Below are 45,998 nucleotides of genomic sequence, written 5' to 3' on the forward strand. Positions count from 1 at the left end.
GCTCCTCCTGGAGCTTGCCCATCTCGTCGAGCAGCGCGTCCGAGTAGTCGGTCGCCATGAGCTCGGCGATCTCGTTGAACCGGTCGAGCTTGCCCTTGATCGCGGCGACGCCCTCCTGGACGTTCTCCAGGACCGTCTTCTCCTCGTTCAGCGGGGGCTCCTGGAGCAGGATGCCGACGCTGTAACCGGGCGACAGGAACGCGTCACCGTTCGAGGGCTGCTCAAGCCCCGCCATGATCTTCAGAACGGTCGACTTACCGGCGCCGTTCGGGCCGACGACGCCGATCTTCGCTCCGGGGAGGAAGTTCAGGGTGACGTCGTCGAGGATCACCTTGTCGCCGTGCGCCTTGCGCGCCTTGCGCATGGTGTAAATGAACTCAGCCAAGAGAAACCGTCCGGCAGCTTGAAATCTGGCAGTGGGCAGATACACCCCATCTTGCCCGACCGCTACCCCCTGGGGGAAACCCGTATGGCCGAGGGGCCCTGACCTGCGGTTCTTCGCAGGTCAGGGGAGGGTGGCCTGCGGGCTCAGCGCTGGGTCGGGGCTTGCTTCCTGCGTACGACGGTCAGGGTCGTGCCGCCGATCAGGAGGAGGGCTACGGCGATGCCGGCGATCAGGGGGGTCATGCTGGAGCCGCCGGTCGCGGCGAGGTTGGTGTCGTCGGAGGCCGTGCCGACCGTGGCGGGGCTCGGCTCGCTGAGGGTGTGGGTGGTGGTGCCCGCCTCGTCGGCCTCGCTCACCTGGGTCATGCAGTCCAGTACGCCGGTGAACCGCTTCTCGAACCCGCCCGGCCCCTTGATCGTGAAGTCGTAGGCCTGGTCCTCCTGGAGCGGGATCGTCACCGTCCGCGACTCGCCCGCCGGGATGGTGTGCTCGATGCCGAGCAGCTCGAAGGTGAACGCCGCGTCGCCCTCGTTGGCCGCGGTGATGTCGACACCGCCCTTGTCGCAGTTCTCGGCGGCGGACAGCGCGGGTATGGCGCCGGTCCTGGCCCAGCTCGCGCTCGCCGTGGCCGAGACGGTCGACTCGCTGGAGCCGGCCAGGATCTGCGTCTGGCTGCGGCTCTCGGCGGCGAAGGCGCGCCCCACCGGCACGGTCGTCGAGGCCTGCACGGTCAGCTCGGCCTGGCCGTCGGCGGCCTTCTCCGGCACCTCGAAGAACAGCTGACCGCCGTCCGCCGCGGACGTGACGGGCTTGCCGCCCTTGTCCACGATCCGCACGCCGCTGGTGGCGGCGTCCGCCGGTGGCGTCACCGTCACGCTGTCCGCGTTGGTGCGCACCGTCACCGGCCCGAGCCGCTCACCCGGGTGGCCGGAGAGCGCGGGCGGGTCGAGTGTCAGGGACGCCTGGGGCTCCGCCGCGTCCCGCGCGTTCTTCTCGAGGTAGTCCGCGAGCCGCTCCGCCTGGGGGTCGACGGCGTCGACCCGCACGCCGTCCGAGTAACGCCAGATGGCCACCTGGGTGCCGGCCGCCGCGTCCTGCTCGGTCAGACCGCCCTTGACGCCCGCCTTGCCGGCGAGTGCCGCGAGGTCGTTGACCTGCGGGTAGGAGTTCTGCAGGATCCAGCGGATCTTGCCCGCGTCCTTGTTGGCGCCCAGCGAGGTGCCCTTCCAGGGCGTCTCGTGGTACTTGGCGTCGCGCTGCGTGGGGTTGTGGATGTCGACGCAGTACGTCTGCAGGGTGCCGCCGCCGTCGACGGACATCTCGAACAGGCCCGCCGAGATCTCCTGGTCCCCGGAGTCGGCGTGCACGACCGCAGCGCCGTAGGTCTTCAGGCCGCCTATGGTGGCGGTCGCCCCGCCCTGGCTCCACGCTGTCCCGTCGGCCGCGGCCGGGCCGGCGCCGGCCAGCACCGAGGCGGCGACGAGCCCGGACACCAGGGTCGTGGCGGCGAGGCGGGCCGCCCCTCGCCCGCGCACCGACAGCGCAGAGAACGCAACAGACACAGAATTCCCTTCCGAGCAGGACCCGTTGACGTGGGGGGTTACGGTCCCACCAGCAGAATCAGAAGCCCCGAGAGCTATGCCCGGCATCCTAGGGACGCGGCGCACCACGCTTCCCTGTGATCCCGGCGGAGGGCGGATCCGACTCGGAATCGTTATCGCCAAGATCCCTTGCGAGCAGGGCTTATCGACAAATCCACCGGGGTCGTTCGGCGCGCATTCGCCGATAAGCCGCAGTTCGGTCAGCTCCGTCGCGTGACTGACGTCACGTCACTGCCACTGGTTCCGGGGCCTGTTGGGAGTCGGTGTCCGCGGGTGGCGTCTCCCAGTCGGGTTCGGGCCGGGCCGGTGCGGCAGCCGTCGCCGACTCCGGCCTGGGTGTGCGCCGGAAGGCCGAGGTGCCGCGCGCGAGGTCGTGGCCGATCGCCACCGCGTCGATGTCGGCCGAGGTCCAGCTCTGCCCCTCGCGTACGTCCGAGCGCACCTTCAGCCTGCCCTGCACCACGACGGGATCGCCCACGTTCAGCGACCCGGCGGCGTTCGTGGCGAGCTGCCGATTGGCCCAGACCGTGAAGAAGTTGGTGTGCCCGTCGGTCCACTCGTTCTTCCCCCGGTCCAGGTAACGCGCGGTCACCGCCAGCCGGAAGCGTGCGGACGGTCCCGTCGCGAGTTCCCGGTAGACCGGCTGTGTCGCCACGTTGCCCACGGCGCAGATGATCGTCTCGTTCATCTCGAACCCCTCCCTGGCCCGGCGGCTCCCGCCGGGTGGATACGCGTACGGGCCCGTCCCGTACGGCTGCGTCCGACGTGACGGCGCGCACCCCGGTGCGTCCTGGTACGTGCCCGGTGCTTCCCCGGCACCTACCGGTACGACTTTGATGCGCCGCCGTCACCGCGATCGACCGCCTCCGTCGCGATCGCCGCGAAGCCAGACTGCCTCCGCCGGGCCGAGCCCGCTGAGCCCTGTGGACCACCGGCCGGCTGTGGATATCCCCGCCACCCGACCGAGTGAGCGCCGTGCCCCGCCCCGGATCACCTCGCCACGGCCCCCACCCCCATCACCCGGCCGTACTGCTCCCGAACCTCCCGGTACCGCAGCAGCTCAGCCGCCACCGGATCCAGCACCCGGGCCCGCCCGCACCCGGCCGCCGCCTCCCGCAACCGCCGCTCCGCCTCCAGGCCGTACCGCCGCGCAGGCCCCCGTGCCGCCATCCGGCAGCCCCACTCGACGAACGGGCCGCCGACGATGCCGGCCATCATCAGCAGCACCGGCACGCCCAGGTTGGGCGCCATGACCCCGACGATCTGCCCGACCAGCCAGAGCCCGCCGATGACCTGAAGGATCGTCATGGCCGCCTGCACCAGCACGGCCGCCGGCCACCAGCCCGGCCGCGGCGGCCGACCCGGTGGCAGTCCTGCCCGCGCGGCCAGCTCGTCCAGCGCCTCGGGCAGTCCCTGGGCCCCGCGTACGGCCGCCTCGCGCACCGCCTGGGCCCATGGCGTGGGCAGCCCGGCCGACGCCTGGTCGGCGACCGTCCGTACCGCCTGTTCGACGCGCTGGCGCGCGGTGGCCTCCTCGTCCGTCTGGGCGCGCAGAGTCAGCCGTCCCGTCGGGGGTTCGCCCCGGTCCTGGTACCAGCGCCACAGCCGCAGCCAGGGCGTCCCGCACGCGCGGTTGGCGTTGCGCAGCCATGCCCGTTCGGCGGCCTCGCCCGCGGCGGTGGCGCCGATCGCGTCCGCGAGCCGGGCGGAGAAGTCGTCCCGCGCCTCCTCGCTGAGACCGGTCCGCCGCCGTGCGGCGTACACGGGCCGCAACCGCCATCCGGCGGCGTCCACGTCGGCCGAGATCCGGCGCGCCGCGGCCCCGCGCTCCGCCACGAACTGGCCGAGCGCCTCGCGCAGTTCCCCGACGCCGTCCCCGGTGAGCGCGGACAGCGCCAGCACGGTCGCGCCCGGTTCGCCGTGCTCGCCCAGCGCGATGCCGTCCTCGTCGAGCAGCCGGCGCAGGTCGTCGAGGACCTGGTCGGTGGCCTCCCCGGGCAGCCGGTCGATCTGGTTGAGGACGACGAACATGATCTCGGCGTGGCCCGCCATGGGCCGCAGATAGCGCTCGTGCAGGACGGCGTCGGCGTACTTCTCGGGGTCGACGACCCAGATGACCGCGTCGACGAGGGCCAGGACGCGGTCGACCTGCTCGCGGTGCTGTACGGCCGCCGAGTCGTGGTCGGGCAGGTCGACCAGGACGAGCCCGCGCAGCTGTCCGTCCGCCGCCGCGTTCTGGGCGGGGCGGCGCCGTAGCCGCGGCGGGATGCCGAGCCGGTCGATGAGGCCGGCCGCGCCGTCGCTCCAGCTGCACGCGAGGGGCGAGGCGGTGGTCGGCCGCCGTACGCCCGTCTCCGAGATGGTCACTCCGGCGAGCGCGTTGAACAGCTGCGACTTGCCGCTGCCCGTGGCGCCCGCGATGGCGACGACGGTGTGCTGCCCGGAGAGCCTGCGCCGCGACGCGGCCTCGTCGAGCACCTTGCCCGCCTCGGCGAGCGTCCTGCCGTCGAGCCGGGCCCGCGAGAGCCCCACGAGTTCGCGCAGCGCGTCCAGCCGGGACCGCAGTGGCCCGTCGTACGCGAGCGGCGTCACGACCTGCGGGCCGGAGGCCCGGGCCTCCGCGGCGGCGGGCTGCTCCGCGGCACCGGCCTCGCTCACCCGCCGTGCGATCAGCCCGTCGTCCCAGGGGGTGGCGGACTCGGTCCCGGAGGAGGAGCCCCCCGCACCGGAGGCGGACGCCGGGCGCGAGGAGGACTCCGGCCGCGAGGAGGACTCCGCACGACGGGAGGACTCGGTACGACGGGAGGTGCCGCCGTCCTTGCGGGCGCCGGGCTCGGGGACGCCGCCACGCGCGCGCGAGTCACCGTCCTTACGGCCCCCGGGTTCCGGCACACCGCCACGCGGTCGCGCGTCACCGTCCTTACGGCCGCCGGGGTCGGTCGTGTCCCCACGCGCGTGCGAGTCACCGTGCTCCACGCGCGCGTGGTCGTCGTTCGCCCGGCCCTCCTGATCCCCCCGCTTCCCCCAGAGCCTGCGCTTGTCCGGCTCCTCCGCCCTCGCCGAGCCCTCGCCGTCACGGGGGCGCCTGTCACCGGACCGGCTGTCCCCGGAGCGGCCGTCGCCGGACTCGCCCTCCGCTCGATCGCCCTTCGCCGGGCGGCCGTTCTCGGGCGCGCCCTCCGCGGAGGGGCCGCTTCCCGAAGGGCCGTCCCCGGGGAGGACATCTGCGTCGGCGTGCTCTACAGGGAGGCCATTTCTGTCAGCGTCCTCCACCGGGAGGCCCCTTTCGGCAGCAACCTCTACAAGGGCGTTGTTTCGGCGTTCGTCGTCCCTGGCGGCGCCGACTCTGCGGTGATCGGCGTGCCCCGTGTGGTCCTGGTCAGTGACGGCTGTCACCGGTCACCTCTCCTTCTGCAGTACGGACAGCGCGGCGATGAGTTCGGCCTGGGGGTCCGGATGGACCTCCAGGGCATCGAGTGGCGCGAGCCGCCGCTCACGTTCGTTGTGCATGACCCGGTCCAGATGTTCGGCGAGCAGCCGCCCGGCCCGGTCGCGCAGCCGCAGCGCCCCGTGCGCCCCGATCCGCTCGGCGAGCCCCTCCCCCGCGGAGCGCGCCCGGCGTGCGCCCAGCAGCGCCGTGGCGACCAGGGCGGCGACGACCTCGGGGTCCGGGGCGATGCTGCGGTCGAGGTCGCTCACCTCGTCCTCGGCGTACTCCTCCAGCTCCCGTCGCCATCGCCGTACGGCCATGCCGATGCGGTGTTCGACGCTCGCCGGTCTCGCGTCACGGCCCGTCAGTTCGGGGGCGTCGGCGGCCGGCTCGCGGCGCCAGGCGTCGTCGATGCGCTCGTCGGCCGCGGTGACGGCGCACAGCAGGAGGGTGCTCAGGCTCTCGACCAGCGAGTCGAGGAGCTCACCGGGGGTGCAGTCGAGCGGAAAGGCACGCCAGCGCTTCAGCGCGTCACCGGCGAGGACGGCACCGGCCTGCAGCCGGCTGCGCACGCGCGCGTACTCGCTGTCGTACGCGCTGTCCACCGCGGCGGTGAGCCGCAGCGCGGCCGCGTACTGGGCGGCGGCGGCACTGGCGAGTTCGGGCAGACGGACCTTGAGGGAGTCGAGAATGCCCTGTGCCGTACGGGCCATGGCGTGCTCCCGGGCCGCCGGGTCCTGGGCCTGATGAATGAGCCAGGTGCGCAGCGGCGCCACGGCGGTGGCCGGCAGCAGCCCGCCGCCCCAGGCCGACTCGGGCAGCTCGGGCACGGTGAAGCGGGGTACGTCGCCGAGGCCGGCTTTGGTGAGGAGCGCCCCGTACTGCCGCGACACCTCCGAGACGACCTGATGCGGGACCCGGTCGAGCACGGTCACGAGGGTGACGTCGTACTCCTTGGCGGTGCGCAGCAGATGCCAGGGGACGGCGTCGGCGTACCGGGCGGCGGTAGTGACCATGATCCAGATGTCGGCCGCGCAGATCAGCTCGGCGGCGAGGGCGCGGTTGTCGGCGACCAGGGAGTCGATGTCGGGCGCGTCGAGGAGGGCGATGCCGGGCGGCAGCGTCTCCGCGGACTCGATCCGCAGCACGCGCGCGACCTTCTCACCCGGCAGCATCAGCTCCTCCGCCGGATCGTGTTCGGGCACCCACACGCGTGTCAGGTCGGGCAGTACGCGCATCCCGCTGAACCAGTGATGGTCCTCCGGATGGCAGACCAGCACCGGGGTACGCGTCGTCGGCCGCAGTACGCCCGCCTCGGTCACGCGCCGGCCCACGAGGGAGTTGACGAGCGTCGACTTGCCGGCCCCGGTGGATCCCCCCACCACGGCCAGCAAGGGTGCTTCGGGCGCTCTCAGCCGGGGCACCAAATAGTCGTCGAGCTGCGCGAGCAGTTCGTCGCGGTTGGCACGCGCGCGTGGCGCCCCCGCCAGGGGCAGCGGGAAGCGTGCGGCGGCGACACGGTCGCGCAGGGCGGAGAGTGCGTCGAGCAGCTGAGGCCGTACGTCCAAGGTCACCACATGCGAAGAATGCCCAATTTTAGGGGATTTCTGAAGCATATGAGCATGTCTGCGCGCCGACGGAACACAAGGGACGGAAGGGACTACTGGGACACAGGCACAGTCCAGGCATAACGAGTGCACAACACCCGGTGTGCAAGAGGCCAAAAGCGGTGCACGATTCGTACCTGCCTGCGATTATCAGGACCGCTTCACCGAACCTCCACATTGAGCCATGGAGGCGAAGCAACAGGGACATGGATGCGGGAGCCCTATCCTTGTCCCCGGCAACGTCACGGATCAGCCCACACCCGGGCACCAGGCACGAGGCCACCACAACCGGCCCCCGTAGCTCAGTGGATAGAGCAGGCGCCTTCTAAGCGCTTGGCCGCAGGTTCGAGTCCTGCCGGGGGCGCATACAGCCTCTCACCTGCGGAAACGCGTGAGGGGCTCTTTCGTGTCCGGATGCACATCGCTCAATGAGCAGGCGCCTTCGCCTGTCCACGACCACGGGGGCACCTTGCGCCGTGGCGACAAGGACTCTCGTCAGCGAATCCACACCGGAATCACGATGTAGCACCTAGTAGCACACCTTCGCTATCGTGGACAGCATGACAGCGCAGCCGGAGATCACTCAGCGCGATCTGCGCACCCGTTCCAAAGAGATCATGGACGCCGTCCAGGGAGGACAGGCGTTCACCGTCACCCGCGACGGTCACCGCGTCGGCGAGCTGATCCCGCTCCGCCGCCGTCGCCGCTTCGTTCCGCGTGCCGAGTTCGCGGCCATGTCACGCACCGCCCCTGACATCTCGCTGGACGCCTTCCGCGACGACCAGGACGCCGTCGTCGAGCAGGAGTTGGACGACCCGTATGCCCGTTGAGTACGAGCAAGGCCTGCTCGACACCAACATCATGATCTTGCGCAAGTGGATCGACGCCGACGAACTGCCTGCCGAGATGGCCATCAGTACCATCACCCTCGCGGAACTCTCCGCGGGCCCCCACCAGGTACGCGGCGGCGGCGAGCAGAGCGACTACGACGAACACGCCGAGCGGGCCCGCCGCATGGACGTCCTGCAGCGCGCCGAGAACGAATTCGACCCCATCCCCTTCGACGTGGAGGCGGCCCGTATCTACGGCAGAATCTGCGCCGCCGTCGTCTCCGCAGGCCGCAAGCCCCGTCGCCGTGTGGCCGACCTGATGATCGCCGCCATCGCGGCCGCCGAGGAACTACCCCTCTTCACCACCAACCCCGACGACTTCAAGGGCCTCGACGACTTGATCACCATCGTGCCCGTAACGCGGCCCGAGATCCTGCACGACCGGTAGCACCGCGTCTGAGCGACCGCCACGGCACGACCGTATCGATCCGCCCGACGTCGGCGAGCGGCGCGCCCCCGCGTCGGGGGTGCCGCGGGGCCCTGCATACGACTCCGGCGCCGTGGTAAGCCGGGGCAGTTCCCAGCCAATGAGCGCAGGAAGTGACAGCAAGCGCCTTGACTGCTTTCGTTCGCGAGCAACCTGCGTTTACGCAGGTGAGCACATCGCTTAGGCTCTGACACCTTCTAAGCGCTGGCCGCAGGTTCGAGTCCTGCCGGGGGCGCCCATGCTCCGCCCTCCTTCGGGAGGGCGTTTTTGCTGGTCGGTCGCTTCGGGGCGAAGACGTCAGTCGTCCGTGTCCTCCGGACCGACGTCGCGGAAGACGCATCTGTAGTCACCGCTGCGCACCAGTTCGTCGACGACCTCCACCATCGCGGGAATGCCCCGGTCGCGGACGATCAGCCCGTCCCAGACGAAGAAGTACCTGCCGCCGAGGGACTCACCGGTCTGTCGCCGGTCGTCCATGGTCTGCCGGACGACCTCCAGGGTGTGGATCGTGCCCGACCAGCGTTCCCCGGTGTCGAAGGTCACCCACGAAGCAGATCTCGTAGCCGTCGCGCCGAACGCGGCAGAACGGCTCGTCCCACACCAGGTCGGCTTCCAACGACTCGGCCTCCCGAAAGCGGATGTCAGCCCTGCCCGGCCCGGCTCGACGGGCTGGTTCCGCCCCAACGGGCCGGTGGCGCGGGTCCACAGCCGCCGGCCGGCGCAGGTCGGGAGATCGTAAGGCAGGGTTGAGTGCCACCGCATCGCGGTTTTCCGCCCGGCTGTCAGGAGAGCCGCAGTCGTAAGGAGAAGCGCAGGGAAACCCCGCCGCAAAGGGCCGGGCTCGCACTCGTGATGCGCCGCCCGACCCCGACGACGGTTTCCTCGTGGGCGTTCCGCAGCCGCGTTCCGGCGCTCTCGGTGTCGTCATTGAATTCGGCCGGGGCAGGCCGGACAAGAATTTCCGGATTGGACCGGGTCCGAGACGCACAAGTGGACTGACCGGCGGCGCAGAAGGCGGGCCACCAGGGACGCACCGAGTCCCACGCACGCCGTGACAGCGATCGCGACGGCGGGCAGCGGGCCGTACGAAAGGGCCGTCATGCCACCGTAGCCGAGGGCCACGTACAGCGTGGTCCAGGAGGCCTCGGCCAGGACCATGGCGCAGGTGAAACCGCCGATGCGCATACCGCCCATGGCCGCGCCCACCGTGCCGGTGAACCGGCCCGCCGGCAGATAGCGCAGCACCAGCAGGAACAGCCCGCGCCTGCGCAGCCGTGCCGCGACCGAGCGGACCGCCGCCGAGCGCCGGCCCAGCGGGGGCCGGCGGGCCGCCGCGTAGAGCAGCAGATCGCCACCGAGGCCGCCGGTGAAGACCGCGGCCCACACCAGGGGCAGCAGCAGTTCCCCCTGCGCGGCGAGCGCTCCGCCGGCGACCACCAGGGCCGCGTTGGGCACGAGCGGGGTGGCCAGCGCGCCGACCAGCACCAGGTAGTACCAGGCGCCATGGGCGGCGGCCGACCCGGACAACAGGTCCATCCCTGTCCCCCCTAGTCCCCCTGTTTCGTCCGGCACCCCCGCCGGTCGCATGGTGCCCACGCTAGGGACGGGCCGGGGCCGGCGACAGCACCCCTGCTGTAGGACCGGGGTTCAGCCAGCTGAACCCCGGCTCGTGCGGAGGAGTTCGGCGGTGCGGAAGGCGAGGTCGAGCGACTGCCCGTGGTTGAGCCGGGGGTCGCACGCCGTCTCGTAGCGCAGCGGAAGGTCGTGCAGGCCCAGCTCGCTGCCGCCGCCGACGCACTCGGTGACGTCGGAGCCGGTGAGTTCCACGTGGATGCCGCCCGGGTGGGTGCCGAGCGCGCGGTGGACCTCGAAGAAGCCGCACACCTCGTCGAGGATGTCGTCGAAGCGGCGCGTCTTGCGGCCGTCCGGTGCCGTGAACGTGTTGCCGTGCATCGGGTCGCACACCCACGCCGCGCGGACACCGTCGGCTGTGGCCTTCTCCACCAGGGCGGGCAGCCGGTCGCGCACCCGGTCGGCGCCCATCCGCACCACGAAGGAGAGCCGGCCCGGTTCGCCCCGCGGGTCGAGCCGGCGTGCGTAGGCGAGGATCTCGTCGGGCTCCGTGTCAGGGCCGATCTTGACCGCGACGGGATTGTGGATGCCGGCGAAGAACTCCACATGGGCGCCGTCCAGGGCGCGGGTGCGCTCGCCGATCCACAGCAGGTGTCCGCTGGTGGCGTACCTGCGGCCGGTGCGCGGGTCGGTGCGCACCAGTGCCGACTCGTAGTCGAGCAGCAGACCTTCGTGACCGGCGAAGAACTCCGTCGCGCGCAGCCCGGCCGGGTCGGCTCCGCAGGCGCGCATGAACAGCAGGGAGCGTTCGATCTCGTCGGCGAGGGCCTCGTAGCGCCGGCCGGCGGGCGAGGATCCCACGAAGCCGCGGTTCCAGGCGTGCACCTGGTGGAGGTCGGCGTAGCCGCCCTGGGTGAGCGCCCGGACGAGGTTGAGGGTGTTGGCCGAGGCGTCGTACGTCCGCAGCAGCCGGCCGGGGTCGGGGCGGCGGCCGGCCGGGGTGAACGCCACGTCGTTGACGGCATCGCCCCGATAGACGGGCAGGGTGAGGCCGTCGCGGGTCTCGGTGGGGCTGGAGCGCGGCTTGGCGAACTGCCCGGCCATCCTGCCGATCTTGACGACCGGCACGGCGGCGGCGTACGTCAGCACCACCGCCATCTGCAGCAGGGTGCGCAGCTTCGCCTCGATCGCGGCGGCGGAGACGCCGTCGAACGTCTCGGCGCAGTCACCGCCGTGCAGCAGGAACGCCTCGCCGCGGGCCACGGCGCCCAGGCGCTCACGCAGCCGGTCGCACTCCTCGGCGAACACCAGGGGAGGCGCGGCGGCCAGGCGCGCGGTCACCTCGCGCAGCCGGTTCTCGTCGGGCCACTCGGGTTGTTGCGCGGCCGGAAGGGATCGCCATCGGTCGACGGCACCTTCCACGGCAGCGTTGGTCATCTCAACTCCCGCCATCGCAGGGACACCTGACACACAGGCACATGGGCAACTCACAACGGCGCACTGGGCGCCCGGGACATGCAATCCGTCCGCCGCGTGCCGGGGCAACGGAGGCGGGCAGTGGTCCGCAGTCCCGCCGTGCGAGTGGCCTGCGAGGCCGGGGCGGCCGGCCGTGGCTGCCTAGCATCCCGGCATCCGAGAGCACGCCCCGAGGAACGAGAGGAATGAGATGCCAGACGTCCCGTCCCGGGCGGCGGATGCGCGGCTTCGTGTCCGCCTCAGCTCCGCCCCACTGCCCCCGCACGACCCGCTGGCGCTCTACGGTGCGCTCGTCGCCGCGTCCGGGCGGCGCGAGGTCTTTCTGCTGGAGAGCCTGGCCGGAGCGGAGACCGACCGCCGCTCGGCGGTGGTCGGTCACGGCCGGCTCGCCGAGATCCGCGTCTTCGCGGCGCACGTCCAGGTGGCGGGGGCCGATGCGCTGCGCTCCGCCCTCGGGCGTGCGGCGCTCGCGGCGGGGCTGCGCCGCGCGCCGGGCGACGGTGACGGCGGGGGCGGCCGTAACAGCGGTGGCCACGGTGACGAGGGCGGCCTCGACCGTTACCTGTTCGACCAGCCGGCGCCGATGTGGGACTTCCTGGCCCGGGCACAGGCACTGTTCGCCGTGGAGACGGACGTACCGTCCACGGAGTTCGCGTTCGGGTTTCTCACCACGGTGGGCTACGCGGCCGCCTGGCACATGGAGCCGCTGCCCGCGCGCGAGGACCCCGAGCGCGGTGGGCCGGACCTCACGCTGACCCTGTTCGGCGAGACCGTCTGGTACGACCACCGGTCCGGTCAGGTACGGCGTCTCGTCGCCACCGGCCCGGACCTCCCGCCGCCGGCCGGGCCCGACGTGCCCGCCCTGGCCGCGCGGGCGGCCGGCCTGCCGCCGCAGACCTGCCCGCCGGCCCCCGCGCCCGTGAGTGTGCGCGACTCCGTGGACCGCGAGACGTTCCTTCGGTGGGCGGCGAGGTGCCTGGAACACATCCGGGTCGGCGACATCTACCAGATCCAGATCGGCCACCGGATCGACGTGACGACCGGGCTGCGGCCCGAGGAGGTCTACGCCCGGCTGCGCTTCCGCAACCCCTCGCCGTACATGTACCTGTGCCCGCGCGGGGACAGCACCCTGATCGGGGCCAGCCCCGAGCTGCACATCCGGATCGAGGGCGACCGGATCGTGATGCGGCCCATCGCCGGGACGGCGCGGCGCTGCGACGACCCGCAGGAGAACGAACGGCGGGTGAAGGAGCTGCTGGCCAGCTCCAAGGAGCAGGCCGAGCACGTGATGCTGGTGGACCTGTGCCGCAACGACATCGGCCGGGTGTGCCGGCCGGGCACGTTGTCGGAGGACGCGTTGATGACGGTGGAGGAGTTCTCCCACGTCTTCCATCTGGTGTCCACCGTCAGCGGCCGGCTGGAGCCGGGGGTCACGGTGTGGCAGGCCCTGGCCGCCACCTTCCCGGCGGGCACGATGACGGGCGCGCCGAAGCTGCGGGCCATGGAGATCATCGACGGACTGGAGCGGGAGCCGCGGGGCATCTACGCGGGCGCGGTGGGGCTGGTCGATGTGCGCGGCTGGTGTGAGCTCGCGCTGTGCATCCGCACGGTCGTGCACACCGACGGCACGTACGCGACGCAGAGTTCGGCGGGTGTCGTGGCGCAGTCGGTGCCCGACGCCGAGTGGCAGGAGACGCTGGCCAAGATGGGCGCCGCCTACTGGGCGCTGACGGGGGAGGAGTTGCGGTGAGGGTCCTGCTGGTGGACGCGTACGACAGTTTCGTCCACATCATCGACCAGTATCTGCGCACGCTGGGAGCGCGGACGGAGGTCGTGCGGTCCCGGACGCGTACGCCCGAGCAGCTGGCGGAGCGGGCACCCGACGCCGTGGTGCTCGGCCCCGGGCCGGGGCATCCCGCGGCCAGCGGCCATGTGGAACTGGTCCGGCACTTCGCGGGCCGGGTGCCGTTGCTCGGGGTGTGTCTGGGGCACCAGGCCATCGCGCTGGCCTTCGGCGGCCGGGTCGAGGTCGCCGACCATCTCATGCACGGGCGCACCAGCACGGTGCTGCACGACGGGTCGGGCGTGTTCGAGGGCCTGCCGGAGCGGACCGTCGTCACGCGTTACCACTCACTGATCGTCGAACGGCCGCTGCCTCCCGGCCTGCGGGAGACGGCGTCGTCGGTCGACGACGGCTATGTGATGGGCCTCGCCCACCGCGACCTGCCGGTCGAGGGCGTGCAGTTCCACCCGGAGAGCATCACGACGGAGACGGGACTGAGATTCTTCGAGAACTTCCTCGCCCGGGCGGCAGGGGTTGCCACCGGCTGACCGGAGGGGCGTCGGCGCCAGGCCCTGTCCGGCCGGGCTCCGGGCAGGATGACCGGCTCCGGCGACTGGGCCGGTCCGCGTCCGCGGCGGCGGTCACGTCGTACGCAGCCCTCGCCCGCCGGGCCGGTCACGTCGTACGGAGCTCTCGTCCGCCGGGCCGGTCACGTCGTACGGAGCTCTCGTCCACGGGGCGGCGTACAGGCGGGTGATGTCCAGGGACGTGCCACGCTCAGGCGCGTCCCGTCGGTCGCCATCGGGTCCCGGCCTCGGTTCGACAAACCCCGCCCCGGGGGTCCGCCAAGGCGGGCGTGGCCACGAGCAGCCACTCCGATCACGCCCTACGCAGCCCTCGCCCGCCAGGCCCGACACGCCGTACGCCCCACCGCCCACCGCCCACCGCCCACCGCCCACCGGGCAGCGCACTGCCGGTTGATGCCGGGGGACGAGCCACGCTCGGGCTCGTCTCGTCCCGTCGTCGTCCGGTCCCCCGGCCTCGGTTCGACAACCCCGCCCCGGGGCCCGCCAGGGCGGGCGTGGCCACGAGCAGTCGCTCCCGTCACGCCGTACGCAGTCGGTGCCCACCCGTCAAGTCCGCGCAGGCCTCGCCGAGTTCGCGTACTGCCTCCGCGAGTGCGCTGCGGGCCGGGGACGCGTAGCCGACGACCAGGCTGGGGCGGGCCAGCCAGGGGCGGTGGTGGTAGGTGCGGCCGCCGCGTACCAGGACCGAGCGGCGCAGGGCCTGGGCGACGAGCGACGGCTCGTCGACGCGGTGCGGAAGCTGGAGGCCGGCGTGCAGGCCGGCCATCGAGCCGGTGATGCGCGCCCCGGGCAGATGCCGGCGCACCGCCTGCTGGAAGATCTCCGCCCGGGCCCGTAACCGGGCGCGCCTGCGGCGCAGATGGCGGTCGAACAGGCCGGTGGCGAGGAACTCGGCGAAGGCGAGCTGGGTGAACGCCTCGCAGCCCAGGTCGCGGCGGGCCCGTGCCTCTTCCAGCGGTCCGCGCAGCCTGGGCGGGACGGCCAGCCAGCCCAGTCGCATGCCGGGCGCGAGGGACTTGCTGGCGGTGCCGGCGTACAGGACGCGGGAGGGGTCCAGTCGCTGCAGGGCCGTGGGCCGCCGGCCGTGCGCCAGCCACAGGTCGCCGTCGTAGTCGTCCTCGACGATCCAGCCATCCACCTCCTGCGCCCAGCGCACGAGCGCGGCCCGGCGTTCGGCGGAGAGGACCACGCCCGTGGGGAACTGGTGGGTCGGGGTGACGAGCACGGCCCGGGCGCCGCTGCGGGCGAGCGCCGCCACGTCGATGCCGTCCTCGTCGACGGGCACCGGCCGACAGCGCAGTCCGGACTCGCCGATGAACTGCCGCTGTTGCGGGTGGCAGGGGTCCTCGACGGCCAGCGTGCCGATCCCCAGCCGGGGCAGCACCTCGCACACCATGCCGAGCGCCTGCGCGAACCCGGCGACGACCATGATGTGCTCGCGGGTCGTGTGTACCCCGCGCGCCCGTCCCAGGTAACCGGCCAGCTCGGCCCGCAGCGCGGTGAGCCCGGACAGCGGCGGGTAGCCCAGCTCCCGCGGTTCCATGCGCCGTACGGCCCGCTGGTACGCGGCGAGCCACTCCCGCTCCGGGAAGGCGGCCGGGTCGGCGTTGTGGGCCCGCAGATCCCAGCGGGCCACGGGGGCGGGACGGGAGTCGGCCAGCAGGGTCGGCGTCTGGGGCGCCGTCGTGAGATGGGCCGCCACCCGGGTGCCCGAGCCCTGGGCGGCCTCCAGGTAGCCCTCCGCGACGAGTTGACCGTACGCCTCGACCACGACGCTGCGGGAGACGCCGAGGTCCTCGGCGAGCTGCCGGCTCGACGGCAGCCGGGTGCCCGGGTGCAGGGCGCCCTCGGATATCTCCCTCTTGATGTTTTCCTGAATCTGAACGGTCAAGGGGAGTACGTGCTCCCGGCTCACGTCGATGAGCGTATTCCACGGCATTCTTCGGGCTCACTTCCAGAATGGGCGGGCGTATGCCCGGAAACTGGTCCGGCGACAGCGCTGCCAACTGGTCTTCAGGCAAGGGTTTTTCGGTACGAGACTGAGTCGCGGTCACATTCGAGAAACAGACACCGGAAACATTCGGAAACACGCAGGAGAACACGGAGGAGACGTCCCGTGACGGAGCATTCGGATCCGGTCGACTGGCCCGCCCTTCTGACGTCCCTGCTCGACGGCCGAGCGCTCGCCGCCGAGAGCACGGCCTGGGCGATGGACCAGGTCATGCGCGGCCAGGCCGCGCCCGCCCAACTCGCCGGCCTGCTGGTGGCGCTGCGGGCGAAGGGCGAGACCCCCGAGGAGGTGCTGGGCCTGGTGCGGTCCATGCACGCCCACGCCGTGCGCGTGGACATACCGGGACCGGCCCTGGACATCGTGGGCACCGGCGGCGACGGGTCCGACAGCGTCAACATCTCGACCATGGCGGCGATCGTGGCGGCGGGCGCGGGCGCGCGGGTCGTCAAGCACGGCAACCGCTCCGCCTCCTCCGCCTGCGGTTCCGCGGACGTGCTGGAGGAGCTGGGGGTGCCGCTGCACCTCGCGCCCGAGGCGGTGGCCCAGCTCGCCACCGAGGTCGGCATCACCTTCTGCTTCGCGCCCGTGTTCCATCCGGCGGTCCGTCACGCGGCACCGGTCCGGCGGGAGCTGGGCGTACGGACGATCTTCAACTGCCTGGGACCGCTGACCAATCCGGCGGCGCCCACGGCCCTGGCGGTCGGGGTCGCGGACCCCGCGCTGGCACCGGTCGTCGCGCGCACCCTCGCCCTGCGCGGGGTGTCGGCGCTGGTGTTCCGGGGCGACGACGGCATGGACGAACTGACGGTCACCACTACCTCCCGGGTGTGGTCGGTGCACGAGGGCGGGGTGCGCGAAGAGTCCTTCGACCCGAGGGACGTCGGCATTCCCTTCGCGCCGGCGCGGGCGCTGCGCGGCGGCGGTCCGCGGCACAACGCCGACGTCGTACGGGCGGTGCTGGCCGGGGAGCGGGGCGCGGTGCGCGACGCGGTGCTGCTGTCGGCCGCGGCCGGACTCGCCGCGCTGGAGGCGTCCACGGCTTCCACGGCTTCCACGGCGTCGACGGCGTCGGGGCAGCCGGTCACCGGGACCGTCACCGAGCGCATCGCGGCGGGGCTGGCCCGGGCGGCGCGGGCCGTGGACTCGGGGGCCGCCGCCGACGTCCTGCACCGCTGGGTCGCCGTCGCCGGGAAGCTGTCGGGGACTACGGGCTGACCGGTGCGGCGGTGCTGCCGCCGCCGACCGGTACCGCGCGGCCCGCGTCGACCAGGGCGGCTACGGCGGCGGCCGGCCGGTCGTCCGTGACGAGGCTCTCCCCCACCAGGACGGCGTCGGCACCGAGTCCGGCCAGGCGGGCGACGTCGTCCGGACCGCGCACCCCCGACTCCGCGACCGTGACCACGTCGTCCGGGACCCTCGGGGCCAGCCGCGCGAACAGTGAGCGGTCGACCTCAAGGGTGCGCAGGTCGCGGGCGTTGATGCCGACGACACGGGCACCGGCGGACAGCGCCCGCTCCAGCTCCCACTGGGTGTGCACCTCCACCAGCGGGGTCATGCCCAGGGAGACGGCCCGCTCGACCAGGTCGGTGAGTTCGGGCTGGCGCAGCGCCGCCACGATGAGCAGGACCAGGTCGGCGCCGCAGGCCCGGGCCTCCCACAGCTGGTACGGGGTGACGAGGAAGTCCTTGCACAGCACCGGCGTGCCGACCGCGGCCCGCACCGCCCGCAGGTCCGCCTGCGAGCCGCCGAAGCGGCGGCCTTCGGTCAGCACACTCACGGCCGCCGCGCCGCCGGCCGCGTACTGGGCCGCGAGCGCGGCCGGATCCGGTATCGCGGCGAGGGATCCCTTGGAGGGGCTGCTGCGTTTGACCTCCGCGATGACCTGGACGCCCGTCGGGCGCCGCAGCGCCTCGACCGCGTCCAGCGGGGGCGCCGCGCGGCGCGCGAGGTCGACGAGGTGTTCGAGGCCCCTCTCCCCCTGTCTGCGGGCGGCGTCCTCGCGGGCGCCGGCCACGATGTCCTGGAGTACGTTCATGTCGGTTCTCCTCTCGGTGCGCGGATGCCGGCCGCCGTCGCGGCGGGTCCGTCGGGGGGTGTCGCGCGCGCTTCCCGCACGGCGGGGCAGCGCGCGGCGGTTCACAGGGCTTTGAGCTGGCGCGGCCGGCGATCGAGGTCGTCCGGCCGGACGGGGAGCGCCTCGGCGGTGTCGGTCTCGTCGGGGACGAGCCGGTCGATGAGCCACAGCAGCGGGCCGCTGAGCGCGGTGGTGACGAGGGCCATGACGAAGAGGGCGAGGAAGAGCGGCGGCGTGAGGATGCCGGCCTGGTATCCCGTCTGCAGGACCGCGATCTCGGTGAGCCCGCGCGCGTTGAGCAGGGCCGCCAGCCGCATGCTGGTCACGGGCGACCGGCCCGCGGCCCGGGCCCCGAGGTAGCTGCCGACCAGCTTGCCGCCGATCGCCAGCACCAGGGCCAGGGTGACGGCCTGCCAGGAGAAGTCGCCGAGCGGCGCCGCGCCCAGGGACATGCCGGTGACCGCGAAGAGCAACGGCAGTACGGCGCGGCCCCAGCCGCCGACGGTGTGCGCGGCCCTGGTCCAGGCGCCGCGGCCGTCGTCGGACGGCAGGGCGAGGGCGATCAGGACGGCGCCGAGCACGTCGGTCAGGCCGAGCCGTGCGGTGACGAGTGCCGCCGTGATCGCCGCTACGGCGGTCAGCGCGACCGGGACCGCGCCGGGCACCCTGGCCGCCCAGGAGCGGGCGGCGGCCGTAGCGCCGGCGCGGCGTACGGCCCAGGCGATCAGCACACCGGCGGCGAAGGCGGCGTACGGGGTGGTCTGGCCGCCGCCGGAGGCGAGGCCCACGGCGGCGGCGAGCAGCAGCCAGGTGACGGCGTCGATGGCGACGGCGACGGCCATGGCGAGCCGCCCGATGGGGGTGTGCAGCATTCGGCGGTCCGCCAGGATGCCGGCCAGGACCGGGACGGCGGTCACCGCCAGGGACACGGCGAGCATCAGCACCAGGGCGCTGGTGGGGGCGTCACCGCGCAGCTGCGGACCGCCGTACCGGAGCATCCAGGTGGCCAGCAGGGCGCCGCAGGCCAGCGGGAGCAGTGCGGAGCCGGCCGCGGTGAACGCGACGGTACGGCCGCGCAGTTGTCCGGCGCCGGAGCGGATCTCGTGGACGGCGCCCACGAGGAACAGGGCGAGTCCGAGATGGCCCGCCTTCTCCAGCAGGGCCCAGCCGGCGAAGTCGTGCGGCCGCCAGTCGAGCCGCGCGGCCAGGACCCAGCCGAGCAGCAGACAGGCCATGATCTCGCCGACGATCTCGGGCTGCCGCAGCAGCCGCGCCAGCCGGCGGCCGAGCAGGGCCACGGGGACGAGCAGCACGACCGTCGCCAGGGCGGGAATGTATGAGAGGCCGTCCACGGGCCTTCCTCTCTCGGGATGCCGCCCTGCCGTGCGCACGCCCCGTACGCTCCGCACTTTCGTGCGTGGTCGATACGGAGCGTGCGGCTGCGGCGTGCGCACGGCAGGGCGGTGGCGACCGGGGCCGCGGGGGTTCGGCCCCGGTCGCACGGCGGGGGAACGTCGTGTCCGCGCGAGGCGGTGCGGCACTGGGGAGCACCGGCGCGTGCGGTGGCATCCGTGACCGCCGGTGGCGGCACACGCGCTCGGTCGTGTCCCGCCGGGGATGTGACCGAGCACCCGGTCCGGGCCGGAGCGGCCGGTCAGGCCGGTGCGCCCGGCCGACCCGGACTTGCAGCATCCTGCTCGGCTGGGGCTTCCCGGACCAGGCCTTTTAGCCTCAGCGGAAACACGCACACCAGGCGGGGCGGACACCCGGGCGGCCCGGTTCCCGAGGCAGCGGGGGTGGGGGCGTTCGACGCCGGGCAGGCGCGGGCGGCTGCGACGGTGCGCGGGGAATGGGCGGCAGGGACACCAAGAGCCGCCCGGCGCCGGACAGATACGGACGACAGCCACGGGGCGCACGCTGCGCGGGGATCGAGCCGATCACCCCCAACCGCCCCACGCCCGACCGACACGGGCAGCCGCCACAGCGCGCACGAATCGGCCGACCCACCCCACCAAGAGCCACCCGCGCCGGACAGACACGGACGGCAGCCACGGGGCGCACGCTGCGCGGGGATCGAGCCGATCACCCCCAACAGCCGCCCCACGCCCGACCGACACGGACAGCCGCCACAACGCGCACGGATCGGCCAGCCACCGCCAAGAGCCGACCAACCTCGGACAGACACACGGACGGCGGCCACGGTGCGCAGGGATCGAGCCAGCAACGCGCCAACAGCCGCCCCCCGCCGCGCAGATGGACGCAGCCACCCCAACGCACACGGATCGCCAACGCCCGCGGGCAAGCCGAAGCGCGCCCTGTGTCGTGCCGGAGCAGGGCGCGCTGGGGAGTGCCCAGTGGTGTGGGCGGGGGTGGGAGGGTGGGGCGGCGGGGGTCAGCCGGCGCGGTCGGTGAGCAGCAGCGTGGAGACGGGCTGGTGGTCGGGTTCCTGGCCGACCAGGCGCTCGTGGATCAGGGCGTCACCCAGCGGGGTGAGCGCGTGCTGCACGCTGTTGGCGGTCCGGACCGTGGTGATGAGGCCCGCGGTGCGCAGCACGGACGTGTGCTGGCTGACGGTCGCGGACGAGACGCCGGCGCGTTCACCGATCTCGGTGGTGCTGCCGCTGCGGGTGAGCGCGAGGAGGACCGCCGCCCGGGTGCGGCCCATCAGGGCGCTGAGCGCTCCGCCGACGCCCTCGGAGGCCTGCCACAGGGAACCCGCCCACTTCGGGTCGATCGGGACGGGGTAGGAGAGGATCAACTGGCCGCTCTCGGCTCCGAGACCGGTCAGGATGGGCGGTCGTCCGGCGAGGAAGACGGACGGCGCCAGGACGAGCGTGGTGCCCGAACCCACGTCGTTGCCGCGGCCCGGAACCTCCAGCAGGGGCGGCTTCCAGCGGACGGACGGGTGGAGGGTGGCCAGCATGCGTCCGATGCCGTGACCCAGCATGATCTGGCCACGTGCGGTCCGGTCGGCGCTGAGCCGGCGGCTGATTCCTTCCCAGTACGGGAGCACCGCGACACGGCAGAACCGTTCGAAATCTCGGGCAATCCGGGAGCGGTTCCGCAATACGTCGGTGTCGGCTCCGGATTCCGGGTCCTCGTCCTGCATGACAAGCTGTCCGATATCGGTCAGCGGGCGAACGCTTCGCGCCAACCGGATGAGTTCCTTGACATCTTCCGAACCACCCAGCCGACGGCGCCATAACTTGAATGCCGAGCCACCCGCGCCTAAACTCAACATTTCCAGCGCGAAAAGCGCTTCCCGTTTGATACTCCCTTCCGGGAGCACGCTGACTCTCGACAGACCATCTGCTGTGAGACGTACACGACGCACAACCTACTCCTCCCCCGTGAAAGACCTTCGACAATCTGCAGTCGCCACAGACCCTTCGTGCCGACTCGAATTAACCCCGAGAGCCCTTCGGGACGCTACCATGGCCCTCCTGTGAAATACACAGGAGACTGTTCAATTCATTACTGTCCTTAATCCTGCACCTGCTTCCGGCCGAGCGCAGTACCGACCACGACACTGTCGAGGTACAGCTGGCTGTACCTCGACGGGTACAGCACAGCCGTCGTATCGATCTGCGAATGATCATTCCCCGGCCCGCGGGTGCCCGCCGAGTACCGGCAGCCAGTCGGCCCGTGCCCGCTCATAGGCCGTAATCCGGTCGGCGTGCCGCAGGGTCGCCGCAATCGGGTCCTCCCCGGCCAGCAGCCGCCGCCGTGCTCGCGGTTCGATCGCAAAGGGCCAGTCCCGGCCGGCCGCCGTGATCCGGCACTGCCGCAGGTCCACGGTGACCGCCAGATCGGGATCCTTTTCAGCCAGCTCCATGAGGGATTGCACCTCCGGTGCGGGAAGATCAACGAGAAGCAGGCCGTTATTGGTGGCATTACGCCGGAAGATATCGCCGAAACCAGACGCGACGACGACCGCGAAACCGCCGTCGCGCAGCGCCCAGACGGCATGTTCCCGCGAGCTGCCGATACCGAAATCACGGCCGGCCAGCAATATGCTGGCCCCGCGGTGCTCCGGCCGGTCGAGCACGAAGCCGGGTTCCTTGCGCCAGCGGGCGAAGAGCGCGTCGTCGTATCCGGTCTTCGTCACCCGCTTGCAGAACTCGCCCGGCACGATCTGGTCGGTGTCGACGTTGTCCCGGCGCAGCGCCACGGCGCGGCCCACGTGCAGGATGAACGGCTCCACAAATCCTCCTGAGCGGATGTCGGCCGGCGTCAGCCGAGGTCGGACGGTGCGGCGAGGCGGCCGGCCACGGCGGACGCCGCGGCGACCTCGGGCGAGACCAGGTGGGTGCGCGCCCGCGCCCCCTGCCGGCCCTCGTAGTTGCGGTTGGACGTGGAGGCGCAGCGCTCCCCGCCTCGGAGCCGGTCGGCGTTCATGCCCAGGCACATCGAGCAGCCGGGCAGCCGCCACTCGGCCCCCGCCCGCAGGAACACCTCGTGCAGCCCCTCGTCCTCGGCCTGGCGGCGCACCTGAGCCGAGCCGGGCACCACCAGCAGCCTGGTGGTGGAGGCGACCGAGCGGCCTCGCAGCACTCCGGCGGCGGCGCGCAGGTCCTCGATGCGGCCGTTGGTGCACGAGCCCAGGAAGACCACGTCGAGGGGGACGTCCCGCAGCCGGGTGCCGGGGCTGAGTTCCATGTACTCCAGCGCCCGCCGGGCCGCCTGCCGCGCCGCCGGGTCGGCGATCTCCTCGGGATCGGGGACCGTTCCGCCGAGCGGCACCACCTGGCTCGGGTTCGTACCCCAGGTCACCAGGGGGGTCAGGTCCGACACGTCGACGGTCACCGCCCGGTCGAAGACGGCGCCTTCGTCGGTGCGCAGACCGCGCCAGTGCGCCACGGCACGCTCCCACCGTTCTCCGGACGGTGCGTGGGGCCGGCCGGCGAGGTAGGCGAAGGTGGTGTCGTCCGGGGCGATCATCCCGGCCCGGGCACCCGCCTCGATGGTCATGTTGCACAGCGTCATACGCGCCTCCATGGACAGGGCGCGCACCACTTCCCCGCGGTACTCCACGAGATGACCCTCGCCGCCGTTGGTCCCGATCTCACCGATCAGCGCGAGCGCCAGGTCCTTGGCCCCGACGCCGGCGGGCAGCCGGCCGGTGAACTCCACGGCCATCGTCCGCGGCCGGTCGATGGCGAGGCACTGGGTGGCCAGGACGTGCTCGACGTCGCTGGTGCCCACGCCGAAGGCGAGCGCCCCGAGCGCACCGTGCGTCGAGGTGTGGCTGTCCCCGCAGACGACGGTCATCCCGGGCTGGACCAGGCCCAGTTGGGGGCCGACGACGTGCACGATGCCCTGGCGGTCATGGCCCACCCGGTACAGCTCGACGCCGTAGCGCTCGCAGTTGGCGCGTAGGGTCTCCAACTGCTTCCGGCTGACCGGGTCGTCGAGCCGGTGGGTGTCGGTGGGTACGTTGTGGTCTTCCAGGGCCAGGGTGAGATCGGCCCGGCGCACTGTCCGCCCGGCGAGCCGCAGGCCGTCGAACGCCTGCGGTGACGTCGCCTCGTGCGTCAGGTGCAAATCCACGTACAGCAGGTCGGGTTCGTCGTCCGCCTGGTGCACGACATGGCTTTCCCATAGTTTTTCGGCCAACGTTCTCGGCTTCGTCGCCGCAATCATTCCGCCTCCGTACCGGACTTGGGAATTCTCCTCACCCTCACATCGGCGCGAATGGACGGCGAGGACATTTAGCCGAGCTCGAAAATCGCTGATCAAATGGCGTTCCACGGGCGGCCGGTACAGCTTGCCGTAGCCTCGGCGTTCATTCTGTGTCACCCCCACCGGGGTTCTGCCCTCACTGTGTTTCCCGGCGCTCGACGGCACGATGACCAGCATGAGGGAGAAAGTCCGTGGGACGGGGGGCCGAAAATGACGCGTGTGGCGCGCTGGAAGCGCACCGGGGTCTCTCTCGTGCTCAGCGCCGTGGCGGTCCTGGGCGCGGGAAGCTGGACCGCCGGAGTCACGCAGGCCGCGGTCACCGGCCCGGCGCCGGGGGCGGCGGCATGGCGCGCCGACCGCGTGCTGGGCATGTCGTTGCCCGACCCGGCCACGGCCGCCCCGTCCCGCGTCGCCGGGTTCTTCGCCGGCCTCGACACGCGGGAGCGGGACCTGCTGGCGCGCCGCCATCCGCTCACGGTGGGCAACCTGGACGGGGCGCCGGTCGAACTGCGCTACCGGGCCAACGAGCGCGCACTGCGCGCCGAGTACGCCGCGCAGGTCGAGCGCTCCACCGACGCGTCGCTGCTCACGCGGGAACGCGAGCTCGCCGCGGAACGGGCCGACCGGGTCCGCAGGCTGCTGGCCGACGGGCGCCGCATCCTCGCCTTCGATCCGCGGGGCCGGGGCCAGGTCGCCGAGGTCTTCGGGGACCTGGCCCGGGCCCGGCACGTCGCCGTCGTCGTCCCCGGCTCGGACGCCGACCTGATGTTCTACGACGGTGAGGACGCCGACGCCGCCGACCCGTACGTCGGCTGGTCCGGGCGGGCGCGGTCGCTGTACGAGCGGATGACGGCCGACGCGCCCGGCACTCCCGTGGCGGTGGTCGTGTGGGTGGGCTACACCACGCCCGTCGGCCTCGGAGTGGACGCGGCGACCGACCGTCTCGCCGAGGCGGGTGCGCCGCGGCTGGACCGCTTCCTGACCGGCCTGGCCGCCGTCGGCACCCCCGTCCCGGCCGTGCTGTGCCACAGCTACGGCTCCGTGGTGTGCGGTCTCGCCGCGCCCCGGGCCGACCGGCACACCGTCTCGGACCTCGTCCTGTTCGGCTCGCCCGGAGTGCGCGCCGACTCGGCGGCGGACCTGGGCACGGATGCCACGGTGTGGGCCGCCCGGGCACCCTCCGACTGGGTGCGCACCGTGGCCGGCCTGCACCTCCTGGACCTCGGACACGGCACCGACCCGGTCGGTCCGGGCTTCGGCGCCCGCCGTTTCTGCGCCGCGAACGTACGTGACCACGGCGGTTACTTCGCCCCGAACAGCGACGCGCTGCGCGCGTTCTCCGCCATCGCCCTCGGCCGTCCCGTCGCCCCGTGCTGACCCCGCGGCCCGGACCGGCGCACCGGGCGCGGGGCCGCCGCCTCACCCAAGGACGTCATCCATGACCAGTGCTCTGTTCACCGCGCCGCGCGGCGTGCTGCGCCGCACGGTGCGCTCCGTGGAGGAACGCACCCCCGCCCGCCGCGACCGCGCCCTCGACGGATTACGCGCGTTGGCACTGCTCGCGGTGCCGCTCGGCCACTGGCTGCTCGGCGGGTTCACCCTGGACGCGGACGGTTCGCTGCACAATGCCAGCCCGCTCGCGGCGTTCGGCGGCCTCGCGCCCGTGAGCTGGGTCCTGCAGATGCTCGGCATCTTCTTCCTGGTCGGCGGTCATGCCACCGTGCTGTCGCTGCACCGGGCCCGGGAGCGCGGCCTGAGCGACCGGGCCTGGCTGGGCCGCCGGATGGCCCGGCTGGGCCGGCCGGTGGTGGCGGTCACCGCGGTCTGGGCCGTGCTGCTGCTGGCGCTGCGCGCGGCCGGGTTCCCCCCGGACACGCTGCGCAGCGCCGTGACACTGGTGGTCCAGCCGCTGTGGTTCGTCGGGGTGTACGTCGTGCTCACGGCCCTGACCCCGCTGTGTCTGCGCGTGGTGCGGCGGTGCGGGCTGTGGTCGGCGGCCGTGCTGTTCGCGGCGGTGGCGGTCGTGGACCTCCTGCGCTACGGCCCCTGGTCCGCGGCGCTGCCGGGCTGGCTCGGTCTGCTCACCGTGCTGCCGGGCTGGCTGTTCCCCTATCAGCTGGGCGTCGCCTGGGCCGAGGGGAAGCTGGACCGGCGCCGGGCGGTCGTGCTGCTGGTGGGCGGGTGCGCGGTGTTCGCCGCGCTGCTGACGGTGTTCGGCTACCCGGCCAGCATGGTCGGGGTGCCCGGCCAGGAGCGCACCAACTCCCATCCGCCCTCGCTGCTGGTGCCGGCGCTGGCCGCCGCCCAGTGCGGCGCGGCGGTCCTGGTCCGCGCGCGGCTGGCGCGGGCGCTGGCCCGGCCCGGGCTGTGGACGGTGACGGCGGTGGTGAACCTCTGTGCCATGACGGTGCTGTGCTGGCACCAGTCGGCGATGCTCGCGGTCGCCCTGCCGGCCTCACGGGCCGGTGCCGTCCCGGGGCTGATCAGCCCGCCGGACACGGTGGGGTGGATCGCGGCCCGGCTGCTGTGGCTGCCGGTGTTCGCGGTGGTGCTGTTCCTGATCACGGTCGTGACCCGTCGCTTCGAGCGGCCGTGGACGGGCATGGCACGCGCCTCGCGCACCGTCATGGGCGTGCTGTCCGCCGGGTTCGCGGCGTACGCGCTGTACGGGTGAAGGGCTCCGGGACGCGTGACGACGGCATTGCGGCGAGGCGGCGAGCAAGCGCGGCGGCGCGGGCAGGAACAGGAGCGCCGTACCGGTGAGGGCCGGCAGACCGGCGCGAGCACCACATCGCGGCCAGGGGGCAGGACAACTCGGCGGCGCAGGCGTCGACCGACACGCCGCACCGGCGACTGCCGACGGACCGGCACGACAGCCGCATCGCGGCCGGGCGGCACAGCAGCGCGACGGCACGCGCACGAACCGGCACCCCGTGCCGGAAAGACTCCGCCGCGGGGTTCCGGCCGACTGCGACTCGGCCGGAACTCCGCGGCGGGACCAGGCGAAGGATGCTCCTGCCCGGGATCAGTTCCCGGCCGGAACGGCGGCCGGCCGGGGCACCCGGCCGACAGGTGCCGCACGACGGCCGGAGCGGGCGGCCCGCTGGACGGCGGCCCACAGGGCCCGGCGGGCCGCGTCGGCAGGGCTCTCGTCGAGGCCGACACCCCAGACGGCCCGGTCGCCGGCGGTGAGCTCGCAGTAGGCGGCGAACTGCTCGCCGCCGCGGCCCGCGGGGGCCACCACGAAGTCCCGTACGGCGCCCTCCACCTGGGCACCGGCGAGGGCGGCGCGGGCCCAGTCGGCCCAGTCGCCGGGCGCGTCGTCCACCCGGCGGGCGGCGAGGACCGCGGTCCCGCCCCGGTCCGCCACCAGGCCGGGCAGGACGTACGTCTCCTCGAAGGTCAGCCACAGTTCATGGGCCGACACCTCGCCGCCGGCCTGCTCGCACACGCGCTGCATCACGGCGGCGAAGTCGATCTGCAGGCGCCGCGGCAGGTCCAGGCCGCGCTCGCGGCGCAGCAGATGCGCGATGCCGCCCTTGCCGGACTGGGTGTTGATGCGGATGAGGGCCTGGTAGTCGCGCCCGATGTCCCGCGGGTCGACCGGCAGATACGGCACCTCCCAGACCGCGGTGTGGTCGTCACCGGCCTCCTGTCGGGCCCGCAGCCCCTTGCTGATGGCGTCCTGGTGGGTCCCGGCGAAGGACGTGTACACGAAGTCGCCGGCCCAGGGGTGGCGCGGGGGAACCGGCATCTGGGTGCAGTCCTCGGCGATGCGGCGCACCCGGTCGACCTCCCGGAGGTCGAGCATCGGGTCGATGCCCTGGGTGAGGAGGTTCATGGCGAGCGTGATCAGGCAGACGTTGCCGGTGCGTTCGCCGTTGCCGAAGAGGGTGCCCTCCACCCGGTCGGCGCCGGCAAGGACCGCCAGCTCCGCCGCCGCGACCCCGCTGCCGCGGTCGTTGTGCGGGTGGACGGAGAGCAGGACGCGCTCGCGGTGGGCGAGGTTGCGGTGCATGTACTCGATGCGGTCGGCGAACTCCTGGGGCGGGAAGACCTCGACCGTGGCGGGCAGGTTGATCCGCAGGGTGGACCGGGCCCGGGGCGCCCAGAAGTCCAGGACGGCGTTGCACAGGTCCAGGGCGTAGTCGGGTTCGGTCTGGGTGTAGGACTCGGGGGCGTACTGGAGGTACAACTCGGTGCCGGGCAGGGAGTCCTGCAGCCGCAGGGCCTGCTCGGCACCGTCGAGGGCGAGGGCGCGCACCTCCTCGCGGTCGGCCCGCAGCACCAGTCGGCGCTGCACCTCGGAGGTGGGGTTGAACACCTGCAGGACCGCCCGGCGCGCGCCGCGCAGACAGTGCACGGTGCGTTCGATGAAGTCCTGGCGGATGGGTGCCATCACCTGGATGACGACGTCGTCGGCAATGGCGTCGCACTCGATGAGATGGCGGACGAAGTCGTGGTCGTCGCGCGACGCCGTGGGATAGCCCACCTCGATCTCCTTGAACCCCATCGACACGAGGAGGTCGAACATCCTGCGTTTGCGGTCGACGTCCATGGGGTCGATGAGCGCCTGGTTGCCGTCGCGCAGGTCCACGCTGCACCACAGCGGCGCCTTCTGCGCCACCCGGTCCGGCCAGGTCCGGTCGGCGAGCTGGATGGGCTGGTAGGGCAGGTACTTGGCGACCGGCATCAGGCTGGAGCGCTGCGCTCCCCGGTCTCTTCCTGGTTCGCTGGTGTCCATGTGCGCTGTGCCACCTTTCCGTTGATCTCTCATGGGGAACAGAAAGCGCCGTGCGGTAGGAGAGGGGAGCCGCACGGCGCTTCCGGATCAGGGGCCGGTTCGGCCGTCAGTCGCGCAGTTCGAGGGTGCAGCACTTCACGCTGCCGCCGCCCTTGAGCAGTTCGGACAGGTCGACGCCTATGGGCTCGAACCCTCGCTCGCGCAGCTGGTGCATCAGCCCGGTGGCGGACTCGGGCAGCACGACGTGGCGTCCGTCGCTCACCGCGTTCAGTCCGAAGACCGCGGCGTCGGCCGCGGAGGCGAGCACGGCGTCGGGGAACATCCGCCGCAGCACCTCCCGGCTGCCCGGCGAGAACGCGGCCGGGTTGTACATGACCTCGTCGCCGTCGAGCACCGCCAGCGCGGTGTCGAGGTGGTAGTAGGCGGGGTCGACGAGTTGCAGGCCGACGACCGGGCGGCCGAAGAACTCCTGGGCCTCGGTGTGGGCGTCGCGGGAACTGCGGAAGCCGTGCCCGGCGAGGACCCAGCTGTCGGTGACGAGGAAGTCGCCCTCGCCCTCGTTCACGTACCGCGGGTCGTGGCAGTCGAGGTAGCCGTTCGCCCGGAACCAGGCGAGGTAGGCGGGGCCTTCGGGCACGCGTTCGGTGTTGCGGAAGCGGGCGCCCAGCACCTTGCCGTCGACGACGGTGGCGCCGTTGGCCGCGTAGACCATGTCGGGCAGCCCCGGCAGCGGGTCGATCAGCTCCACCGTGTGCCCGAGGTCGCGGTAGAGGGAGCGCAGCCGCTCCCACTGGGCCACCGCGAGGGCGGTGTCGACCGGTTTGGCGGGGTCCATCCAGGGGTTGATGGCGTAGGTGACCTCGAAGGTGCTGGGCCGGCACATCAGATACCGGCGGGGCCGCGCCGTTCTGTGGGCGGGCCGGCTGCTGCCGGAGGGCGCGGTGGCTGCGGTCATGTCGCTCCAGACGGGTGGGAGGGGTGGACAAGGGCGCCCGCGCGGCGGTGCGGGGCGTGGCGCTCAGTCGACGGGCCAGGAACCGTAGGTACGCAGCCCGTACAGCAGAGGGCGCGGTTCGGCCAGTTCGGTGATGCGGAAGACCTCGCCGAAGACCATGCGCTGCCCTCCGATCCGTACGGAGTGCACGACGTGGCAGTCGGCGACGGCGTGCGCGGCCCGGGTCAGATGAGGGCCGCCGGCGCCTTCGGGCAGGGACCAGTCGACGGCGTCGAAGCGGTCGGGGTCGCCGGAGGCGAACAGCTCGGCGCTGCCGCGGCCCTCGGCGTTGAGCAGGTTGACGGTGAACCGGCCGCGCTGCAGGGCGGCGGCCAGGGTCGGGCTCTCGGCGCGCATTCCGACGGCGAGGGTGGGGGGCTCCACGGTGACGCTGCACAGCGCGGAACACGTCATGCCCCAGGGCTGGTCATGCTCGTCCAGCGCGGTGATCACGGTCACGCCGGTCGGGAAACCGGCCATGAGGGAGCGGAAGGCCATCGGCGTGCCGGGCCGGGCGCTGGAGGACAGGGAGGTCATGGGCGTGCCCCGTTCGGCTGGTGGGTGGGTGGTCCGACCGGGTCGTGCGGGCGAGGACGCGGCGGTGGCGGCGGAGCGGTGTGCACGCGTACGCGTCCGCCGCCGGTGCCCGTCCGCGTCCTCGGCGCAGGCCGGTCAGTGCATCTGGGCGAGATACTCGTACTGGCTGGGCAGGCGCTGTACGAGTTCGCGTGCCTGGTCCTTGATGAGCTGGAACTCCTTGGTCACGCGCGTGTCGTCCATCAGTGCCAGGGCTCCGGCGGGCTTCAGGTCGAGGCCGCCCAGGCCGAGCAGCATGGACAGGTAGGAGTACGACTCGAACCCGTGGTAGTGCGGGAAGACGGTCTCCTGCGTGGGGAGCTTGGCCTGCCAGGCCTCCAGGCGGGCGGCCAGGCCGTCGGGGATCGCGCGGGTCTTCGCGTCGCGCCAGTAGGCGTTGTCGCTGCGCGCGGCGCACCGGTAGTGCAGGACGAGGAACTCCCGTACGCCGTCCATGACGTTGGCCACCGCCTGGTTGTAGGCGTCGCGCAGCCGGGGGTCCCAGGTGGCGTCGGGGAAGTGCTTGACGAGTTCCTCGATGCCGTGCTGGATGAAGAAGATGCCGGTGGATTCCAGGGGCTCGACGAAGCCGCTGGACAGGCCGATGGCGACGCAGTTGTTCACCCAGGAGTTGCGGCTGCGGCCGACCCGCATGCGGATGTGGTTGGCCTCCAGCTCGTCGGCCTCGGGGCCGACGAACTCACGCAGCGTGCGCTCGGCCTCGTCGGGCGTGATGTAGTCGCCGGCGTACACATAGCCGGTGCCGATGCGCCCGAAGAGCGGAATCGTCCAGATCCAGCCGGCCTCCTGGGCGGTGGCGGTCGTGCACGGCCGCAGGCCCTTGACCTCCATGTCGACCGGCACGCGCAGGGCGACGGCGCTGTCGTTGGGCAGGGTGTCCTGGTAGGAGATGAACGGCTCCTCCAGCGCCTGGTTGAGCAGCATGCCGCGGAAGCCGGTGCAGTCGATGAACAGGTCGCCGGCGATGTCGCCGTGCTCACGCGTGCGCAGGTGGCTGATCCAGCCGCGCTCGTCGCGCACGACCTCCAGCACGTCGTCCTCGATGTGCCGGGCGCCGCGCTCGGTGGCGTACTCGGTGAGGAAGTCGGCGAGCAGCGAGGCGTCGAACTGGTAGGCGTAGGGGAACTGCGTGTTCTGCTCGGCGAGCGTGGTGCGCTCCAGCTCGCTCACCTCCCGCTGCTCGACGAAGTCCTGCTCGAACAGCCTGCCGTCCAGGTAACGCGGGGAGCGTTCGGCGTCGCAGATGGCGGACATCAGGAAGACGTCCTGGTCGAAGCGGTCGCTGGGCTTCTTCTGCAGCCACCAGTCGGTGAGCGGGAACCCGTCGACGACCCGGAGCCGCTCGAAGGGGTGGTAGAAGTAATGGCCCTTGTGCCGCCAGTTCTCGAACCGGATGCCGAGTTTGTAGGTGGCGTTGCACTTGGGCATCCACTCCGTCTCGGGCAGCCCGAGGTAGTCGAAGAAGTGGCGCACGGTGCTGAACGTCGCCTCGCCGACCCCGATGGTCTTGATGCGCCGGGACTCGACGAGTGTGACGTCGATGCTGTCGCCGAGAGCGGCCCGCAGATACGCGGCCGTCATCCAACCGGATGTTCCGCCGCCGACGATCACTACCTTTGAGAGCACAGGAATTCCTCCGCTACGAGCCGTTCGTGTGGTGATGGTTCTTCTGACAGATGTGGTGTGACAGGTGTCGTGCGGCACCGCTCGGTGCCGCGTGAGCCGCTATTCGGTGATCGACGCGACGGTGGGGTTCGCCAGCGCCCGGTAGTCCTCGGCGCGCAGGGCGACGGAGAGGTCGAGGCGGGCGGCGTTGAAGTAGAGGGTGGGTTCGCGCAGCAGGGCCGGGTCGGCCAGCACGTCGAGGTCCCCGTGCAGGGCGAGCGGGATGATGCTTCCGCTGACGCTGCCGGCCAGTTCCTCGGCCAGGGCGCGATCGGTGAAGCGCGCCTTGCGCCCTCCGTACAGCCGGGCCACCCGGGACAGGGCCACGCGCCGGTCCCCGGGTACGACCGCGAGGACGTGCCGGTCGGGGCGGTCGCCGCCCGGCACGGTGACGACCATGGACTTCGCCGCGGCCGACAGGGCGTGCCCGCGCAGCTCGCTCGCCCGGTCCGTACGGCCCTCGGCCGCGTGCGCCAGCAGTGCGTAGCCGACGCCGGAGGCGTCGAGCAGCCCGAGGAGCCGTTCGGACAGCGAGGGCCCGGTGGAGACCCCGGAGCCGCTCACACCGCACCCGCCGGCGCGGGGACGGTGCCGGGCACCGCACGCAGCCAGCCCCGGCGGTCGGGCACGGCTCCGCGCTGGATGGCGAACAGTTCGCGCGACAGCCGTGCCGTCACCGCTCCCATGGTGCCCTCGCCGACGGTCCAGGACGTCTCCGCGGTGCACACCTCGTTGACCGGGCTGACGCGGGCGGCCGTTCCGCAGGCGAAGACCTCGGTGATCTCGCCGGCCTCACATCCCTTGCGCCACTCCTCCAGGCTCACCGGTGCCTCGGCGACGGGCAGGCCGAGTTCGGGTGCGAGCCGCAGGATGCTGTCGCGGGTGACGCCCGGCAGGATGGTGCCGCCCAGCGGGGGTGTGACCAGGCGGGCGTCGTCCCCCGTGCCGAACACGAAGAACAGGTTCATGCCGCCCATTTCCTCGACCCAGCGGTGCTCGGCCGCGTCCAGCCAGACCACCTGGTCGCAGCCGTGCGCGCGGGCGGTCTCCTGGGCGAGCAGTCCGGCCGCGTAGTTGCCGGCGCACTTGGCCGCTCCGGTGCCGCCGGGTGCGGCGCGGCTGAACTCCTCGGTGACCCACACCCGGACCGGGCGCTGCGCCCGCCCGAAGTAGCCCTCGGTGACGCAGGCCAGGAGCAGATAGCGGTACTCGTGGGCCGGACGCAGCGCCAGTGTCGCCTCGCTCGCGAAGACCACGGGGCGCAGGTACAGGCTCATGTCGGGGTCGTCGGGCAGCCATGCCTGGTCCTGGGCCACCAGGGCGTCGACACTTTCGAGGAAGAGCTCCTCGGGCAGTTCGGGCACCATCAGCCGACGGGCGGACTCCCGCAGCCGGCGGGCGTGGTCCTCGGGGCGGAAGACGGCGAGCGAGCCGTCTTCGGTGCGGAACGCCTTGAGCCCCTCGAACACCACCTGCCCGTAGTGCAGTCCGACGGTGGCGGGGTCGAGCGACAGGGGGGCGTACGGCTCCAGCCGCGCGTCGTGCCAGCCGTGCGTGGTGTCGTGGCGGGCGGACACCATGTGCTCGGTCAGCACCGTGCCGAAGGCGGGCGCGGCGGTGCGCCGGGCCCGTTCGTCGGCCGGCAGCGGCCGGGCCGCCGGATTCCTGACGAGTTTCACAACGGACTCCTCGGTGGCGGGTCGTGGCGCCGCGGGACGCGGCGCGGGTCAGACCAGCGGGGTGTGGAAGTAGGTGTCCCGGCGGACGAAGCGCCGGTCCGTGTCGAGCACGAACACGTCGGCGAACTCCAGCGAGACATGGCGGCCGTCCTTGAGGTCGCCCTCGAACGCGCCGGTGACGGCGACCTTGCGGCCGTCGGCGACCACGGTGTCCAGGGTGTGCCGCCCGCGTTCGATGACACGCTCGCCGCGGTAGAAGGACTCCAGCCCGGCGTGGCCGCGGATCGGCGGGTAGCCGGGGCGGCGGTAGACGGCCTCGTCGGCGAAGAGGCTGACCAGGCCGGGCACGTCGGAGGCGTCCACCAGCCGGTAGTACTCGCGCACCCGGGCGACGGCGTCGCGCTCGCCCGGCGGATCGCGGTGTTCGGCGGTCACCGGTCGTCACCTCCCTTGCCGGCCATGGCCACCAGGGTCTGGCGCTGCCCGGTGTAGGGCCTGCGGCCGTGCGAGACGAGCAGGTTGTTGACCATCAGCAGGTCGCCCCGCTCCCAGGGGAAGGCGTGGACGCACTTCTCCAGGGCGGCGCGGATCAGGTCCATGTCCTCGTCGGTGATGGGCGTGCCGTCGCCGTAGTAGGCGGAGCGCGGCATGTCCTCCTCGTCGAACATCTCGCTGAGCGCCTCGCGGGTGGCCGGCGGCAGGTTCGAGGTGTGGAAGAGGTGGGCCTGGTTGAACCAGCTCTCCCGGCCGCTGACCGGGTCGGTGACCAGGGCGGGCCTGCGGTGCCGGGTGCGCAGCCCGTCGTCGGTCCAGGTGTACTCGATGCCGTGTTCCCGGCAGTACTCCTCGACCTGGTGGCGGTCCTCCGTCTGGAAGGACTCCTGCCAGGTCAGGCCCATGCCCTCGCGGTAGGCGCGGGTGTAGAGGACGCCCTTGTCCCGGAAGCGGGCCACCAGGTCGGCGGGGAGCTCGTCCACCACCGACCGGCTGTCCGCCAGCGGGGTCTCGCCGCCGGTCTCGGCGGGCACGGTCGAGGCGAAGAACAGCCACAGCGGGTAGCCGGCCGAGTAGGCGCTCTCGTTGTGCTGGACGATGGTCTGGTTCGCCGGGTACTCGGTGGAGGTGTAGACGTTGCCGCTGACCTGGCTGCGCGGGGTGGACCGCTCGGTGTAGGTCAGCAGTTCGCCGCCGACGGCCGCGGCGACCGCGTTCAGCGTCTCGGCGTCGTACACGGCGCGCCGGACGAGCACGGCGCCGTGCACGGCGAGGATCTCCATCAGCCGGGCCCGGTGGTCGGTGGCCCAGCGCACCGCGTCCAGGTCGCCGGTGTCGGGTTCGTAGACCGCCAGCGCGGTCAGGGAGGTGCCGTCCAGCCGTCCTCGGCAGTCACCGAGCACGGCGGGCGGCGCGGGCACGGGCCCGTTCATTGCCGTCCTGCCTTTCGTCTCGAAGGGTCGGGCTCAGGGGTCGCGGACCGGGGCGCGGTCAGGAACCCATCGCCTCGATCAGGCTCTTGGGCCGCATGTCCGTCCAGTGCTCGTTGACGTAGTCCAGGCACTCCTGGCGCGGGGCCGGGCCGAAGACGGCCTCCCAGCCGGCCGGCACGTCGGCGAAGTCCGGCCACAGGGAGTGCTGGCCCTCGGCGTTGACCAGCACGCGGTAGGAGGCGTCGTCGTTCTCGAAGGGGTTCGTCATGAGGGCCTCTCCTCAGGGCTGTTCGTCGGTTGGGGGGAAAGTCGGGGCGCTGTCACCGGCCGGCGGTGAGCGCGCGCAGCTCCGCCGTCAGGCGGGTGGCGAACCGGGCGATGGTCTCCGCGTCGTGCAGGTCGCGTGAGTAGCGCACGGCGATGCGGAGCCGGCCGTCCGCCACGGCCGCCGTGACGTCGAGCAGGTGGGGGCGCGGCAGGGAGCCGCCGTGCTGGTGGTCCGCCGCGGCGACCGACCGGACGAGCGAGCCGCCCGGCGTGCGGTCGCCGGAGTCGAACCGGCCGAGGTAGTTGAAGAGGATCCGGGGTGGGCTCGCGGGGGCCAGCTCCTGGACGCCGCGCAGGTGGCGCAGGACGCCGTAGCCGAGGCCGCGGCCGGGGACCGCGCGCACCTGGCGGGCCACGGCGCGCAGTCTGCTCCGTGCGTCACCCTCCGCCGGGACGGTCAGATGCAGCGGGTGGAGCACGGTGAACCAGCCGACGGTGCGCGACAGATCCGTCTCGCCGACGGCCTCGTCACGGCCGTGGCCCTCCAGGTCGAGGGTGACGCCGCCGGGGCCCGCCCAGGACTGGACCGCCGCGCCCAGCGCGGTGAGGAGGATTTCCTCGGTCCGGACCCGGTAGCGGCCCGGAACGGTACGGAGAACGGATTCCGTCTCCGCCTCGTCGAGTTCCACCGTGTATTCCGCCTCGGACGCTACCAGATTTTCTCCGGTCCTATCCAGGGGTATTTCCGGGAATTCACGGGAGACGGTCTCCCGCCAATACGGAATTTCCTCTTCCCAGGCCCCCGTTGCGGCTCGCGAGGACAATTCCGCGACCCATTCCGGGAACGTGGTCCCGACCGGCTCCAGTTGAATCTCCCGGCCTGCCGCGCGCTGTTCGCAGGCGGTGACGAAATCGTCCACGAGAATGCGGAGCGAAACCGCGTCGACGACGAGGTGGTGCATCACCAGCAGCAGCGTGGAGGGATTTCGCTCCCCGCCGTCGAGGAGGACGCAGCGGGCGACCGGGCCCCGTTCCAGGTCGAGGGACTCCTGGGCCCGGACCACCTGCCCGGCGACGGTGTCCTCCCACTGCTCCGGGTCCACCGCACGCAGGTCCTCGCGGTGCACGCGGACCGCCTCGCCCACCGGCGCCACGCTCTGCCGGTGCTGCCCGTCCTGTCCGCCGAACCGCAGCCGCAGGCTGGTGTGGTGGGCCAGCACGGCCTGGGCCGCGGCGGTCACGGTGTCGAGGTCGGCGCCGGGGGCGAGGGTGAGCCGGACGGACATGTTGTAGTGGGAGGCGGCGCCGTAGGAGTCGAAGAACCACTGCTGGACGGGTGACAGCGGCACCGGGCCGCCGTCGGCGGCCTCGTTCTCCTTCGGGCGGGGCGCGTCGTCGGTCTGTGCGGCGCCGTCGACCAGGGCGGCCAGCGCCCGCACCGAGCCGCCGCGGAAGACGTCCTTGGAGGTGAGGGTCACCCCGGCGCGCCGGCAGCGGGCGATGAGCTGGATGCTCAGGATCGAGTCACCGCCCAGCTCGAAGAAGTTGTCGTCGACGGAGACCTGTTCCAGGCCCAGGAGTTCGGCGAAGACGTCGGCGATGACCCGCTCGGTGTCGGTGCTGGGCCGCGCCCAGGACATCTGCGGGGTCCGGGCGGCCTCGGGGTCCGGGAGCGCGGCACGGTCGACCTTGCCGTTGACGGTCAGCGGCAGCGCCTCCAGGACGACGAAGGCGGACGGCACCATGTACTCGGGCAGCACCCGGCCGGCGTGGGCGCGCAGCGCGTCCGCGTCACAGCCGGGGCCGTCGGGGCGTGGCGCGGCGTAGCCGACCAGCCGGCGCCCCGAGGGGCCGTCGGCGGCGACCACGCACACCTGGCCGACGCCGGGGCAGCCGGCCAGGACCGCCTCCACCTCGCCGAGTTCGATGCGGTGGGCGCGGATCTTGACCTGGTCGTCGGTGCGGCCCAGGTACTCCAGCGTCCCGTCCGCCCGGCGGCGTACCAGGTCGCCGGTGCGGTACATGCGGGCGCCCGGCTCACCGAACGGGTCGGCGACGAAGCGGTCCGCGGTCAGCGCGGGGCGCCGCAGATAGCCGCGGGCGAGCTGCTCGCCGGACAGGTAGAGCTCGCCGGGCACCCCGGCCGGGACGGGACGCAGGTACCGGTCGAGGACATGGGCCCGCATGTTCCACGACGGGGTGCCGATGGGTACGGCGCCCGGGGCGTCGGGGTCCGCGGGGGACACGGTGTGCACCACGCAGCCGACGGTCGCCTCGGTGGGGCCGTACTCGTTCACCACGCGGGCTTCGGGGTGGCGGGAGCGCCAGGCGGCCAGCGTCTCCCCCAGCAGCTGCTCGCCGCCGACGACCAGGTCCCCCGCGGCGAGCACCTCATCGGGGAGGGACTCCAGCAGCGGGAGATGGCTCGGGGTGGCCTTGACGAAGGTCGGGGCCGGCCGGCCGGCCCACGGGGCCGGGTCGGTCTCGTCCAGGGCGCCGACGTAGAGGGTGCCGCCGACGGCGAGCGGGGCGAACAGGGTGGTGACGGTCAGGTCGAAGGAGATGGACGAGTGCAGGACCGCGCCGCCCGCGAGGCCGGGGTAGTTGCCCGCGCACCACTCCACGTAGTGGGCGAGGTTGCGCTGGGAGACGACGACGCCCTTGGGGCGGCCGGTGGAGCCGGAGGTGTAGATGACGTACGCGGCGTTCTGGCCGCGCAGCGGTGCCCGCCGGTCCTCGTCGCCGAGGTCGGTGCCGGACAGCGCGGCCAGCCGGCCGAGGGTTTCGGGTGCGTCGAGCGGCACGGTCGGGACCTCGGCCGTCCCGGCCGGGCCGGGCAGGTCCGCGTGCGTGAGCAGGCATACCGGGCGGGCGTCGGCCAGCAGCGTGGCGACGCGTTCCGCCGGGTAGGCCGGGTCGATCGGCAGGTAGGCCGCTCCGGCCTTGTGCACCGCGTACAGGGCGGTCAGCAGGTCGGCGGACCGCGGCAGGCAGACGGCCACCACGTCCTCGGGGCCCACGCCGAGCGACACCAGGTGGCGGGCGAGCCGGTTGGCGCGCTCGTTGAGTTCGGCGTAGGTGAGCTGTCCGCCGTCCCAGACCACGGCGGGCGCGGACGGGGTGCGGGCGGCCTGCCGCTCGAAGCGCTCGGCGGCCGTGGCCGCGCCCACCGGGTGCCGCCGGCCGGTCAGGTCGTGCTCGGCCCGCTCCCGCTCCGCCGGGGTGAGCATGGGCAGCCGGGACAGCGGCTCGTCGTCGGCGGCGCCGTCGAGCGCGTCCGCCAGCGTGGACAGATGGCCGACCAGCCGGCGCACGGTGCTCTCGTCGAACAGCTCGGTGCTGTACTCCACCGAGCCGCACAGGGTGTCTCCCTCCTCCCAGAAGTTGAAGGTGACGTCGAAGAGGGAGAAGTCGCGGGTCAGGGGCTGCTCGGACAGCCGCAGTCCGGGCAGGACCATCGGCTCGTCGGGGGTGTTCTGGAAGGCGACCAGCGCCTGCACGAGCGGCGGCCGGCTCAGGTCCCGTTCGGTGACCACGGCGTCCACCACCCGCTCGAACGGCACGTCGGCGTGCGCGAACGCCTCCAGCACCGTCTCGCGCACCGCCTGCAGCGACTGTCCGAAGGAGGCGGACTCGTCGACCTCGCCGCGCAGGACGAGCGTGTTGACGAAGAAGCCGATCAGCCCCTCCGTCTCGGCCCGGTCGCGTCCGGAGCTGAGGGTGCCCAGCGCGATGTCCCGCTGCCCGGACCAGCGCGCGAGCACCAGCCGGCTCAGCGCCGTCACCGCCATGAACAGGGACGCGCCGTGCGTGCGGGCGGCGCGGGTCAGGGCCGCGGTGGCCTCGGGCGTCAGCCGGAAGGGGTGCAGGGCGCCGGCGTAGCCGCGCACGGCGGGGCGGGGCCGGTCGGTGGGCAGCTCCAAGGGGGGCACGCCGGCCAGGCGGTCCCGCCAGAACGCGAGCTGGCGTTCGAGCTCGGACTGGGTGAGCCGTTCGCGCTGCCACACCGCGTAGTCGGCGTACTGCACCGGCAGCGGCTCCAGACCCGCGTGGTCCAGCACCTCGCGGGCGTCGCGTGCCCCGGTCTCGCGGGCCGCGCCGTACAGCGCCCCGAGTTCCCGGGCCGCCACGCCCATCGACCAGCCGTCGGTGACGATGTGGTGCAGGGTCACGGCGAGGACGTGCTCGTCGGGTGCCAGCCGGACCAGCAGGGTGCGCAGCAGCGGTCCGCGCCGCAGGTCGAAGGGGACGGCGATCTCCTCGCGCAGGACCGCGTCGAGTTTCGCGTCCCGCTGCGCCTCGTCGTCGCCGGTCACGAAGGTGACGCGCAGCCGCACCTCGTACGGGTCACCGACGACCTGCACGGCTTCGCCGTCGATGACGTCGAAGGTGGTGCGCAGCACTTCGTGGCGCAGCACCAGGGCGGACAGCGCGGCCGACAGCGCGCCGGTGTTGAGCTCGCCCGTCAGGCGCAGCACACCGCCCGCGTTGTAGGCGGCGTTGCCGGGCTCGAACTCGTCGAGGAACCACAGCCGGGCCTGGGCGAAGGACAGCGGCAGCCGTCGGTCACGGCCGGCCGGGACGATACGGCCGGTGTGCGCGGCGGCCCGGCCCTCGGCGACCAGCTGGGCGAGGCCGGAGATGGTGGGCCGGTCGAACAGGGCGCGCGCGGACAGCTCGATGCCGAAGGTCTTCCGCACCCGGGAGATCACCTGGATGCTCAGGATCGAGTTGCCGCCCAGCTCGAAGAAGTTGTCGGTGACGCCGACGCCGTCGAGGCCGAGCACCTGGGTCCAGATGCCGGCCAGCACCTCCTCGACCGCGGTGCGGGGCAGGACGCGGGTCGCGGCGGCGGCGAAGGCGGCGGGGTCCGGTGCGGGCAGGGCCTTGCGGTCGACCTTGCGGCTGCTGGTCATGCACAGTTCGTCCAGGGCCACCACGGCGGTCGGCACCATGAAGTCCGGGAGGCTACGGGCGAGCAGTTCCCGCAGTTCGGCGGTGCCGGGCGCGGTGGCGCCGGGCCGTGGGACGACGTAGCCGACGAGCTGCTTGCCGCCGGTGCGGCCCTCCCGGGCGACCGCGACGGCCTGGGCGACGTCCGGGTGCGCGGCGAGCGCCGACTCGACCTCGCCGAGTTCGATGCGGAAGCCGCGGATCTTGACCTGGTCGTCGGTGCGGCCCAGGTACTCGACGACCCCGTCGGCGCTGCGGCGTACCAGGTCGCCGGTGCGGTACATGCGGGAGCCGGGCGGGCCGAAGGGGTCGGCCACGAACCGCTCGGCGGTCAGGGCGGCCCGGTTGAGGTAGCCGCGCGCCAACTGCGGTCCCGCCAGGTGCAGTTCGCCCGGGACGCCGGCGGGCACCGGCCGCAGCAGCCGGTCCAGGACGTACACCCCGGTGTTGTGCACGGGCCGGCCGACCACGGGCCGGTCGCTGAGGTCGAGGCGGCACCACAGGGTGTCGACGGTGGCCTCGGTGGGGCCGTAGAAGTTGTATCCGGTGGTGGTGTCCCCGGCCTCGCGCAGGGTGCGCCACAGGGTCTCGCCGACGGCCTCGCCGCCGAGCATCAGCACCGCCGGCCGGTGCTCACCGGTGAGCAGTCCGGCGGCGACGACCTGCTCGGCGTAGGTGGGGGTGAGGTCGAGCAGGTCGACGCGTTCCTTGCCGACATAGGCGACGATCGCCTCGGGGTCGCGGCGGATCTCGTCGTCCAGGACGTGGAGTTCGTGCCCGGCGACCATCCACAGCAGCCCCTCCCAGGAGGTGTCGAAGGAGAAGACCGCGGTGAGGGCGACGCGGAAGCGGCGTCCGCCGGCCGCCCGCACCTCCGGCTGGATGAACTCCGTCAGGTGGTTGCGGTAGAGGTTGAACAGTCCGGCGTGGTCGGTCAGCACGCCCTTGGGCAGACCGGTGGAGCCGGAGGTGTAGATGAGGTGCGCCGGGTTGGCCGGACGCAGCGGGCGCACCCGGTCGGCGTCCGCGGGGGCGTGGGCCGGGCAGGCGGCGAGGAGTTCCCGGGTGTCCGCGGCGGCGAGGTCGAGGACCGGCACCCGGGCGAGCGCGTCCGCCCGGCCGTCCGTGAGGTCCTGGTGGACCAGGGCCAGGGCGGGCGCCGCGTCCTCGATCATGAAGGCGATGCGGTCCGCGGGCAGATCGAGGTCGAGCGGCAGGTAGGCGGCGCCGGCCTTGAGGACCGCGAGGATGCCGATGACCATGTGCTCGGTGCGGGGCAGGGCGAGCGCGACCAGGTCCTCCGGGCCGATGGAGCGGGCGGCGAGGTGGTGGGCGAGCCGGTTGGCGCGCTCCTCCAGCTCGGCGAAGGTGAGGGAGGTGGTGCCGCAGACGAGCGCCACCTCGTCGGGGGTGCGGGCGGCCTGGGCGGCGAACTCCTCGGGCAGGGTGGTCGTCGGCGCCGGGTGGGCGGCGCCGCTCCAGCCGCGCACGGCCAGGTCGTGTTCCTCGTCGGTGAGCATGGACACCCCGGCCATGGGGCGCTCGGGCTCCCGGGTGAGGCGCTCGGCGAGGATCCGCACATGACGGCAGAGCCGTTCGACGGTGGCCGCGTCGAACAGGTCGGAGTTGTACTGGACGGCTCCCAGCAGGGCGCCGTCCCGCTCCCAGAAGTCGATGTCGATGTCGCACAGCGCCTGGTCGCGTTCGAAGATGTACTCCTCCGACAGCAGGCCGTGCAGGGCCATCGGTTCGGCGGGGGCGTTCTGCAGGGACACCATGGCCTGCGCCAGGGGAGGCCGGCTCAGGTCCCGTTCGGTGACCACGGCGTCCACCACGCGCTCGAACGGCACGTCGGCGTGCGCGAACGCCTCCAGCACCGTCTCGCGCACCGAATCCAGGAACGCCCCGAAGGAGAGCGTCTCGTCGACCTCGGCGCGCAGCACGAGGGTGTTGACGAAGAAGCCGATCAGCCCCTCCGTCTCGGCCCGGTCGCGTCCGGACACCGTGGTGCCGACGGCGATGTCGTGCTGCCCGGACCAGCGGGAGAGCGCCAGTTGGCTGAGCGCGGTGACCGCCATGAACAGCGTGGCGCCGTGGGCGCGGGCCACCTCCGCGAGCCGGCGGGCGGTGTCGGCGGGCAGGGTGAAGCGGTGCTGGGCGCCCGCGGAGGTGCGCACCGCGGGCCGGGGGCGGTCCGTCGGCAGTTCCAGCGGCACGATGCCGTCGAGCTTCGACGTCCAGTACGACAGCCGGCGCTCCAGGGCGGGCCCGGTGAGGGTGGCGCGCTGCCAGGCGGCGAAGTCGGCGTACTGCACGGGCAGGGGCGGCAGCGCGCTGTCGGCGAGCAGCAGGCCGGGGTCGTAGGTGCCGGTCGTGGTGGACCGGTCGTAGAGTCCGGCGAGTTCGCGGCCGAGGACGCCCATGGACCAGCCGTCCGTGATGATGTGGTGCATCGTGATCGCCAGGACGTGCTCCTGGGCGGCCAGCCGGACCAGCAGGGCCCGCAGCAGGGGGCCGCGGCGCAGGTCGAAGGGGCGTGCGGCCTCGGCCCGCAGCAGGTTGGCCAGGACGGTGTCCCGTTCCTCGTCGGCGGGCCCGGGGATCGCGGTCACGGGCACCGGCACGGTGAACGGCTGCCCGATGACCTGGAACCCCTCCCCGTCGACGGCGTCGAAGGTGGTGCGCAGCGACTCGTGCCGGGCGACCAGGGCGGACAGCGCCGCCGCGAGGGCGGCGACGTCGAGGGCGCCGGTGAGGCGCAGCGAGAGGCAGGAGTTGTACTCGGCGCTGCCGGGGTCGAACTCGTCGAGGAACCACAGGCGTTGCTGCGCGTACGACAGGGGCGGTCTGCCGGTCCGCTCCACCGGTTCGATCCGGCCGCCGGCCGCCTGTGCGGTGCCGCCTGCGAGGCGTGCGCGCAGGCTGTCCCGCACATGCTCGGGCAGGGACTCGATCCAGCTCTCGCGGGATGCCGCCGCGTCCATGGGTGTCTCCTCCACGGGGGTTGCGAAGTGCGTTGGGGGGCCTGCCGGGTGTCGCCCGGCAGGCGGTGACGAGGTGTGCCGCGGGGTCAGCCGGTCGGTCCGGTGCCCTCGCCGGGACCGGCGGGCGGGGCGAAGCCCTCGGCCTCGGCGATCACCTGTGCCTCGATGGCGGTCGCCAGGTCGGCGACGGTGGGGTTGTCGAACAGTGCCCGGGCGGGCAGGTCGATGACGAACAGCTCACGGATGCGCGAGATGACCTGGATGCTGCGGATCGAGTCGCCGCCGAGGTCGAAGAAGTTGTCCTCGACGCCGAACCGCTCCACGCCCAGCACTTCGCCCCAGATGCCGGCGAGCAGTTCCTCGGCCGGGGTGCGGGGGGCCACCGTCTGCGGCCGCTCGCCCTGGGCTTCCTCCGGGGAGGGCAGCGCCCGGCGGTCGACCTTGCCGTTGGGGTTGAGCGGGAAGGCGGGCAGGACGACCACGGCAGACGGCACCATGTAGGCCGGCAGCGAGCGGCCGACGGCCTCCTTCAGCTCCTGCGGGGACAGCTCCCGGTCCACGGCGTCCGGTACGACGTAGGCGACCAGCCGCTTGCTGCCGGGCTGGTCCTCGCGGGCCAGCACCAGCGCCTGGGCCACCTCCGGGTGGGCGGCGAGGGCCGCCTCGATCTCGCCCAGTTCGACGCGCAGTCCGCGGATCTTCACCTGGAAGTCGGTGCGGGAGACGAAGTCCAGGTTGCCGTCGGGCAGCCAGCGCACGAGGTCTCCGGTGCGGTACATCCGCTCGCCGGGTGCGCCGTACGGGTCGGCCACGAACCGTTCCGCGGTGATGCCGGGCCGGTTCACATAGCCGCGTCCGAGACCGTCGCCGCAGACGTACAGTTCGCCGGGCACGCCGGTCGGCACCGGGCGCAGCGCGTGGTCGAGCACCCGCAGCCGCGTGCCGGCGATGGGCGTGCCGATCGGCATCGGGCCGGTCCCGCCGTAGTTGCCGTTCACCACGAACAAGGTGGTGAAGACGGTGCCTTCGGTGGGCCCGTACCCGTTGATCATGCGCACGCCCGGCAGTTCGGAGACCACCTTGCGGCAGTGGGCCGGGGAGAGGGTGTCACCGCCGGACATCACCAGCCGCAGTCCGGCCAGCACCTGTACGTCGGTGTCGACGATCTCGTGGAACAGCCCGGCCGTGATCCAGACCGCGGAGACCTCGGCACCCTGCAGGAACTTGCCGAGTTCGACGGCGGACATGGTGCGGGAGGGGCTGACCGCCAGGGCCGCGCCGTTGAGCCAGGCGCTCCAGATCTCCAGCGTTCCGGCGTCGAAGGAGACGGTGGCGAGCTGGCCGACGACGTCCTGTTCGGTCAGGGCGAGCTTCGGGTCGCGGGCCACGCGCAGCACGCCTCGGTGCGGGAGGACGGCTCCCTTGGGGCGGCCGGTGGAGCCGGAGGTGTAGATGACATGGGCCAGGTTGTCCGGGTGGACTGTCACCTCGGGCGCGGACACCGGCCGGGAGGCGATGTCGGCGGCCTCGGCGGGGTCGTCGAGGAGCAGCAGCGTCGCGTCGGTCGGCGGCAGCGCCGTCGCGCACTCGCGGTCGGTGACCACGAGGTCCGCCCCCGAGTCCGTGACCATGAACGCCAGACGGTCGGCCGGGTAGGAGGGGTCGAGCGGCACATAGCCGCCCCCCGCCTTGAGCACGGCCAGCAGGGTCACGAACAGCTCGGCCCGGCGCCCGAGGCAGACGCCCACGCGGGTGTCGGGGCGTACGCCCGCGTCGACGAGCCGGTGGGCCAGGCGGTTGGCCCGCGCGTCGAGTTCGGCGTAGCTGATCTCCCGGCCGTCGACGGCGAGCGCGGTGCGCGCGGGTACCCGGGCGACCTGTTCGGCGAACACGGCCGTGAGGGTCGTGCCGGCGTCACCCAGGGCGCCGCGGCCCCAGTCGTCGAGGAGGCGGCGGTGCTGGTCGGGGTCGACCAGGGTGAGGTTGCCGAGGGTGTGCTCGGGGTCGGCGTGGGCGACGGCGGCGGCCTGCAGGAGCAGGTCGTCGCGCAGCGCCCGCACCGTGTCCTCGTCGAAGACCTCCGGGTCGTAGAGCAGCGTCAGGGTGAGGCTGTCTCCGGTGTAGGCGGCCAGGTTGAGCGGGTAGTTGGTGGCCTCGACCGCCGTGACACCGCTGACCGTAAGGCCGCGGTCGGCTGCCGCGTCGGCGTCGACGGGGTAGTTGGCGAAGACGACCAGGCTGTCGAAGAGGCGCTGGTCGGGGTCGAGTTCGCTCAGTGCCTGGATACGGGTCAGGGGCAGGTAGTCGTAGCGGCGGGCCTGGACCTGGTCCTCCTGCAGGGCCCGCAGCCACTCCACCACGCCGCGGCGGGGGTCGAGGCGGACGCGTACCGGCAGGGAGTTGATGAACAGGCCGATCATGTCCTCGGCGCCCGGCAGGTCCGTGGGCCGGCCGGATGTCGTGGCGCCGAACACCACGTCCTGCCGTCCGCTGCGTCCGGCCAGCATCAGCGCCCACACGCCCTGCACGACCGCGTTCACCGTCAGCCGGTGCCGCCGCGCGAACGACTGGAGTTCGGCGGACAGTTCGGGGGTGAGCTCCACCTCGACCCGCTCGGAGGAACGCGTGTGGCGGGAGTGCTCGACGGGGCGGTCCACGGGCAGCGGCACCGGCTCGTCGAAGTCGGCCAGCGCCGTTCGCCAGTACTCCTCGGCGGCGGGGACGTCCTGCCGCTGGAGCCAGCGTGCCTGGTCGGCCAGCCGGCCGCCGGTGAGGACGGGGAGCCGTTCACCGTCCTGGGCGGTGTGGTGGTCGAGGACGAGGGACAGCACCCGGGCCAGGCTCCACCCGTCCAACAGCACATGGTGGAACGTGAACAACACCCGAACCCGTTCCTCGCCGACCCGGGCCAGCGTCAGCCGCGCCAACGGCACCTGCCGCAGATCCAGCCCCCGCTCCCGGTCCGCCACCACCAGCGCATCCCACCGGGCACCCACATCCTCAGCCCCGGCCCCACGCCAGTCCACCACCTCCACCGGCAACGTCACCGACCGATGCACCACCCGCACCGGCTCCGCAACGCCCTCCCACACCACCCCGACCCGCAACGCCTGCACCGCGTCAACCACCCGCTGCCAGGCCCCCGCGAACGCCTCCACATCCG

General features: G+C 72.8%; 32 protein-coding genes and 1 tRNA gene (1 of these 33 cut by a window edge). 8 read left to right on the forward strand and 25 right to left on the reverse strand.

Annotation, left to right across the window (positions count from 1 at the left end; all coding sequences use genetic code 11):
* The 5 genes from ettA to AQI70_RS05365 form a co-directional block, all read right to left on the reverse strand.
* A protein-coding gene (gene ettA, locus AQI70_RS05345; protein WP_062144758.1) for an energy-dependent translational throttle protein EttA crosses the window boundary here: on the reverse strand, nt 1–385 show its start. 1,280 nt of this gene lie to the left of the window's left edge; only the first 385 of its 1,665 coding nucleotides appear in the window; it begins with the start codon at nt 383–385; its stop codon lies beyond the left edge, outside the window.
* Between the two features lie 143 nt (nt 386–528).
* A complete protein-coding gene (locus AQI70_RS05350; RefSeq protein WP_107116902.1) occupies nt 529–1,947 on the reverse strand; it encodes a Cys-Gln thioester bond-forming surface protein in 1,419 nt (472 codons plus the stop codon).
* Between the two features lie 262 nt (nt 1,948–2,209).
* Nucleotides 2,210–2,674 carry a single-stranded DNA-binding protein gene (locus tag AQI70_RS05355; protein WP_062144764.1) on the reverse strand — a complete coding sequence of 155 codons (465 nt, stop codon included), beginning with the start codon at nt 2,672–2,674 and terminating at the stop codon, nt 2,210–2,212.
* A 302-nt stretch (nt 2,675–2,976) separates the two neighbouring features.
* Nucleotides 2,977–4,962 (reverse strand): GTP-binding protein, encoded by a 1,986-nt coding sequence (locus tag AQI70_RS05360; protein WP_341845936.1) that lies wholly within the window; start codon nt 4,960–4,962, stop codon nt 2,977–2,979.
* 423 nt (nt 4,963–5,385) lie between these two features.
* Nucleotides 5,386–6,993 carry a dynamin family protein gene (locus tag AQI70_RS05365; protein ID WP_062144766.1) on the reverse strand — a complete coding sequence of 536 codons (1,608 nt, stop codon included), beginning with the start codon at nt 6,991–6,993 and terminating at the stop codon, nt 5,386–5,388.
* A gap of 321 nt (nt 6,994–7,314) precedes the next feature.
* Here AQI70_RS05365 and AQI70_RS05370 point away from each other — a divergent pair.
* From AQI70_RS05370 to AQI70_RS05380, 3 genes are all read left to right on the forward strand, one after another.
* Nucleotides 7,315–7,387, forward strand: a tRNA-Arg gene (locus AQI70_RS05370).
* A 196-nt stretch (nt 7,388–7,583) separates the two neighbouring features.
* Entirely contained in the window at nt 7,584–7,853 is a 270-nt protein-coding gene (locus AQI70_RS05375; protein ID WP_062145112.1) for a type II toxin-antitoxin system Phd/YefM family antitoxin, read from the forward strand.
* Nucleotides 7,843–8,301 carry a type II toxin-antitoxin system VapC family toxin gene (locus AQI70_RS05380; protein WP_062144769.1) on the forward strand — a complete coding sequence of 153 codons (459 nt, stop codon included), beginning with the start codon at nt 7,843–7,845 and terminating at the stop codon, nt 8,299–8,301. The genes AQI70_RS05375 and AQI70_RS05380 overlap by 11 nt, the downstream gene beginning before the upstream one ends.
* A 336-nt stretch (nt 8,302–8,637) precedes the next feature.
* Here AQI70_RS05380 and AQI70_RS05385 read toward each other — a convergent pair whose 3' ends face one another.
* The 3 genes from AQI70_RS05385 to AQI70_RS05395 form a co-directional block, all read right to left on the reverse strand.
* Nucleotides 8,638–8,883, reverse strand: coding sequence for a hypothetical protein (locus tag AQI70_RS05385; RefSeq protein ID WP_062144772.1), 246 nt, complete (start codon nt 8,881–8,883; stop codon nt 8,638–8,640).
* 381 nt (nt 8,884–9,264) lie between these two features.
* Complete coding sequence (locus tag AQI70_RS05390; protein ID WP_062144775.1) at nt 9,265–9,876, reverse strand: SNARE-associated domain-containing protein; 612 nt, start codon at nt 9,874–9,876, stop codon at nt 9,265–9,267.
* A 111-nt stretch (nt 9,877–9,987) separates the two neighbouring features.
* Nucleotides 9,988–11,349 (reverse strand): class II 3-deoxy-7-phosphoheptulonate synthase, encoded by a 1,362-nt coding sequence (locus AQI70_RS05395; protein ID WP_062144778.1) that lies wholly within the window; start codon nt 11,347–11,349, stop codon nt 9,988–9,990.
* Nucleotides 11,350–11,578: 229 nt separating this feature from the next.
* Between AQI70_RS05395 and AQI70_RS05400 the strand changes: the two genes are divergently transcribed.
* Both AQI70_RS05400 and AQI70_RS05405 read left to right on the forward strand, forming a co-directional pair.
* Nucleotides 11,579–13,138, forward strand: a complete 1,560-nt coding sequence (locus tag AQI70_RS05400; protein ID WP_062144781.1) for an anthranilate synthase component I family protein — start codon at nt 11,579–11,581, stop codon at nt 13,136–13,138.
* The gene (locus AQI70_RS05405; protein WP_062144784.1) at nt 13,135–13,719 is read left to right on the forward strand and encodes an anthranilate synthase component II; all 585 of its coding nucleotides are present in this window, start codon (nt 13,135–13,137) and stop codon (nt 13,717–13,719) included. The genes AQI70_RS05400 and AQI70_RS05405 overlap by 4 nt, the downstream gene beginning before the upstream one ends.
* Before the next feature lie 556 nt (nt 13,720–14,275).
* Here AQI70_RS05405 and pdxR read toward each other — a convergent pair.
* Complete coding sequence (gene pdxR / locus AQI70_RS05410; protein ID WP_341845937.1) at nt 14,276–15,649, reverse strand: MocR-like pyridoxine biosynthesis transcription factor PdxR; 1,374 nt, start codon at nt 15,647–15,649, stop codon at nt 14,276–14,278.
* A 225-nt stretch (nt 15,650–15,874) separates the two neighbouring features.
* Between pdxR and trpD the strand changes: the two genes are divergently transcribed.
* The gene (trpD, locus tag AQI70_RS05415; protein WP_062144790.1) at nt 15,875–16,984 is read left to right on the forward strand and encodes an anthranilate phosphoribosyltransferase; all 1,110 of its coding nucleotides are present in this window, start codon (nt 15,875–15,877) and stop codon (nt 16,982–16,984) included.
* Here the strand turns inward: trpD and trpC are convergent.
* From trpC to leuC, 5 genes are all read right to left on the reverse strand, one after another.
* On the reverse strand, nt 16,974–17,804 hold the full coding sequence (gene trpC / locus AQI70_RS05420; protein ID WP_062144793.1) for an indole-3-glycerol phosphate synthase TrpC: 831 nt from the start codon (nt 17,802–17,804) through the stop codon (nt 16,974–16,976). The two genes, trpD and trpC, sit on opposite strands and share 11 nt — an antisense overlap.
* A 101-nt stretch (nt 17,805–17,905) precedes the next feature.
* On the reverse strand, nt 17,906–19,195 hold the full coding sequence (locus tag AQI70_RS05425; RefSeq protein WP_062144796.1) for a cation:proton antiporter: 1,290 nt from the start codon (nt 19,193–19,195) through the stop codon (nt 17,906–17,908).
* A 1,040-nt stretch (nt 19,196–20,235) separates the two neighbouring features.
* On the reverse strand, nt 20,236–20,856 hold the full coding sequence (locus AQI70_RS05430; RefSeq protein ID WP_159042612.1) for an ArsR/SmtB family transcription factor: 621 nt from the start codon (nt 20,854–20,856) through the stop codon (nt 20,236–20,238).
* A 582-nt stretch (nt 20,857–21,438) separates the two neighbouring features.
* The gene (gene leuD / locus AQI70_RS05435) at nt 21,439–22,047 is read right to left on the reverse strand and encodes a 3-isopropylmalate dehydratase small subunit (protein ID WP_062144810.1); all 609 of its coding nucleotides are present in this window, start codon (nt 22,045–22,047) and stop codon (nt 21,439–21,441) included.
* A 29-nt stretch (nt 22,048–22,076) separates the two neighbouring features.
* Entirely contained in the window at nt 22,077–23,486 is a 1,410-nt protein-coding gene (gene leuC / locus AQI70_RS05440) for a 3-isopropylmalate dehydratase large subunit (protein WP_062144813.1), read from the reverse strand.
* A 249-nt stretch (nt 23,487–23,735) separates the two neighbouring features.
* Between leuC and AQI70_RS05445 the strand changes: the two genes are divergently transcribed.
* On the forward strand, nt 23,736–24,902 hold the full coding sequence (locus AQI70_RS05445; RefSeq protein WP_062144816.1) for an alpha/beta hydrolase: 1,167 nt from the start codon (nt 23,736–23,738) through the stop codon (nt 24,900–24,902).
* 61 nt (nt 24,903–24,963) lie between these two features.
* On the forward strand, nt 24,964–26,199 hold the full coding sequence (locus AQI70_RS05450; RefSeq protein ID WP_062144819.1) for an acyltransferase family protein: 1,236 nt from the start codon (nt 24,964–24,966) through the stop codon (nt 26,197–26,199).
* 351 nt (nt 26,200–26,550) lie between these two features.
* Here the strand turns inward: AQI70_RS05450 and AQI70_RS05455 are convergent, their stop codons facing one another.
* From AQI70_RS05455 to AQI70_RS05505, 11 genes are all read right to left on the reverse strand, one after another.
* Entirely contained in the window at nt 26,551–28,269 is a 1,719-nt protein-coding gene (locus tag AQI70_RS05455) for a 2-isopropylmalate synthase (RefSeq protein WP_244181451.1), read from the reverse strand.
* 106 nt (nt 28,270–28,375) lie between these two features.
* Nucleotides 28,376–29,224 carry a dimethylargininase gene (gene ddaH / locus AQI70_RS05460; RefSeq protein ID WP_062144825.1) on the reverse strand — a complete coding sequence of 283 codons (849 nt, stop codon included), beginning with the start codon at nt 29,222–29,224 and terminating at the stop codon, nt 28,376–28,378.
* Between the two features lie 63 nt (nt 29,225–29,287).
* The gene (locus tag AQI70_RS05465; RefSeq protein ID WP_079051146.1) at nt 29,288–29,800 is read right to left on the reverse strand and encodes a flavin reductase family protein; all 513 of its coding nucleotides are present in this window, start codon (nt 29,798–29,800) and stop codon (nt 29,288–29,290) included.
* A gap of 135 nt (nt 29,801–29,935) precedes the next feature.
* Nucleotides 29,936–31,486, reverse strand: a complete 1,551-nt coding sequence (locus AQI70_RS05470) for a tryptophan halogenase family protein (RefSeq protein WP_167358879.1) — start codon at nt 31,484–31,486, stop codon at nt 29,936–29,938.
* Between the two features lie 99 nt (nt 31,487–31,585).
* Complete coding sequence (locus tag AQI70_RS05475; RefSeq protein WP_004001186.1) at nt 31,586–32,089, reverse strand: YbaK/EbsC family protein; 504 nt, start codon at nt 32,087–32,089, stop codon at nt 31,586–31,588.
* Nucleotides 32,086–33,204 carry a branched-chain amino acid aminotransferase gene (locus tag AQI70_RS05480; RefSeq protein ID WP_062144831.1) on the reverse strand — a complete coding sequence of 373 codons (1,119 nt, stop codon included), beginning with the start codon at nt 33,202–33,204 and terminating at the stop codon, nt 32,086–32,088. Before AQI70_RS05480 ends, AQI70_RS05475 begins: the two co-directional genes overlap by 4 nt.
* A gap of 48 nt (nt 33,205–33,252) precedes the next feature.
* The gene (locus AQI70_RS05485; RefSeq protein ID WP_004001184.1) at nt 33,253–33,639 is read right to left on the reverse strand and encodes a nuclear transport factor 2 family protein; all 387 of its coding nucleotides are present in this window, start codon (nt 33,637–33,639) and stop codon (nt 33,253–33,255) included.
* Entirely contained in the window at nt 33,636–34,619 is a 984-nt protein-coding gene (locus AQI70_RS05490; protein WP_244181452.1) for a TauD/TfdA family dioxygenase, read from the reverse strand. The genes AQI70_RS05485 and AQI70_RS05490 overlap by 4 nt, the downstream gene beginning before the upstream one ends.
* A gap of 70 nt (nt 34,620–34,689) precedes the next feature.
* A complete protein-coding gene (locus AQI70_RS05495) occupies nt 34,690–34,899 on the reverse strand; it encodes an MbtH family protein (protein WP_004001182.1) in 210 nt (69 codons plus the stop codon).
* Nucleotides 34,900–34,951: 52 nt separating this feature from the next.
* Nucleotides 34,952–42,835, reverse strand: coding sequence for a non-ribosomal peptide synthetase (locus tag AQI70_RS05500; protein WP_062144837.1), 7,884 nt, complete (start codon nt 42,833–42,835; stop codon nt 34,952–34,954).
* Between the two features lie 86 nt (nt 42,836–42,921).
* Nucleotides 42,922–45,998, reverse strand: a 3,077-nt coding sequence (locus AQI70_RS05505; protein ID WP_159042613.1) for a non-ribosomal peptide synthetase, incomplete at its 5' end; no start/stop codon positions are given.

The organism is Streptomyces curacoi (assembly GCF_001513975.1).
GTDB lineage: Bacteria > Actinomycetota > Actinomycetes > Streptomycetales > Streptomycetaceae > Streptomyces > Streptomyces curacoi.

What these genes read in the sequence shown, in the direction of transcription:
- leuC (WP_062144813.1), bottom strand. Translation starts at nt 23,486, where the DNA reads ATGATTGCGGCGACGAAGCCGAGAACGTTGGCCGAAAAACTATGGGAA.
- AQI70_RS05390 (WP_062144775.1), bottom strand. Translation starts at nt 9,876, where the DNA reads ATGGACCTGTTGTCCGGGTCGGCCGCCGCCCATGGCGCCTGGTACTAC.
- AQI70_RS05395 (WP_062144778.1), bottom strand. Translation starts at nt 11,349, where the DNA reads ATGACCAACGCTGCCGTGGAAGGTGCCGTCGACCGATGGCGATCCCTT.
- AQI70_RS05400 (WP_062144781.1), top strand. Translation starts at nt 11,579, where the DNA reads ATGCCAGACGTCCCGTCCCGGGCGGCGGATGCGCGGCTTCGTGTCCGC.
- AQI70_RS05495 (WP_004001182.1), bottom strand. Translation starts at nt 34,899, where the DNA reads ATGACGAACCCCTTCGAGAACGACGACGCCTCCTACCGCGTGCTGGTC.
- ddaH (WP_062144825.1), bottom strand. Translation starts at nt 29,224, where the DNA reads ATGACCGCAGCCACCGCGCCCTCCGGCAGCAGCCGGCCCGCCCACAGA.
- AQI70_RS05455 (WP_244181451.1), bottom strand. Translation starts at nt 28,269, where the DNA reads ATGGACACCAGCGAACCAGGAAGAGACCGGGGAGCGCAGCGCTCCAGC.
- AQI70_RS05375 (WP_062145112.1), top strand. Translation starts at nt 7,584, where the DNA reads ATGACAGCGCAGCCGGAGATCACTCAGCGCGATCTGCGCACCCGTTCC.
- AQI70_RS05380 (WP_062144769.1), top strand. Translation starts at nt 7,843, where the DNA reads ATGCCCGTTGAGTACGAGCAAGGCCTGCTCGACACCAACATCATGATC.
- AQI70_RS05450 (WP_062144819.1), top strand. Translation starts at nt 24,964, where the DNA reads ATGACCAGTGCTCTGTTCACCGCGCCGCGCGGCGTGCTGCGCCGCACG.
- AQI70_RS05500 (WP_062144837.1), bottom strand. Translation starts at nt 42,835, where the DNA reads ATGGACGCGGCGGCATCCCGCGAGAGCTGGATCGAGTCCCTGCCCGAG.
- trpC (WP_062144793.1), bottom strand. Translation starts at nt 17,804, where the DNA reads ATGAACGTACTCCAGGACATCGTGGCCGGCGCCCGCGAGGACGCCGCC.
- AQI70_RS05465 (WP_079051146.1), bottom strand. Translation starts at nt 29,800, where the DNA reads ATGACCTCCCTGTCCTCCAGCGCCCGGCCCGGCACGCCGATGGCCTTC.
- AQI70_RS05355 (WP_062144764.1), bottom strand. Translation starts at nt 2,674, where the DNA reads ATGAACGAGACGATCATCTGCGCCGTGGGCAACGTGGCGACACAGCCG.
- AQI70_RS05445 (WP_062144816.1), top strand. Translation starts at nt 23,736, where the DNA reads ATGACGCGTGTGGCGCGCTGGAAGCGCACCGGGGTCTCTCTCGTGCTC.